The sequence below is a fragment of the Staphylococcus sp. TE8 genome, assembly GCF_000692055.1.
GTDB lineage: Bacteria > Bacillota > Bacilli > Staphylococcales > Staphylococcaceae > Staphylococcus > Staphylococcus capitis.
Genome location: NZ_JMGB01000001.1, coordinates 737139 through 794809 on the forward strand (window position 1 = coordinate 737139; position 57671 = coordinate 794809).

Sequence of the window (57671 nt, forward strand, 5' to 3'; positions counted from 1 at the left end):
ATACATGATTACTTTTCAACATAAAATATTCAAAGCTGTCGTAAAAGAAGTTTATTTTAAAAAAAGAATAAAGTAAATTAATGAAAGTAATAAAATACAAAGACGACAATTCTTATTAGGAATCATCGTCTTTGTAATTAATTTTTATAATTATGTGGAGTTAAATCCATTTCTTCTAATTTAACAAAATGAGTGCGTTTAATTAATTTATGCACGAAATAAATAATTGAAAGGATAATGATAGGTGCAAAGTTTCTTAAAACGCTTAATAAATCTCCAGTATTAATACTACTGTAAGAATTACCTAATAATAAAAACAATAACGTAATAATTACAATTATTGGACCTACTGGATAAAATGGTGCTTTATAAGGGAGTAATTCATCAGGATTTTTACCTTGTCTTTTAATTGCCCTACGCAATCTAATCTGAGACCATATACTAGATCCCCATACTACAATAACCATTGAACCAATGATGTTTAATAGATTAAACACAGCATTTGCATTGAAATTTGCATATATTATAACAAGTATAATAAGGATGTAGGTTGTAACTAAAGCACGCATAGGTAATTTAGTTTGTTTGTTTAATTTGCCGAAAAATTTAGGAGCCTGACCATCGGCGCTTAGAGAAAATAGCATTCTACTCGTTGTATATATACCTGAATTTGCTGCTGATAATAATGAAGTCAAAATAACTGCATTAATAACTGATGCAGCAAATGCGATTCCAATTCTATCGAATACAATAGTAAATGGACTTTGTGAGACCGATTTATGCTCATTTAATAATAATGGATCAGTATAAGGTATAATTGCAGCTATAACTGCGATAGATAACACATAGAATAATAAAATTCTCCAGAATACTTGTTTTATAGCTTTTGGCATTGATTTTTGAGGATTATTTGATTCACCTGCAGTAACAGCGACGACTTCAGTACCGCCTACAGAGAAACCAGCTACAAGTAATACGCTTAATAATCCTGATATACCCCCAACAAATGGTGCTTGACCTTTAGTATAATTATCAAAGCCGTAAGAATGACCACCTAATATACCAAATATCATTAATATACCAACAATGATGAAAACAATGATTGTTATTACCTTGATGAGTGATAACCAAAATTCAGTTTCTCCAAAAGCTTTTACTGAAAATATATTAATCAAGAAAATAAAAGTTAAAAATATTAAACTCCATGCTAGGGGACTAAGTACTTTAAATACATCCCAAAATTGGAGGACATTCGATGCCACAATAATGTCTACACTTGTTACAAGTGACCACATTCCCCAATATAACCATCCCATCGTGAAACCTAGAGATGGATCTACAAAGCGAGTTGAATAAGAACTGAATGATCCTGATACTGGGTAAAAAGTTGCTAGTTCTCCAATAGATGACATTAAAAAGTAAAGCATAATTCCTATTAGAATATAAGCTAATATAGCGCCACCGGGACCTGCTTGCGAAATCACACTAGCAGTTGCAACGAATAAACCTGTTCCGATAGCGCCACCAATTGCAATCATGGATATGTGTCTCGATTTGAGTCCACGTTTCATATTGTTATCTTCCATAAGGTGTCTCCCATCTATTTAAATATATCCACCATTTTAATCTTTTTAGGTATAGTATTCAATAACTTTTTAGCACTTTAAAGCGGAAATATTTAAAAATTTTCTGAAATTTAAATTTAATTAGGAATTGGGTTTAATTACTACTTAAAACGGGTTTATTTAAAATATATATTAGATTATAATTATTACAAATTAGAATTTGTGAGGGGGAGCTAGCCATGTCTAAACAAGATGGTAGATTAACTGGTCTATTTGGTGCACCAGTATCAGATAGAGAAAATAGTATGACAGCAGGGCCACGAGGTCCATTATTAATGCAAGATGTTTATTATTTAGAACAAATGTCACATTTTGACAGAGAAGTAATTCCAGAGCGACGTATGCACGCTAAAGGTTCTGGCGCATTTGGTACTTTTACTGTCACAAATGACATTACTCAATACACAAATGCTAAAATTTTCTCTGAAGTTGGTAAACAAACAGAAATGTTTGCACGTTTCTCAACAGTTTCAGGTGAACGTGGTGCGGCTGACTTAGAAAGAGATATACGTGGATTTGCGTTGAAATTTTATACTGAAGACGGTAACTGGGATTTAGTTGGGAATAATACACCAGTGTTCTTCTTCAGAGATCCTAAATTATTTATTAGTTTAAATCGCGCTGTTAAAAGAGATCCACGTACTAACATGAGAAGCCCTCAAAACAACTGGGATTTTTGGACTGGCATTCCAGAATCTTTACATCAAGTAACAATTTTAATGTCAGATCGTGGTATGCCTAAAGGTTTCCGTAATATGCACGGTTTCGGCTCACATACTTATTCAATGTACAATGACGCAGGTGAACGTGTATGGGTGAAATATCATTTTAGAACGCAACAAGGTATCGAAAATTATACTGATGAAGAAGCTGCTGAAATCGTAGGTGGAGATAGAGATTCATCTCAAAGGGATTTATACAATGCCATCGAACGAGGGGATTATCCTAAATGGAAAATGTATATCCAAGTGATGACAGAAGAACAAGCAAAAAATCATCCACATAATCCATTTGATTTAACTAAAGTATGGTATAAAGATGATTATCCATTAATTGAAGTAGGCGAATTTGAATTAAATCGCAATCCTGAAAACTATTTCTTAGATGTAGAACAGGCTGCATTTGCACCAACTAATATAGTACCAGGGTTAGATTTTTCTCCGGATAAAGTGCTACAAGGGAGATTATTCTCTTATGGAGATGCTCAGAGATATCGTTTAGGTGTCAATCATTGGCAAATCCCTGTCAATCAACCTAAAGGTGTTGGCGTTGAAAACTTATGTCCATTTAGTCGCGATGGGCAAATGCGTTTCTTAGATAACAACCAAGGTGGCGGTCCTCACTATTATCCAAATAACCAAGGTGTATATGATTCACAACCTGAGTTTAAAAAACCATCATTCCCTGTAGATGGTGATGGATATGAATATAACTTCCGTCAAGATGATGATAACTACTTCGAACAACCTGGTAAGTTATTCAGACTACAATCAGATGATGCTAAAGAACGTATCTTTACTAACACAGCTAATGCAATGGATGGGGTGACTGAAGACGTTAAAGTACGCCACATTCGTCATTGTTATAAAGCTGATCCTGATTATGGTAAAGGAGTAGCAAAAGCTTTAGGTATCGATATTAATCAAATTGATTTAGAAACTGAAGAAGATGAAACATACGAAAACTTTAAATAATATAATTGTAAAAGATAAGATTGCATGTTGACATCAATTATGATAAAATTTTAAATCGTAAGAATTCCTAACAACATTAGAAAGGGTGTTTAACGTGCGCGTAAATATTACTTTAGCTTGCACAGAATGTGGCGATCGTAACTATATTACAACTAAAAATAAACGTAACAATCCAGAACGTATTGAAATGAAAAAATATTGTCCTAGATTAAACAAATATACGTTACATCGTGAAACTAAATAATTTCTTATCTTTCAAATACGACAATTTGAAATTTATAGTCTCTCCTTATAATGAAATAGGAGAGACTTTTTTTATTGAAAAGATATAAATCAGGTTTAGTAGCTTTAAAATTTTTCCTTGTATAAATTAAAATTTATGTTATTCTATAAAACGTAATAATTACGATTTGTGAAAAGAGGTTAAATTAAATGGCGAAAAAATCTAAAGTAGTTAAAGAACAAAAAAGAGAAGAACTTGTAAATAAATATTATGAATTACGTAAAGAACTAAAAGCAAAAGGTGATTATGAAGCGCTTAGAAAACTCCCTAGAGATTCTTCACCTACGAGATTAACTAGAAGATGTAAAGTAACAGGACGTCCAAGAGGCGTTTTACGTAAATTTGAAATGTCTCGAATTGCTTTCAGAGAACATGCACATAAAGGTCAAATTCCTGGTGTGAAAAAATCAAGTTGGTAAAAATGAATTTATGTCTTTTGTCCATTTACATTAGTAAAAAAACAATGTACAGTTAATAAGGATAAAGAATAACTGAATAATATGTGTAAATTTAATATAATTATTCGGTTTTAAAGCGTTATCCGATTAAAATTTTTAATTGTAAGGGGCAAATTACAAAAATGAAGATTTTTGACTATGAAGATATACAATTAATACCTAATAAATGCATTGTTAACAGCCGTTCTGAATGTGATACTTCAATTAAATTTGGACCACGCACATTCAAATTACCAGTAGTTCCGGCTAACATGCAGACAGTAATGAATGAAGAGCTTGCACAATGGTTCGCACAAAATGATTATTTTTATATTATGCATCGCTTTGATGAAGAAGCTAGAATTCCATTTATTAAAAAGATGCAAGATGAGGGGCTATTCGCTTCTATTTCTGTTGGAGTAAAAGAAAATGAATTTAAATTCATTGAAGAACTTGCTTCAAAATCTTTAGTTCCAGAATATATCACAATTGATATTGCGCATGGCCATTCAGACTCAGTCATCAATATGATTAAACATATTAAAAACCACATACCTAAAAGTTTTGTTATTGCAGGAAATGTTGGAACACCTGAAGGCGTTAGAGAGCTTGAAAATGCTGGTGCTGATGCAACAAAAGTTGGTATTGGTCCAGGTCGTGTATGTATAACTAAAATTAAAACAGGATTTGGTACTGGAGGTTGGCAATTAGCTGCACTTAACATTTGTAGTAAAGCAGCTCGAAAACCTATTATTGCTGATGGTGGTTTAAGAACTCATGGTGATATAGCTAAATCAATTCGTTTTGGTGCATCAATGGTAATGATTGGTTCGTTATTCGCTGCACATGAAGAGTCACCAGGAGAAACTGTTGAACTTGAAGGTAAAAAATATAAAGAATATTTTGGAAGTGCCTCAGAATTTCAAAAAGGTGAACATAAAAATGTTGAGGGTAAAAAAATGTTTGTTGAACATAAAGGTTCACTGAAAGATACTTTAATTGAAATGCAACAAGATTTACAAAGTTCAATATCTTATGCCGGTGGAAAAGATCTAAAATCACTAAGAACTGTAGACTATGTTATCGTGAGAAACTCAATTTTCAATGGTGATAGAGACTAAGTTTAAATAGTAGGTGTAAAAAATTAAAAGATTTCTATTATTCTTTGTAGTTTTATTATGTATCATTATTTTCACACCCATTAAAGAAGCTAAGCCATTAGTAGATTTTCAAAAAGAAGTTCGACAACAAGTTGATACATGGATTAACCACGATTCAAATGTAAACGATAAATCATTATCTGTTCCTAAAAAACAAGAATTTGCACTTAGTAATATCCAAATGAATATGTCTAAGCAAGCCGTTGAAAGTAAATTAGGTCATCCAAAACGTATGACTTCTAATGAATATGGAACTAAGTGGTACACATATTATAATAAAGATTATGATAACTTTATTATGATTAGTTATATTAAAAACCACGTTAATGCCATGTACTCAAATCAAAATATTATATCTTCAAAATCTAAAATTAAGTACGCTACTCCTAAACATACTGTAAGAGAACGGTTAGGTAATCCTATAGAATATATTAGTAAAGGGCGATATCGTTTTGAGGTAAAAAATAATGAATATGATGTTTTCCATAAAGATCACATTTATACAACAGTTTTTTACGACAAACATGAAAAAAATGGAGTGACTGCATTATTACAAGTAAGTGAAAATATGGGAAATCGCTTGCGTCAACAATATGGCGTGCCATCTAGAGAATTAGAAAAAAGCTTTGAATTACAAAATTATGATTTAGTTAACTCGGAAAGAAAGCAACATGGCTTAAATACACTAAATTATTCAAGTAAAATTTCTAATACTGCTAGAAAGCATAGTAAAAATATGTCTGAAAATAACTTTTTCGATCATTCAGATAATAAAGGGGATTCTCCTTTTGATAGATTGAAAAAAGATCGTATTGATTTCAATGCGGCAGGAGAAAATCTTGCTTATGGTCAAATCAATAGTATTTATGCTCATGAAGGATTAATGAATTCACTAGGTCATAGGAAGAACATACTAAATACGCATTATCGAAATTTAGGCGTAGGTGTAGATTTTAATAAAGAGAAGCAACCATTTTGGACTGAGAATTATACAGAATAAGAGTTTATCTTAAGTAGATAAGGGTAAATTTAATTCGTAAGGATGTAGATAAACATGAAAACGAATAAAGATAAACAACCCGATATACTTGATAAAATAAAAGATGTATTAAACAAAGATTCTAAACAGAAGACAAGGTAGTTCGATAAGAACTACCTTGTCTTTTAGTATTTATATGAGATTTTTATAGAGGTCTTGATATAGGAGGGCTTAAATAGAGAGAAATTGATAGTTACATTTCTCTGTATAACCCTATGACTTTACCAACAACAATAACATTATCTAAATAAATAGGATCCATAGTACTATTTTCAGGTTGTAATCGGTAACGGTTTTTCTCCTTATAGAAGCGTTTAACAGTAGCTTCTTCGTCTTCAGTCATTGCTACTATAATGTCGCCGTTTTCAGCTATCGTTTGGCTTCTTACAATCACTTTGTCACCGTCTAGAATACCAGCTTCAATCATACTTTCTCCTACTACATTTAATATGAAAATGTCACTATTATGTGTTGAAGTTAAATGTTCAGGTAGTGGGAAATACTCTTCAATGTTTTCAACAGCTGTAATAGGAACACCGGCAGTAACTTTACCTATTACTGGTACGTGAATCGTTTCTTCAACATTAACTTCCTCTAGTTGTTCACTAACAATTTCAATAGCTCTAGGTTTAGTAGGGTCTCTTCGAATATAACCTTTTTCTTCTAATCTTGATAAATGTCCATGTACGGTTGAACTAGATGCTAAGCCCACTGCTTCGCCAATTTCTCTAACACTAGGTGGATAACCCTTAGTTTGTACAATGTGTTTAATGTAATCATAAATCTCACTTTGACGTTTAGTTAATTCTCTCATATATAGGCACTCCCTAATTTTATTTAAGTACATTATAGCATTAATTATCTTCAAAAACAAACGTTTGTTCGTTTTAGTGTTGACACAGAACATTCGTTCTGATAAATTAAATATACAAACAAACGTTCTAGGAGTGAGATTAATGTTAATTAAGACAAAACAAAAGTTTTTAATATATATAGCTGTAGTACTCATCTCTTGCATGGTTTTCCTAACATTCTTTTTAAGTGTAAATCAAAGTGCGCATTCAGAACAAACGTACGAAATGACAGATCATGAAATTCATCAACAGGATAATAATAAATCAAACTATAAAGTTGAAGACAAACAAAATAGCGAACAAAATGACACTTCAGTGTTCGCTTTAGTTAATTAGTAATTTATTAAAAATATGATGAGTAAGTATTGTTAATGAGCGTAACTATTTGGTTACGTTCATTTTTTTGATATATTCTACACAAGAATTTAAAGTAGGAAATCATATATATTTTAAGAGTCTTACACATTTTGTTTTAAAATTAACAAGGAGCGTGACGATAATGTCTAAGGAAGATTTAAATATAGATAGAATCAATGAGCTAGCTAAAAAGAAAAAAGAAAAAGGTTTAACAGAAGAGGAAGCTAAGGAACAATCTAAATTAAGAAAGCAATATTTAGATTCATTTAGAAAAGGGTTCAAGCAACAGCTTGAAAATACTAAAGTAATAGATCCTGAAGGAAATGATGTTACACCTGAAAAGCTTAAAAAAATTCAATCTGAGAAAAACAATAAATAATGGAAGAAGGTTGTTCAAGGTAGTTCTTGAACAATTTGTATGAGCTGATTTATCAGATTTTTCTTTATCATTTTAATTTAAAATAAGTTATAATTATATTTAGATATTATTTAAGAAGGGAAGACACAACGATGTTTAACGAAAAAGACCAATTGGCTATCGATACAATACGTGCACTAAGTATTGATGCTATCGAAAAAGCAAATTCAGGACACCCTGGTTTACCAATGGGAGCTGCCCCTATGGCGTATACATTATGGACACGTCATCTTAATTTTAACCCCCAATCTAAAGATTATTTTAATAGAGATAGATTCATTCTTTCAGCAGGACATGGCTCTGCTTTACTATATAGTTTATTACATGTATCAGGTAGTTTAGAATTAGAAGAACTAAAACAATTTAGACAGTGGGGTTCTAAAACTCCAGGTCATCCAGAGTTTAGACATACAGATGGAGTAGAAGTAACAACTGGGCCACTAGGTCAAGGATTCGCAATGTCAGTGGGAATGGCACTTGCTGAAGATCACTTAGCCGGTAAATTTAATAAAGATAATTTTAATATGGTTGATCATTACACATACGTTTTAGCTTCAGATGGAGATTTAATGGAAGGTATTTCACATGAAGCTGCTTCATTTGCGGGCCATAATCAATTAGATAAGTTAATCGTTTTATACGACTCTAATGATATTTCACTTGACGGTGATTTAAATAAATCATTCTCAGAAAATACACAATCTAGATTTGAAGCATATGGTTGGAATTATATTTTAGTTAAAGATGGCAATGATTTAGAAGAAATTGATAATGCTATTAATAAAGCTAAATCACAACAAGGCCCAACTATTATTGAAGTTAAAACTGTTATCGGTTTTGGTTCCCCAAATAAAGCTGGTTCAAATGGAGTACATGGCGCTCCGCTAGGTGAAGATGAAAGAAAACTTACTTTTGAAGCTTATGGACTTGATCCTGAACAACGATTCAATGTACCTGAAGAGGTTTATGAAATCTTCCAAACTTCCATGTTAAAACGTGCTAACGAAAATGAAGATGCTTGGAAAGCTAAATTAGAAGATTATAGCAAAGAATATCCTGAATTAGCAGAAGAATTTAAGTTAGCAATTAGTGGTAAATTACCTCAAAACTATGAAAAAGAGTTACCTAAATATGATTTAGATCATAAAGGAGCATCTAGAGCAGATTCTGGAGAAATTATTCAAAAACTTAGTCAAACAGTACCATCATTCTTTGGGGGTTCTGCTGATTTAGCAGGGTCTAATAAATCTAATGTCAAAGAAGCTAAAGATTATGATAAAGAAACACCAGAAGGTAAAAATGTATGGTTTGGTGTACGTGAATTTGCGATGGGTGCAGCAGTGAACGGAATGGCTGCTCATGGCGGATTACATCCTTATGCAGCGACATTCTTCGTATTTAGTGATTACTTAAAACCTGCATTACGTTTATCAGCTATCATGGGTCTTAACTCAACATTTATCTTTACACATGATTCAATAGCTGTAGGTGAAGATGGTCCAACACACGAACCAATAGAACAATTAGCGGGCTTACGTGCTATTCCGAATATGAATGTTATTCGACCTGCAGATGGTAATGAAACACGTGTAGCATGGGAAGTAGCATTAGAATCAGAACAAACACCAACTTCTCTAGTTTTAACACGTCAAAACTTACCAACATTAGATATTGCTGAAGAAACGGTAGAAGCGGGAGTTCGTAAAGGAGCTTACGTAGTATTTGAATCAGAGAAAGATCCTGAATACTTATTATTAGCATCTGGTTCAGAAGTTAGTTTAGCAGTAGAAGCTGCCAAAGATTTAGACAAACAAGGTAAAGGTGTTAGAGTTGTATCAATGCCAAACTGGTTTGCATTTGATAAACAATCAGATGATTATAAAGAATCAGTATTACCATCCTCAATTACTAAGCGTGTAGCAATTGAAATGGCATCTCCATTAGGTTGGCATAAATATGTTGGAACAGAAGGCAAAGTCATTGGTATTGATGGCTTTGGCGCAAGCGCACCTGGTGATTTAGTAGTTGAAAAATATGGATTTACTAAAGAAAATATATTAAATCAAATTCGCACATTCTAATATCTTAAATTATTAATAATTAGAGAAGGGTTACTAGCTCAAGTTTATTAGCTAGTAGCCTTTTATTTTATATAAGTTTAATAGTCAATTTGTTAAGAAAAACAAATATTTGTTATCATTGCTAATGGTAGGTATTAGTTATCACTTTAAAGTGCCTCTTGAAATAACAAAGTGAATTTAGTAAAATTCAGTAGGATAAAGAAAGTGGGTGAAACAATGGCAACTTGGTTAGCAATAATTTTAATCATTTTAGCACTTATCGTAGGATTAATCGGTGGTTTCTTTTTAGCAAGAAAATATATGATGGATTACCTCAAAAAAAACCCACCTATCAATGAAGAAATGCTACGTATGATGATGATGCAAATGGGTCAAAAACCATCTCAAAAGAAAATCAATCAAATGATGACAATGATGAACAAAAATATGGACCAAAACATGAAAGGCAAATAAAGCCTATAAGTTCAGGCGTCACAGTGTTTACAATAACCACTGTGACGCTTTTTTATTACTTATTAAGATATGATGATTAATTTTATTTATGAATTAGTAATTTTTAAAGGCAAGTTTTGTAATGATTGATTAAAATATATTGTAAATCGTAACTTAAAAACAAAAGAGTATTAAAAAAGTTAAAATTATTAAGTTACATAGCAATAAGTTTGGTTTACTATTTAATTGGGGGCGGTAAATAATGACAAGTCGTAATAAGGAATTACTCAAATTAGGTTTTAATATAGTAAACTTAACTATCTATATCGTTTTAATCTATTTATTAATTAAATTATAGACGGTTTACTTATATATTAGTGATCAAACCTTTAATAGCTCATGCCTTAGCAAAAAATAATTTGCTAAGGCATTTTTAAAACTGTATGGAAACTTAAATTAGTTATTGATAAAACTGGTTTTTAAATCTTTAGAATTTTAGAAAGTTTAAAGTAGTCATTGATATAAGGATAGTGATATACTATCATATGATGAATTAAGAGTATTAAGTTTATGTCATAAGAAGGTGTCAAATTGGCTTATTTAATTTTCTCTATTGTCGTTGCTTTTTTAATGGGCGCAGTAGTAATTGTAATAAGAATGAAAGCACAAAAGTTTCCAGTTAATGAGAAAAAAATCATTTTACCTCCATTCTTTATGGCTACTGGGGCTTTAATGTATATTATTCCATATTTCAGATTAACAGGTATGGAAATGTTAGAATCACTAATTTTAGGTGTACTATTCTCAACTGTTTTAATTTTCACATCAAGATTTGAAGTCAAAGGCAGTGAAATTTACATGAAGCGTTCTAAGGCATTTCCAGTAATTTTAATTTCGTTATTAGTTATTAGAACTATTATTAAAATCTTTATTAGCAATGAAATTAACCCAGGTGAAATAGCTGGTATGTTTTTCTTACTAGCGTTTTGTATGATTGTACCTTGGAGATTAGCAATGTTTTATAAATATAAAAAGTTAAAAAAATCACTAGTTAAGTAGTGTATTGGCCACTTGTCATATTATTTGATGAGTGGCATTTTTTACTTGAAAGTTGATATTAAGAATAATAAAATATAAATACGAACAAATGTTCTTCTTAGGAGGATGATTATGAAAATTATACATACTGCTGATTGGCATCTTGGTAGAATCTTGAATGGTAAACAGTTATTAGATGATCAAAAATATGTATTAACTAAATTTATTAATCATATGGAAAAAGAAAAACCTGATGTCATAGTTATAGCAGGTGACTTATATGACACCTCTTATCCGAGTAAAGAAACTATGAGTTTACTTGAAAATACAATTGCAGAGTTAAATATAAGACTTCAAATACCTGTAATTATGATTAGTGGGAATCATGATGGAAAAGAAAGATTGAATTATGGGTCATCATGGTTTGAACATAATCATTTGTTTATAAGAACCAAACTTAAGGATATACATAAACCTATAGAAATAAACGGGGTGCAATTTTTTGCTTTACCTTTTGCGACAATAAGTGAAGTACAACACTTTTTCGAAGATAAAGAAATCAATACTCATCAACAGGCTTTAAATCGCTGCATAGAATATATGTCTCAAAATATAGATGAAAATAAAGTGAGTATTTTAATTGGTCATTTAACTATTAAAGGTGGTAAAACATCTGATTCAGAGCGACCTTTAACTATAGGAACTGTAGAGTCAGTTGAAAGACAGTCATTTGATCAATTTGAGTATGTTATGTTAGGGCATCTACATCATCCTTTTAGTGTAAATGAAAAAAACATTAAATATAGCGGCTCATTACTACAATATTCATTCTCTGAAGTGAATCAAGCAAAAGGTTATCGCATAGTTAATATCGATGAAGTTAATCATGTAGAAGATACATTTAAATCTATTGAACCTTTAAGAGAATTAGAGGTTATAGATGGGGATTATGATGATGTTATTGAAGAACGAGTTTCTGTGAAAAATAAAGATAATTATTTTCATTTTAAACTCACTAATATGTCACATATTAATGATCCAATGATGAAACTTAAACAAATTTATCCTAATACATTAGCATTAACTAATAATACATTCGAACATATTGAAGAGTTTAATAATGTAGAGATAAAGAAACAAGATGATCAATCTATAATTAAGTCGTTTTATGAATCAATGACTAAAGAGGAAATTAGCGAAACTCAATCTAATAAGATAGCTGAAATTTTAAATAATATTATGAGAAAGGAAGTCTAATAAATGAAACCATTAAATTTGAAGTTAAACAATTTTGGACCCTTTCTTAATGAGACAATAAATTTTAGTCAAATTGAAAATAATGAACTTTTTCTAATAAGTGGTAAAACCGGGTCTGGTAAGACAATGATTTTTGATGCTATTGTGTATTCATTATTTGGAGAAGCTTCAACTAAAAATAGAAAAGAGGGTGACTTAAGAAGTCATTTTGCTAGTGGTAAAGAACCTATGAGTGTGACATATGAATTTAAACTAAATAATCAAATATTTAAAATTCACAGGGAAGCTCCTTTTATTAAAGAAGGTAATACTACTAAAACTCAAGCAAAACTTGATATTTATGAGTTAATTGATGATGTTTATGAACTAAGAGAAAGTAGAGTCAATGCAGGTAACCAATTTATCACTCAAATTATGGGCGTGAACGCTGAACAATTTAGACAATTATTCATTTTGCCTCAAGGTGAATTTAAAAAGTTCCTACAATCAAATAGTAAAGAAAAACAATCTATTTTAAGAACGTTATTTAATAGTGAAAGATTTGAAGAAATACAAAAGTATTTAGTAGAAAGCGTTAAAAATGAAAAATTACAAATAGAAAATAGATATAATGAAATAGATTACTTATGGAATGAACTTGCTACGTTTGAAGATGATTATTTACTTAAAATAAAAAATATAGAGAGCTCGCAAACCGAGAAAATTTTAGAACGTTTACCAAAATTTATAAATCACGGTAAAAAAATATTATCTAACTATAAAAAGCGAAAAGATATGTTGGACCACGAAGTTGAAAAAGTTACAAATGAATATACATTTAGTAAAGAGTTGAACCAAAATATAAACTCTCTAGAAGAGAAAAAGAAATCATTCGAACTCCTCAAACAAAATCAAGATAGTATTGATCATCTTAAGGTTGAACTAAAGAAAATAAGAGAATCTAATGTTTTGATTAATTATTTCAAAAGGCAAAAAGTTGTTAATAAAGAGATTGAGGAATTAGAGACTGAAATCACTAAATCAAAATCTAAAGAAGAAGAATACGAAACTCAAATTAATAATGTAGAAAAGACTCTTAAATCTTTAGAATCAGAAGCACCAGAAGTTAACAAAGCTAACAAATATCTTGAACAAACTTATAATTTTTACAATAATCTTGATGATTATATTAAAGTCTTTGAGCAAAAGCCTATTTATCATGAGGAATTAAATAAGTTAGAAAAAAAGTATTCCGATTCAAAAGAGCAAAAAGAAAATCTTCTGAATCAAGCTAAAGGAAAATCAAGAAATTATGAAATAGTTGATCAATATATAGATGAGATAAATAAAATCAAAACTTTAATCGATGATACTGAAAGGTATTTGAAAAGTGAAGAACAAGTTCGGAAAATTAAACAAGAACAATCTGAAAATGTAAGACAAATTAAAGATTTAAAAGACAAATATGCAAACTTAGAGCATATCATTTCACAGGTTGATGCAACTAATATTGATTTAAACAATAAGGAGACATTTGTTAAAGAAATTCAAACGGCTCTTTCAATTGGAGATACATGTCCAGTTTGTGGTAACGAGATTCATTCACTTGGAGAACATATTAATTTTGATTTGATTGCTCAAAATAAAAAGCATTTAAAAGAGCTTGAGGATAGTAAAATCTCCATCAATGAGAATATCATTAGGTTAGAAAGTAAAAATGAAGAATTGACTAAACGAAAAGAGGACATCAATTTTAAAGATCAAGAAATTCAAGATTTAGATGAACTTAAATCGAAGTTAGAAGAGATAGAGAATGCTAAAAGGCTTCAACAAAAAGAAAATAAATTTTTAGAGTCAATTAATGAAGAAGAGAAGAATTTAAATCAAAATCTTCATACATTTGAGCTAGACCTAAATAATAAAAAAGCGCAACTTGAACAATTAGATATTAAATTAAATGATTTTAAGAGAAATACACAGTTTGAATCGTGTACATCATTTAAGCAGTACTACGAGAATAAAAAGCAAGAGACTCAAACTTTTAATGAGCGTAAAGAAACTATAAAAGACCAACTAAATGAACTTAAGAATAACTTAAATATAGAGTCAACTAATGTTAGGCATTACAATCAAAATTTAGAAGCTAGAGTTGAAGAAGAAAATCAGCTTACTATTAACATTAAAGATGAGATGAATCGAAATGGTTTCGAAACTTATGAAGAAATTGAAGAAGCAATAAGTTTAAGTGAAAATAAAAGTAATATTGAAGAAAAAATTAATGACTATAACAAACAGTATCAAACCTATGAGATTGAGATTAGCCAATTGGAAAAACTTGTTGACGGTAGAGAACTTACTAATTTAGAAGATATTGAAACGCATCTAAAAACAAAAAAACAAGCATTAGAGCAAATTAATTCAGAAGTTGCAACAATAGCATATAAGCAAGAAGCAAATATAAAAAATATTGATAAAATTGAAGACTTAATCAATACATTAAATGAAGAATTAAAAGAGCAAAAAGAGATATTTTTACTAACGGAAATTCTCTCAGGCAAAAATAGTCATAAACTAACACTAGAAAATTATGTGCTCATTTATTACTTAGAAAAAATTATCTTTCAAGCTAATCAACGTCTATTAACAATGAGTGGAAATAGGTATCAATTGATAAGAAGAGAAGCTATTTCTCAGGGCTTCAGTGGTCTTGAAATAGATGTATTTGATTTTCATTCTAATAAGTCTAGACATATTAGTTCTCTTTCTGGAGGGGAAACATTCCAAGCTTCTCTTGCATTAGCATTAGGTTTAAGTGAGATTGTTCAACAAGAATCTGGTGGCATTAATTTAGAATCAATGTTTGTTGATGAGGGATTTGGTACATTGGATCAAGAAACATTAGAAACTGCCCTTGATACTCTCATTAACTTGAAATCTTCCGGTAGAATGGTGGGAATTATTTCACATGTAAGTGAACTAAAACAGAGAATACCACTTATTTTAGAGGTATCTACTAACCAGTATCAAAGCCAAACTAGATTTAAAAGAAATTAGTAATATACAAAACAGCCGTTATGAGATAATCATAACGACTGTTTTTATAATATTATTAATTTTTCTCTCTAAGTAAATCTCTAATTTCAGTTAATAAAACTGTATTTTCTTCAACTTCTTCCTCTTCTTCTTCTTTTTTCATAATAGTGTTAGCTATTTTTACGAAAATGAAAAGGGCAAAAGCAACAATTATAAAATCAATAATAGATTGTATGAAAAGACCATACTTTATTCCCCAGAAAGACCAATCTTTAGCGAAATCTACTGAACCGAAAATTTTGCCAATTAATGGCATAATGATGAATTGAACTAATGATGTAACAATTTTATTAAAAGCCGCACCCATTACTACAGCGATAGCTAAATCTAATACATTTCCTTTAAGGGCAAAGTCTTTAAATTCTTTTAACATATACTTAATTCCTTTCTAATTAAAATATAAAATCAATTATACAACATATAAATATTTTAGCAAATACTATATTTAAGTAAATTTGATTATGAAAAAGACGTTTGTTATGCTAAAGAGGTGCATTAGTAAAATTAAATTTTTTAAGATAAAAAAAGAATTTTTTAATTTTACTACTTTGAAAATTTAATATTCGGATGAAGGGAGTAATTAATTATGAATTCTTCTTCTCAAGAGAAGAGAAACAAGAAGTTTTCATCAGTGTTTATCTATAGTTCAATCATTGTTGCAATTGTAGTAATCATTGGTGCCATTTGGCCTGATAAGTTCGACTACATTACTAACAATGCTAAAATATGGATTACTGATAAACTTGGATGGTATTACTTAATTTTAACTACTATTATTGTTTTCTTCTGTATCTTCCTAATTTTCAGTCCAATTGGGAAACTCAAACTAGGTAAACCTAATGACAAACCAGAATTTAATACTATTTCTTGGTTTGCAATGTTATTTAGTGCAGGTATGGGTATTGGATTAGTGTTCTATGGTGCAGCAGAGCCAATGGCTGACTTTGCCGCTCCACCTACAGCAGATCCTAAAACTACAGAAGCTTATACAGAAGCTCTTAGATCAACATTCTTCCACTGGGGATTTCATGCTTGGGCTATCTATGGTGTAGTAGCATTAGCTCTTGCTTATGCGCAATTCCGTAAAGGTGAGCCAGGTTTAATTTCAAGAACATTAAGACCTATTTTAGGTAATAAAGTTGAGGGACCTATAGGAACTTTAATTGATGTTCTTTCAGTATTTGCTACATTAGTAGGTGTAGCAGTTTCACTAGGTATGGGAGCCTTACAAATTAATGGTGGTTTAAACTATTTATTTAATGTTCCTAACAATACATTTGTACAAGGGATTATTATCGTAATTGTTACAATCTTGTTCATTGCAAGTGCATGGTCAGGTTTAAGTAAAGGTATTCAATATTTAAGTAACTTAAACATTAGCTTAGGTGCTATTTTAATGATTATCACTTTAATCATTGGCCCTACAGTTCTAATTTTAAACATGATGACTAGTTCAACAGGTAGTCTATTAAATACTTTCTTATTTAATAGCTTTGATACAGCAGCGCTTAATGGACAAAAACGAGATTGGATGTCAACTTGGACACTATACTATTGGGGCTGGTGGTTAAGTTGGAGTCCATTCGTAGGTGTATTCATTGCCCGTGTTTCAAAAGGGCGTTCAATTCGTGAATTCATTTCAGGTGTTTTACTTGTACCAGCACTTGTAAGTTTCGTTTGGTTCAGTGTATTTGGTGTGCTTGGTATTGAAACAGGAAAAAAACATCCTGAACTATTCAAAATGTCACCTGAAACACAATTATTCGGTGTATTCAATCACATACCTATGGGTATAGTATTATCAATTATTGCATTATTACTAATCGCATCATTCTTTATTACATCTGCAGACTCAGCAACTTTCGTATTAGGTATGCAAACAACATTTGGTTCACTTAACCCAAGTAGTATGGTTAAAGTGACATGGGGAGTTGCTCAAGCACTTATTGCATTTGTTCTATTATTAGCAGGTGGCGGTGATGGTTCTAAAGCCTTAAACGCTATTCAAAGTGCTGCAATTATTAGTGCCTTCCCATTCTCGTTTGTCGTCATAATGATGATGATTAGTTTCTATAAAGATGCAAACCAAGAACGTAAATTCTTAGGATTAACATTAACTCCTAACAAACATCGTTTACAAGACTATGTGAGATATCAACAAGAAGATTATGAATCAGATATTCTTGAAAAAAGAGAATCTAGAAGAAATAAAGAAAAAGAAGAATAATTCGTAATTAACTTTAAAGCCTATAAGTGTGAATTGACTTTCATACTTATAGGTTTTTTTATTAATAAATTTAAATGGGATTGATAACCATTCTCAATTAATAATATTTACTTATTGCACCATAAGCTAATGATAACTTTTTCTTATATAACCTGATTAAAAATGCGAAATGAAAATAAAGCGTTTTCTAATGGTACACAGTTGTTTTGATAAACATATAATAATACAATTTAATTAACGGCATATAAATATATAGAAATATCAAGGGGGATAACAAATGGCTTCTAATATTAAAGAACAAGCAAAGAAACAATTCCAATTAAATGGCCAATCATACACTTACTATGATCTGAAGACATTAGAAGAACAAGGTTTAACTAAAATTTCTAAATTACCTTACTCAATTCGTGTTTTACTAGAGTCTGTATTACGACAAGAAGATGATTTTGTAATTACTGATGATCACATTAAAGCGTTAAGTGAATTTGGTAAAGATGGTAATGAAGGTGAAGTACCATTCAAACCATCACGAGTTATTTTACAAGACTTCACAGGTGTACCTGCAGTGGTAGACTTAGCATCATTACGTAAAGCAATGAATGATGTAGGCGGAGACATCAATAAAATCAACCCTGAAGTGCCAGTTGATTTAGTCATTGACCACTCAGTTCAAGTAGATAGCTATGCGAATCCTGATGCATTAGAACGAAATATGAAATTAGAATTTGAACGTAACTATGAACGTTACCAATTCTTAAACTGGGCTACTAAAGCTTTTGACAACTATAACGCTGTACCTCCAGCAACTGGTATCGTACACCAAGTTAACTTAGAGTACTTAGCAAATGTTGTACATGTTCGCGACGTTGATGGTGAACAAACTGCTTTCCCAGATACTTTAGTAGGTACTGACTCTCACACTACTATGATTAATGGTATTGGTGTATTAGGCTGGGGTGTAGGTGGTATCGAAGCTGAAGCTGGAATGTTAGGTCAACCATCTTATTTCCCAATTCCAGAAGTTATCGGTGTCCGTTTAACTAACTCATTACCTCAAGGTTCAACAGCAACTGACCTCGCTTTACGTGTAACTGAAGAATTACGTAAAAAAGGTGTTGTTGGTAAATTCGTAGAATTCTTTGGTCCAGGTGTTCAACACTTACCTTTAGCTGACCGTGCTACAATCGCGAATATGGCTCCAGAATATGGTGCAACTTGTGGTTTCTTCCCTGTTGATGAAGAATCACTTAAATACATGAAATTAACTGGACGTAAAGATGATCATATTGCACTTGTAAAAGAATACTTACAACAAAACAATATGTTCTTCGACGTTGAAAAAGAAGATCCAGAATATACTGATGTTATTGACTTAGATTTATCTACAGTTGAAGCTTCATTATCTGGTCCAAAACGTCCTCAAGACTTAATTTTCTTAAGTGATATGAAAACTGAATTTGAAAAATCAGTTACAGCACCAGCTGGTAACCAAGGCCACGGTCTTGATAAGAGCGAATTTGATAAAAAAGCTGAAATTAAGTTTAATGATGGCTCTACATCTACTATGAAAACTGGTGACATTGCTATCGCTGCGATTACATCTTGTACTAACACATCTAACCCTTACGTTATGTTAGGTGCAGGTTTAGTTGCTAAGAAAGCGGTTGAAAAAGGACTTAAAGTTCCTGAGTTTGTTAAAACTTCATTAGCTCCAGGTTCTAAAGTTGTAACAGGTTATTTAAGAGACTCTGGTTTGCAAGAATACTTAGATGACTTAGGATTTAACTTAGTAGGTTATGGTTGTACAACTTGTATCGGTAACTCTGGTCCATTATTACCTGAAATTGAAAAAGCAGTTGCTGATGAAGATTTATTAGTTACTTCAGTTCTATCTGGTAACCGTAACTTTGAAGGTCGTATTCATCCATTAGTTAAAGCTAACTACTTAGCTTCACCACAATTAGTTGTTGCTTATGCATTAGCTGGTACTGTAGATATTGATTTACAAAACGAACCTATCGGAAAAGGTAAAGATGGTGAAGATGTATATCTACAAGATATTTGGCCTTCAATTAAAGAAGTTTCAGATACTGTTGATAGTGTTGTAACACCAGAATTATTCTTAGAAGAATATAAAAATGTTTACAACAATAATGAAATGTGGAATGAAATCGACGTTACTGATGAACCTTTATATGATTTCGATCCAAACTCAACATATATTCAAAACCCAACATTCTTCCAAGGTTTATCTAAAGAGCCTGGAACTATTGAACCACTTAAAGATTTACGCGTAATGGGTAAATTCGGTGATTCAGTAACAACTGACCATATCTCTCCAGCAGGTGCTATTGGTAAAGATACACCAGCAGGTAAATATTTATTAGATCATAATGTTCCAATCCGTGACTTTAACTCTTATGGATCTCGTCGTGGTAACCATGAAGTAATGGTACGTGGTACATTTGCTAATATTCGTATTAAAAACCAATTAGCTCCAGGAACTGAAGGTGGCTTCACTACTTATTGGCCAACTGAAGAAATCATGCCAATTTATGATGCTGCTATGAAATATAAAGAAGATGGCACAGGATTAGCTGTTTTAGCTGGTAATGACTATGGTATGGGATCATCTCGTGACTGGGCAGCAAAAGGTACAAACTTATTAGGAGTTAAAACTGTTATCGCTCAAAGTTATGAACGTATTCACCGCTCTAACTTAGTAATGATGGGTGTACTACCATTACAATTCCAACAAGGTGATTCTGCAGAGTCATTAGGTTTAGATGGTAAAGAAGAAATCTCAGTTGAAATTTCTGAAGATGTTCAACCACATGATTTAGTTAAAGTTAAAGCTAAAAAAGAAAATGGCGAAGTAGTAGAATTTGAAGTAATTGTACGTTTCGACTCATTAGTTGAATTAGATTACTATCGTCATGGTGGTATCTTACAAATGGTATTAAGAAATAAATTAGCTCAATAATCATTTAATGCTAACTAGCGTTAAAGTTAAATTAAGTTAAACAATTGCCGTGCTAACATTTGTGTTGGCACGGCTTCTTTGTGTTATCCTTAAGTTAAAAACAGAAATGATGAGTTGAAAGAAGGACTAAAGTTTATGATTTATAGTTTGACAGAAATAGAAGCAAGATATCAGGAAACAGATAAAATGGGAGTTATATATCATGGGAATTATGCCACATGGTTTGAAGTCGCGCGTACTGATTACATAAGAAAACTTGGTTTTAGTTATGCTGATATGGAGAAGACAGGTATTATATCACCAGTTACTGATTTAAATATTAAATATAAGAAGTCAATTTTTTATCCTGAAAAAGTAACTATCAAAACTTGGGTTGAGAAATACTCAAGATTACGTTCGTTATATTGTTATGAGGTTTATAACGAAAAAGGGGAATTAGCCACAACTGGTTCAACAGAATTAATATGTATGAAAGCTGATAACTTTCGACCTATACGTTTAGATCGTTACTTCCCTGATTGGCATGCTACTTATAGCAGAGTTGCTGAACTGAATAAAGAAGGAAAAGAAGCTGAAGTAACAGACGGCATTAACAACCTATAAATGACTTAAAATAACCCGCTTCTGACTCAGTCAAAAGCGGGTTATTTTATTTTTTAGTATATGAGATTTCATCTTCATGATCGACGACATCTACTAGTATTACATCATCTTTGAAGTACCATAAATCCTTTTCCGCTACGACAATATTTAAACCATCATAGCTTTGTTCAAAGCCTATTTCTACATCATCTCTTCTATCTACACTGAAAGCGGGGCTAAAGCCTTGTTTAAGTTGAAATTCGCCACCATATCTTACATAAAATTGAAGTACTTTATTTTCTTCAGGTAAATCAAGTTCATCCTTGAACCATTCAACTGCCTCTTTAGTTAGCTCGATATCCATTTTTATACCTCCAATTTTAATTAGCATTTAAAGTTTATTGCTATGTTAAAGGTATACGCATTATAGCACAATTAATATAACCGCTACATTTATACTGATTCACTTTAATCAGAGTTGATAAATTGATTATAAAAAAACACTAGAAGTCATTAACTTCTAGCGTAAAAATTAATTTTAAGTTACATCCATTTAATTTTAGGCTCTTCACCTTTGAAAATTCTAACAATGTTAGTTCTATGACGAATGATTAGTATGATTGATACTAGTGCACTCATTCCCAATAATATATAGTCATGAATAATGACCGAGCCTATGACGCAACAAATTGCAGCAATTATACTTGATAAAGAAACATATTTAAATATCTTTAATATTCCAAAGAATATAATTGCTAAAACGAGTAGTAGTAAAGGATTTACACCTAATACGACACCTGCACTTGTAGCAACTGCCTTCCCACCATTAAATTTAAGATAAATAGGATATACATGTCCCAAAATTGCAAATAATCCTACTATCAATCCATTCGTAAAGAATGTACTGATTATGCCATCAGCATAAACAGGGAACCATAGCGGGAAAAAGACCGTTATAAATCCTTTGAAGATATCTAAAAATGTAACTACGAAACCAGCTGGCCTCCCTAAAACACGAAAGCTATTTGTTGCTCCAGTATTGCCACTGCCATACTGTCTAATATCTTTTTTAAAAAATAATTTACCAATGACTAATCCACTTGGAAATGCGCCAATAAGATAACTTAAAACTAACATGACGACAATCATCATAAAAACTTACACATCCTTTAGTGACTTAGCTTCATTCTACCATATTCATATTCGATTAGAACATTCATAATTCAAATTATTGGAATAAAGCAATCAAAACAATTTGATTGTATAAATGATACTTGCAATTTAAGTCAATTTATATAAGAATAACTATTGTATAGTTTTAAAAACGAACGTACGTTTGTAGGAGGGCGAAATCATTGGCAGTGAATAAACAAAATACTTATTCAGATGATTCTATTCAGGTACTTGAAGGCCTTGAAGCTGTTAGAAAAAGACCTGGGATGTACATAGGGTCAACTGATAAACGCGGATTACATCATCTCGTATATGAAGTTGTCGATAACTCCGTCGATGAAGTTTTAAACGGTTATGGTGATGAAATCACTGTAACAATTAATCAAGATGACAGTATTTCAATTGAAGATAACGGTCGAGGTATGCCAACGGGTATCCATGCGTCTGGTAAACCAACTGTTGAAGTGATTTTCACAGTATTACATGCCGGTGGGAAATTTGGCCAAGGTGGTTATAAAACTTCTGGAGGGCTTCATGGTGTTGGTGCATCTGTAGTTAATGCATTAAGTGAATGGTTAGAAGTTGAGATACATAGAGATGGTAATATTTACACTCAAAGTTTTAAAGACGGTGGTATACCAGCAACAGGACTTAATAAAAAAGGGAAAACTAAAAAGACAGGTACTAAAGTTACATTTAAACCTGACCCTGAAATTTTTAAGGCCACAACGTCCTTTAACTTTGATGTTTTAAGTGAACGCTTACAAGAATCGGCTTTCTTATTGAAGAATTTAAAAATTACGCTTAATGATTTGCGTAGTGGTAAAGAGCGTGAAGAAGTTTACCATTATGAAGAAGGTATTAAAGAATTTGTAAGCTATGTTAACGAAGGTAAGGAAGTACTTCATGATGTTACTACATTTTCAGGGTTAGCGAATAGTATCGAAGTTGAAGTGGCTTTCCAATATAATGATCAATATTCTGAAAGTATTTTAAGTTTTGTAAATAACGTTCGTACTAAAGATGGCGGTACACACGAAGTAGGTTTTAAAACTGCTATGACTCGTGTGTTTAACGATTATGCGCGTAGAATTAATGAATTAAAAGATAAAGACAAAAATTTAGATGGTAATGATATTAGAGAAGGACTCACTGCAATTATTTCTGTTCGTATCCCAGAGGAGTTACTTCAATTTGAAGGGCAAACTAAATCTAAACTAGGTACTTCTGAAGCGAGAAGTGCTGTTGATTCAGTAGTTTCTGAAAAGTTGCCTTTCTATTTAGAAGAAAAAGGCCAATTATCTAAATCTTTAGTTAAAAAAGCAATTAAAGCTCAACAAGCTCGTGAAGCAGCACGCAAAGCTCGTGAAGATGCGCGCTCTGGTAAAAAGAATAAACGTAAAGATACTTTGTTATCAGGTAAATTAACTCCTGCACAAAGTAAAAATACAGATAAAAATGAACTATATCTTGTGGAGGGTGACTCAGCAGGTGGATCTGCCAAACTAGGTCGTGATCGTAAATTCCAAGCAATCTTACCACTTCGAGGTAAAGTTATTAATACTGAAAAAGCACGTCTAGAAGATATCTTTAAAAATGAAGAAATCAACACAATTATTCATACTATTGGAGCAGGTGTTGGTAACGACTTCAAAATAGAAGATAGTAACTATAATCGTGTGATTATAATGACCGATGCCGATACTGATGGTGCGCACATTCAAGTATTATTATTAACGTTCTTCTTTAAATATATGAAACCATTAGTACAAGCTGGTCGTGTCTTTATCGCTTTACCTCCCCTCTATAAATTAGAAAAAGGCAAAGGTAAAACTAAGAAAGTTGAATATGCATGGACAGATGATGAATTAGAAAAATTACAAAAGCAACTTGGTAAAGGATTTACGTTACAACGTTATAAAGGTTTAGGTGAAATGAATCCTGAGCAATTATGGGAGACAACGATGAATCCTGAGACTCGTACATTAATTCGTGTTCAAGTTGAAGATGAAGTACGTTCTTCTAAACGTGTAACTACACTAATGGGTGATAAAGTTGCACCACGTCGTGAATGGATCGAAAGCCATGTTGAATTTGGTATGCAAGAAGATCAAAGCATTTTAGATAATAAAGAAGTTCAAGTTCTTGAAAACGAAGAATATATTGAGGAGGAAACGAATTGAGTGAGATAATTCAAGACCTATCCCTTGAAGATGTTATCGGTGACCGCTTCGGACGTTATAGTAAGTACATCATTCAAGAACGTGCATTACCAGATGTACGTGACGGATTAAAACCAGTACAACGAAGAATTTTATTCGCTATGTATTCAAGCGGTAATACATTTGAAAAGAATTTCCGTAAAAGTGCTAAAACAGTCGGTGACGTTATTGGACAATATCATCCTCATGGTGATTCTTCCGTATATGATGCTATGGTGCGTCTAAGTCAAGATTGGAAACTTCGACACGTACTTATCGAGATGCACGGTAATAATGGTAGTATTGATAATGATCCACCAGCTGCTATGCGTTATACAGAGGCTAAGTTAAGTCAATTGTCTGAAGAGTTATTAAGAGATATAAATAAGGAAACAGTAGCCTTCATACCAAACTATGATGACACTACTTTAGAGCCAATGGTTTTACCGTCAAGATTCCCTAATCTTTTAGTAAATGGTTCTACAGGTATATCTTCAGGATATGCGACTGATATTCCACCACATAACTTAGCAGAAGTTATTCAAGCTACTTTAAAATACATCGATAACCCTGATATTACTGTAAATCAGTTAATGAAACATATTAAAGGACCTGATTTTCCTACTGGGGGAATTATTCAAGGTATCGATGGTATAAAGAAAGCTTACGAAACTGGTAAAGGTAAAATAGTCGTACGTTCAAGAGTGGATGAAGAAGAATTAAGAAGTGGTCGTAAGCAACTTATCATTACAGAAATTCCATATGAAGTGAATAAAAGTAGTTTAGTTAAACGTATTGATGAATTACGAGCTGACAAAAAAGTTGATGGCATCGTGGAAGTACGTGATGAGACAGATAGAACTGGTTTGCGTATCGCAATTGAACTAAAGAAAGATGTTAATAGTGAATCAATTAAGAATTATTTATACAAAAATTCTGATCTTCAAATTTCTTATAATTTTAACATGGTTGCTATTAGCGATGGTCGACCTAAATTAATGGGATTACGTGAAATTATTGAAAGCTATTTAAACCACCAAATTGAAGTCGTAACTAATAGAACACGTTATGATTTAGATCATGCGGAAAAACGTATGCATATTGTTGAAGGTTTAATGAAAGCACTATCTATCTTAGATGAAGTCATAACTTTAATCCGTAATTCAAAAAATAAAAAAGATGCAAAAGATAACTTAGTTGCTGAATTTGATTTCACTGAAGCACAAGCTGAAGCTATTGTAATGTTACAACTGTATAGATTAACAAATACTGATATTGTAGCATTAGAAGAAGAACACGCTGAATTAGAAGCTTTAATTAAAAAATTAAGAAATATTTTAGATGATCATGATGCACTATTAAGTGTGATTAAAGACGAACTTAATGAAATTAAGAAAAAATTTAAAGTGGATCGTTTATCAACAATTGAAGCTGAAATTTCTGAAATAAAAATTGATAAAGAAGTCATGGTTCCTAGTGAGGAAGTGATTTTAAGTGTTTCACATCATGGCTATATCAAACGCACATCTACGCGTAGTTTCAATGCTAGCGGTGTTACTGAAATTGGCTTAAAAGATGGAGATCGTTTATTAAAATATCAAGAAGTGAATACTCAAGATACTGTCTTAGTGTTTACTAATAAAGGGCGCTACCTGTTTATTCCAGTACATAAGTTAGCAGATATACGTTGGAAGGAACTCGGTCAACACGTTTCACAGATTGTTCCTATAGATGAGGATGAACAAGTGGTTGATGTTTATAATGAAAAAGACTTTAACTCTGATGCATTCTATGTCATGGCAACTAAAAACGGTATGATTAAGAAAAGTAGTGTTAGTCAATTTAAAACTACAAGATTCAATAAGCCACTTGTAGGTATGAAAGTAAAAGACCATGATGAAATTGTCAACGTGATACGATTAGAATCTGATCAATTAGTAACAGTACTTACACATAAAGGTATGTCGCTTACTTACTCAACTAGTGAGTTATCTGATACAGGTTTAAGAGCTGCAGGAGTTAAATCAATTAACCTTAAAGATGAAGATTATGTTGTAATGACAGAGAGCGTTTCTGACTCAGATTCTATCTTAATGATAACGCAACGTGGTGCTATTAAACGTATTAGTTATAAAGTTTTACAAGTCGCTAAACGTGCACAACGTGGTATTACCTTATTGAAAGAACTTAAGAAAAACCCACATCGTATTGTTGATGCTGCAGTGGTTAAAGAAGGACAAGAAACTTATACGGTTTTCTCTAACAATCACGAAGAATCTGGTAATATTAATGAAGTGCATCTCTCAGAACAATACACAAATGGTTCATTTATTATAGATGTCGATGATTTTGGTCAAGTAGTAAGCATGACCTTAGAGTAAATTAAGTATATGCAACCATAGCATTAAATGATAAAATAAAGTTTAATAATATTAACTAAAGTAAGCACAAGGGATTTATGTCTATTTAAAAGAATCAAAACGGGACTTAATGATTTAAATTAGTATATTTATTAAGTTTTTAGATTCTAAATGGGAACATAAATCTCTTGATGCGTTAAAGAGAATAAATTTATTAAGATGAGAGGGATTCAATTTGCAAGATTTCGATAATTTGATTCCTGGCTGGTTTAAATCTTTTGTTCAGGTCGGGAATGATTTGATTTGGTCGCAATATCTAATTGGACTTTTATTAACTGCAGGCTTTTTCTTTACTATAAGTTCTAAATTTGTTCAATTAAGAATGTTACCTGAAATGTTTAGAGCGCTCACTGAGAAACCTGAAACGCTAAGTAGTGGTAAAAAAGGTATTTCGCCTTTCCAAGCATTTGCTATTAGTGCTGGATCTCGTGTAGGTACTGGTAATATTGCCGGAGTAGCTACAGCTATTGTATTAGGTGGACCTGGTGCAGTATTTTGGATGTGGATTATAGCTTTTATTGGTGCGGCTAGTGCATTTATGGAAGCAACATTAGCTCAAGTATATAAAGTGCATGATAAAGAAGGTGGTTTCCGTGGGGGACCAGCATACTATATTACTAAGGGTCTCAACCAGAAATGGTTAGGTATCGTATTCGCAACATTAATCACCATCACATTTGCATTTGTATTTAATACTGTTCAATCTAATACAATTGCAGAGTCATTAAACACACAATATCATGTTAGCCCAGTTATAACTGGTATTATATTAGCTGTAATTACTGCAATTATTATTTTTGGTGGCGTAAGAAGCATCGCAACATTATCCTCACTTATAGTACCTATTATGGCAATCATTTACATAGGAATGGTTTTAGTTATCTTGTTATTAAATATAGATCAAATAGTTCCAATGATTGGTACTATCATTAAAAGTGCTTTCGGTTTACAACAAGTGACTGGTGGTGCTGTTGGTGCAGCGATACTTCAAGGTATTAAACGTGGATTATTCTCAAATGAAGCAGGAATGGGTTCAGCACCTAATGCTGCAGCCACTGCTGCTGTCCCACACCCTGTTAAACAAGGTTTAATACAGTCACTAGGAGTATTCTTTGATACTATGTTAGTTTGTACAGCAACAGCTATCATGATTCTTCTATACTCTGGATTAAAATTTGGTGAAAGTGCACCTCAAGGTGTAGCTGTAACTCAATCAGCTTTAAATGAACATTTAGGTTCAGCAGGTGGTATTTTCTTAACAGTGGCTATAACTTTATTTGCTTTTTCATCAGTTGTAGGTAACTATTATTACGGACAATCAAATATTGAGTTCTTATCTAAAAACAAAGCCATTTTGTTTGTATTTAGATGTTTAGTAGTTGTGTTAGTATTCATTGGAGCAGTTGCAAAAACTGAAACAGTTTGGAGTACTGCTGACTTATTTATGGGCCTAATGGCCATAGTTAATATTATATCTATTATAGGATTGTCCAATATCGCTTTTGCTGTAATGAAAGATTATCAACAGCAACGTAAAGAAGGTAAGAAACCTGTATTTAAACCTGAAAATCTAGAAATTAATTTATTTGGTATTGAATCTTGGGGATCTCAAGCTAAAATACCACGTAATGATAAATAATTTAGTTAGAGTAACGACTTGACGCATAATTGCCTCTCAAGTCGTCTTTTTTTAAATTACATGATTTATATTCTTTAGTATGAATGTAAATATCAACACTTTAGTAACTCGCTTTTCATTTTTAAAAAATAGAATTATAATCTTACTAATGATAAGAGAAAGGTGATTATAATGGGGAATTACGAAATAACGAAAACACTAAATAACAACGTCCTCATATGTAAAAGTAATAATCATGAAGTTGTGTTAATTGGCAAGGGTATTGGTTTTAATAAAAAAGTGGGAATGATGCTTGATGAGAATGCTTCAATTGAGAAAGTATATAAATTAGAACAGCAACAGCAGAAAGAACATTATAAAACGTTGGTCGAGATGGGGGAAGACCATGTTGTCCAAGCTGTTATCGAATCGGTCAATATGATTTCTGAGACCTCGATTCGAACTGATGATAAAAGCTTAGTTGTTGCTCTTACAGATCACATTATCTTTGCATATAAAAGACTTAAGCAGAATCAAGTTATTTCTAACCCATTTGCAATAGAGACGCAACATCTATACAGTGATGCATATCAAATTGCTAAGCGTGTCATTGATAAATTGAATCAGACGTTAGATGTTCGATTCCCTGAAGATGAAATTGGTTTTATAGCTTTACATATTGCTTCTAATTCTGAAGATTTATCAATACATGATATATCAGTTATCAATAAATTAATTAATAAAAGTATGACGATTATTGAAACAGATCTTAATCATGAAATTGATAAAACAACAACGCAATACCAACGTTTTATCAGACATATACAGTTTTTAATATATAGATTAACTAAAGGGGAAAATGTGGATGCGCAAGACAATTTTATTTTAATGGTTAAAAATCTTTATCCACAATGTTTTAATACGGCTTATAAAATTTTAAAAATGATACAACGTCAGTTTGATGTGATTATCAATGAGTCCGAAATTGTATATCTTGCGATACATATACACCATTTTGAAGCTCAAATTAAAATCGAATAATATGTAACGTTTATTATTCGATTGTGTTTGGGTAAAAATGATTAACTTTATTCATTTTGTGTTATCATAAATATTGTATTTTTAAATATTTTGTTTATGAGTCTAAATTATTTTAAATCATAATTTTATTTGATTTATAAATGTGAGGTATGGTGATCTTGATGTCAAACGAAAATAAATCTAGTGAAAAGAAAAAACATATATTTAGTTTTTCTGAAACAAGATTTATGAGATTTTTAGGTGGCAATGATCTTATATATGGTTTAGTTGCACTTGTTTTATTAGGTATTGTAATCTTTATTTTCGATAAAGTTTCCTATGTATTTGAACCATTTATTATTATATTTAATACAATTGCTGCACCTATTATTGTTTCATTAATCTTATTCTATCTATTTAATCCATTAGTTAACTTAATGGAGCGTTATCGAATTCCTAGACTGTTAGGTATTACAATTATTTATGTAGCAGTTGTGGGAATCATTACATTAATTGTTAATTTACTTATTCCTATCATTGGTTCACAAATTGAAGGATTAATTAAAAACTCTCCGCATTATTTAAATAAAATTACTCAATCAATTGAGAAGATAACTACTAACTCTTTCTTATCTAGTTATATGAGTCAAGTTAATGACTGGTTAGAATCAGCTCAGAAAAAAATTCCTTCAATGTTATCAGAGTACTTTGATGGATTTGGGCCTAAGCTTGCATCTTTCGCTGAAGCCGTTTCAAATGTTGGTGTTGTCATAGTAACGACGCCATTCATATTATTCTTTATGCTAAAAGATGGTCATCGTTTTAAAGATTATACAACAAAAATTATGCCACCTAAATTTAGAAAGGATTTTCATGATTTACTTGAAAAAATGAGTGTTCAAGTAGGTTCTTACATTCAAGGTCAAATCATCGTTTCTTTCTGTATAGGTGTATTACTATTAATTGGATATTCAATTATCGGTCTTAAATATCCTTTAGTATTAGCGAGTATTGCAGCAGTCACAAGTGTTGTTCCATACTTAGGACCAACGATTGCAATTTCACCAGCTATTGTAATTGCGATTATCACATCACCTTGGATGTTACTTAAATTAGTTATCGTTTGGACACTTGTTCAGTTCTTTGAAGGGCACTTTATTTCTCCAAACGTTATGGGTAAAACACTCAAAATACATCCATTAACAATTATCTTCATTTTGCTATGTGCTGGTAATTTAATGAATGTCGTGGGTGTAATTATTGGTATTCCATTATATGCGGTACTTAAAGTACTAGTATCTCATATATTCTTACTATTTAAACGAAGATATAATCGTTACTATGGTGAAGATGCTGGAGATTATAGTATTAAACAAGAAGAAGAAATTACAGATTAATATTTATAGAATCCCCTTGAATAGGGGATTTTTTATGAATAATTTTGTTTTAAGTTAATATTCAATAAATAGCTCTCATTTATGCTTACATTTTCCATAAATGAGAGCTAAAATTATGTGTCTAAGCCAGAGAAATAATTTTAGCATTACAATAATGTTAGGTACTTATCTATCAATATATATTCTATAAAACCTTTCTTTATGATATATTTTTGTCATGTAATAGATTTAAATTAGAATTGAAGTGAAAAAATGACGCAAGAAGTGAAAAGTAAATTATTATCTATTTTGAAATTTATCTTTGCCACAGCGTTATTTATTTTTGTCATTTTCACATTGTATCGTGAATTAGCTCATATTAATTTTAAAGACACTTTGATGCAATTTGGCAAAATAAATAGATTGTGGCTTGTTTTATTATTTGCAGGTGGGGGAGCATCGCTCATTCTTTTGTCACTATATGACATTATTTTAGTGAAATCGTTAAAGCTTAACATGTCAGTGACTAAAGTATTAAGAGTTAGTTATATTATCAATGCTCTCAATGCTATCGTAGGTTTTGGTGGCTTTATCGGTGCAGGAGTCAGAGCCTTCGTTTATAAAAACTATACAGATGATATTAAGAAACTCGTACATTATATTTCGATTATCTTGATTTCAATGCTCACTGGACTTAGTCTCTTGTCCATATTAGTTGTTCTACACGTTTTTAACGCTTCTCATATGATGGATAAAATTACATGGGTACGCTGGATTTTATATGTTGTAGCACTATTTTTACCTGTATTTATCATTTATACTATCGCTAAACCAGCGGATAAATCTAATCGTTATATGGGTGTGTATTGTACACTTGTATCTTGTATCGAGTGGATGGCAGCAGCTACTGTTCTTTACTTTGCTGCACTTATCGTAGGTATTCATGTATCATTTATGACATTTATCGGCATCTTCGTGATCGCGGCGTTATCAGGATTAGTTAGTTTTATTCCTGGTGGTTTTGGTGCCTTCGATTTAGTTGTTTTACTAGGACTTAAATCTTTAGATGTTTCAGAAGAAAAAATATTATTAGCATTACTTCTATATCGATTTGCATATTACTTTGTTCCAGTCATTATTGCACTTATACTATCTACATTTGAGTTTGGAACAACTGCTAAAAAATATCTTGAAGGTTCGAAATATTATGTTCCTGCTAAGGACTTTACGTCATTCTTGATGTCCTATCAAAAAGACATTTTAGCTAAAATACCTTCATTTTCACTCGCAATATTAATATTTTTAACTAGCATCATTTTCTTCATTAATAATTTAACGATTGTTTATGATGGACTATATGATGGAAATCACTTTGCTTATTATTTAACTTTATCTATCCATACGAGTGCTTGTTTATTATTAATTTTGAATGTGAGAGGTATTTTTAAACAGAGTCGTCGTGCGATTATTTATGCGATGATTTCTATTATTTTAATTGCGGGAGCTACAATTTATACTTACGCATCTTTCTTATTGTTAACTTGGCTTGTAGTCATGTTTATTTTATTAGTTTTAGCTTATCGTCGTGCTCAAGTGCTTAAGCGTCCGTTCCGTTTTAGAAAATTAGTTCTCATGCTTATACTCAGCGTGATTGTTTTATATCTAAATCATATTTTAATTGCGGAAACATTATACGCATTAGATATTTATCACATTGAAGTAGATACTTCATTATTAAGATATTACTTCTGGGTTACTATTTTAATTGTGATTATTCTGGTTGGTCTCATTGCGTGGTTATTTGATTACAAATTTGACCGTCCTCATCAAATTACAGATTTATCAATATGTGAAGCTATTATTCATGAATATGGTGGTAATTACTTGAGCCATCTTGTTTATAGTGGTGATAAAGATTGTTTTATCCATGAAAATGAAAAATCATTCCTCATGTATCGTTATAAATCTAATGCCTTAGTTGTATTAGGAGATCCTATAGGCGATGCAAATACGTTTGAATCATTGTTAGAATCATTCTATCAATATGCAGAATATAGAGGATACGACATTATTTTCTATCAAGTTAGTGATAATTATATGCCTTTATATCATCATTTCGGGAATCAATTTTTCAAACTAGGTGAGGAAGCTATTATTGATTTAACATCATTCACTACTTCAGGTAAAAAGCGTCGAGGCTTTAGAGCTACACTCAATAAATTTAATGATTTAAATATTTCTTTTGAAATTATTGAACCACCATTTTCACAAGATTTCTTTAACGAACTCAAATATGTTAGTGATAGATGGTTAGATGGTAGAAATGAAATGCACTTCTCTGTAGGTCAATTTACACAACCATATCTTTCTAAAGCGCCTATAGGTGTAATGAGAGATGAACATGGTAAGATGATTGCATTCTGTAGTTTAATGCCTACGCACTTTAATGATGCAATTTCTGTCGATTTAATTCGATGGTTACCAGAGCTCGATCTACCTTTAATGGATGGACTGTATTTACACATGTTGTTATGGGGTCAGGAAAAAGAATATAAAGCCTTTAACATGGGAATGGCCACCCTCTCTAATGTTGGTACTTTACATTACTCTTATTTAAGAGAACGTTTAGCAGGGCGAGTCTTTGAACATTTTAATGGATTATATCGTTTCCAAGGTTTAAGACGTTATAAAGAAAAGTATAGTCCTAACTGGGAACCAAGATTTTTAGTTTATCGTAAAGATAGCTCTCTATGGGAAAGTATGTTGAAAGTGATGAGAGTCATTCGACATAAATAAAAATAATAGCGATAGTACTGAATTGCAACATTCAGCACTATCGCTATTTTTTGTCCATTATTTATAATAATTCGCTCTATCTTGTTGTTCTTTAGCGTAACGTTCGGGATTCTTTTTATAGAAATCTTGATGGTATTCTTCAGCTTCAAAGAAAGTTGAAGCGGGTAAGACTTTTGTAGCTATTGCTTTGTCTGCATTTAAAGTATCTTGAAGTGCTTCGATATATGATTCGGCAGATTTCTTTTGATCTTCATTAGAGTAAAAAATGGCTGTTTGATATTGGGAACCTCTATCTTGAAATTGTCCATCTTCATCTAGTGGGTCGATTACTGAAAAAAATATTTCCAATAGTTTATGATATGAAAAAAGTGCTACATCATATTCAATTTTTACTGTTTCATAATGACCAGTGTTACCACTTTTAACATCTTCATACGTTGGATTCTCTGTATGTCCACCCATGTAACCAGAAGTTACTTTTTCGATACCGTCAAATGTATCAAAAGGTTTGGTCATACACCAAAAACAACCACCGGCAAAGTATGCCGTATTAATATTCATTCATGACATCCTTTCATTGGACCTTAGTACCATTTATTAAAAAACTCTTGCAATTTGAATACTTTTTATATAACGTTAATACATATTAATTATAGTATATAGATATGTAATTTTGAAGATATAAGGTAGGTAAATATGACAGAACAGAAGGAACATAGAGAAACAGAGTATCGACGTCACACTGGCACAACATCGACACCTTCTAGGCGACGAAATAAAAAAAGACTACGCAAATTACCTTTTATCATTTTAATCATTCTCATCATTCTTATTTCAATAATTGTCTATATCACTCATCAATATAATAGTGGTATGAAGTATGCGAAAGAGCATGCTAAAGATGTAAAGATGCATCAATTTAATGGAGCCGTTAAAAATGATGGCAAAATATCTGTATTAGTACTTGGAGCAGATAAAGCTCAAAGCGGTAAATCTCGTACAGACTCAATTATGGTTGTACAATACGACTATATTAATAAAAAAATGAAAATGATGTCTGTAATGAGAGATATTTACGCAGATATCCCTGGTTATGATAAATACAAAATTAATGCAGCTTATTCACTTGGTGGACCTGAGTTACTAAGAAAGACACTTAATAAAAATTTAGGTATCAATCCTGAATATTATGCGGTAGTAGATTTCACTGGATTTGAGAAAATGGTTGATGAACTTGAACCTAATGGTGTACCTATAGACGTAGAGAAGGACATGTCTGAAAATATAGGTGTTTCATTGAAAAAAGGTCATCATAGATTAAATGGTAAAGAGCTATTAGGTTATGCGAGATTCCGTCACGATGCTGAAGGAGATTTCGGGCGTGTTCGCCGTCAACAACAAGTTATGCAAACTTTAAAACAAGAGTTAGTAAATTTTAATACCGTTGCAAAACTTCCGAAAGTTGCAGGTATTTTAAGAGGATACGTTAATACTGATATGCCTAATTCAGCTATTTTCCAAACTGGATTAAGCTTTGGTATTCGTGGTGATAAAGATGTTAAATCACTAACTGTACCTGTTAAAAACACGTATCAAGATATTAATACTAATAATGATGGTAGTGCGCTTCAAATTGATAAAGAAAAAAATAAAAAAGCAATTCAAGACTTTTTCGATGATTAAAACTAAGATGATTAGAAAAAATAAGTGATAAAATAATTGAATCCCTGAGATGATAGCTTCTATGGTAAATAGCTTTCATTTCAGGGATTTTGCGTTTTATTGATCTGATTTTCTTACTCCACCAACGGCGTAATGGCTCTTTTTCATTTCTTCGATTACGACGTGGATGGCCTCTTTGTTTGCTCCAGTAGTTTTTTCTACTGCATTTGTAACCTCATTCACTAAATCTTTTAATTGATCATCTGTACGTCCTTCTAATAACTTTACATTTACGATTGGCATATCATGCATCCTCCTTAATTAATTAGAAATGTCTTCTTTAGTATATCACGAAATTAACGATAGAGATTCAAATTAAATAGAACATTCGTTCTTGTTTGTATTGAATAAGAACACGTGTTCGTATATAATAGATTTCGTAAGGGAGGCATAGTTATGTATGACTATAATCTATTAGAGGATAGAGATGTATTATGCATTGATCAGAAGAGCTTTTTTGCGAGTGTGTCATGTATGGAGAAGGGCTTGGATCCTTTAGAAACCAAGTTAGCAGTAGTAGCTGATACGAAAAGGCAGGGGTCAGTAGTGTTGGCTGCTACACCGAAATTGAAAGAAATAGGTATAAAAACGGGATCTAGACTTTTTGAAATACCACATCGAAATGATATTTATATCATTAACCCAAGTATGAGAAAGTATTTAAATGTTTCTGTTGCTATTTCAAAAATTGCACTACGTTATGTACCACCTGAAGACTTACATCAATATAGTATTGATGAATTTTTTATGGATGTCACAGATAGTTATCATAGGTTTAGTTCTACAGTTTATGCGTTTTGCGAACGATTAAAAAAAGAGATACTGGAAGAGACAGGTATCCATTGCACTGTTGGTATAGGTTCTAATATGTTATTAAGCAAAATAGCAATGGATATAGAAGCAAAGCATACCGAAGATGGAATTGCAGAATGGCGTTATCAAGATGTACCTGATAAGTTATGGCCTATTCAACCGTTAAGAGATTTCTGGGGTATTAATAAACGTACTGAAGCGAAATTAAATAAGAGAGGGATATTTACAATTGGCGATTTAGCACAATATCCTTATCGCTATTTAAAGAGAGATTTTGGTATTTTAGGTGTAGATATGCATTTACATGCTAACGGTATTGATCAAAGTAAAGTAAGAGAAAAATACAAAGTAACAAATCCTTCAATATGTAAAAGTCAAATTTTGATGAGAGATTATCGATTTGAGGAATCAAAAGTAGTCATGCAAGAACTCATTGAAGATGTAGCAAGTAGATTAAGAGCACAGAAAAAATTAGCGCGTACGATACATTTTTCATTTGGTTATGCTGATGATGGAGGTGTACACAAGCAGTATACTTTAGAAGATCCTACAAATTTAGAAAGAGATATTTTTAAAGTGATTAATTATTTTGCGAATCGATTATGTGATAAAAATGCTTTGTATAGGACGCTAAGTGTATCTTTAACACAGTTTGTAGATGAACAAGATCGACAGTTAAATTTATTTATTGATGAGTATGAGCGTAAACGAGATGAAAAACTAGCTAAAACAATTGACCATTTACACCTAAAATATGGTAGAGGTATCGTTTCTAAAGCGACATCTTATACTGAAGCAGGGACTAAGCATGGTCGATTAGGACTTATGGCTGGCCACAAAATGTAGGTGATTAACGTTAAAAATTTAGAAATAATCCCCTAAAGCGATGATTGATATGTTATTCATCACACTTTAGGGGACTTATATTATTCAATATAGGTATCGAAATTTTTTAAAGCTTTGATACCACGTTCTCGATCTTCAGGATTTTTAAAGCTTATTTGCAATGCGCCATAGATATCTTCGCGGACTTCTAAAATTTTAAGGTTGCTTATAGAAATATTATGTAAACTTAAGATATGTGTAACTTTGCTTATCATACCCGGTTTATCCGGAATGTCTACATATAGATCATACGCCACAGATAGGGCACCTCGTTGTTTAGCGGGTAGACGATCACGATAATTTTTAGCTTTAGCAAAGAACTCGTAAATGTTTTCATCATTGTTAGAATTTATCATCTTTTCAAATGCTGTAATTTGATTTTTTAGTTCGTTTAACAAAGACAAAATATGCGTTTGGTTATTTAAAGTGATATCTTTCCACATTTGAGCATTACTACTGGCAATTCGTGTAATATCTCTAAAACCTCCAGCAGCTAATTTTTCTACTAATTCATGTTGATCTACATGATTGGCACTTAAGTGTACTAAGCTAGATGCGATAATATGAGGGACATGACTAACTACACCAGTTACAAAATCATGTTCATTAGCATTCGTTGTAATAAACTTAGCTAAAGTATGCTTGAATAAATTTTGTAAATATTGAGCTGCTTCTTGATTTTCTTTTTCATTAAATACAAGAATGTAGTAGGCGTTTTCAAATAAATGCTTTTTAGAGTTTAATACTCCAGATTTATGACTTCCTGCCATAGGATGACCACCGACTAAATGAATATTGTTATCTAGTAGTTGTTGTTCAAAAGTTTGAATAGTAGATTTAGTGCTTCCGGTATCGGTCACTATCAAATGAGGCTTGGTTTTATAATTGGGAAGTTCTGATAAATACTTAATTGTTTGTTCTACAGGCGTTGCATAAACAATGACATCAGCTTTTTCAACTGCGGTTTTGTAATCAGTTATTTTTTTATCAATAATACCAATGGACAATGCTTTATCTAACTGTGTTTCATTAGCGTCATAAGCCATAATTTGTACGTCGGAATTATAATATTTTAAATTACTAGCTAAACTACCACCAATAAGACCAAGGCCAACAAATAATATGTGTTGCATAAACAATCACCTTATTTCAAAATTTTCAGAATAGTATTATTGTAAATGAGAGAAGAAAAGTAAGCAATACTCTAAAATAGTAATCTATAATTGTTAGAGTATGAAGGTGGTTTAGTTTAAAATAAAAAGTGATTTAAGAAAAAAGGGGGATAATATGAGCGGAATTTTAGAAACTATAAAAACATTAACTGAAATCAATAGCCCATCTGGTAATGCTGACGAAGCGATTAATTATGTCAAAAACTATGTTGAAGATCTAGGTTATCATACAAAAGTTACTAATAAAGGCGGACTCCTTATTACTGTTGATGGTACAAATGAAAATAAACAGCGGTGTATAACAGCACATGTTGATACATTAGGGGCAATGGTTAAAGAGATTAAAGAAAATGGCAGATTAGCTTTAGACTTAATAGGTGGATTTCACTTCAATGCTATAGAAGGTGAGTATTGTGAAATTCAAACCCAAAACGGTCAAACATTTTCAGGAACAATTTGTCTACATGAAACGAGCGTACATGTTTACAAAGATAACCACAATATTCCAAGAGATAAAGAGCATATGGAAGTAAGAATTGATGAAATAACTCATAATGCTCAAGAAACAAAAGATTTAGGCATAGAAGTGGGTGATTTCATATCATTTGATCCTAGAACAGTTATCACTCAATCAGGATTTATTAAGTCTAGACATCTAGATGATAAAGCGAGTGTCGGAATGATTCTAGAACTTTTGAAAAAGCTCAAAAACGAAGGTACAAAATTACCGCATACAACACAATTTTATATTTCTAACAACGAAGAAATAGGGTATGGTGCAAATTCAAGCATTTCAGAAGATATTGTCGAATTTATAGCTTTAGATATGGGAGCGCTAGGGGATGGTCAATCTTCTAATGAATATACTGTTTCAATTTGCGCAAAAGATGGATCTGGTCCATACCATAAAGCACTAAAAAATCATCTAATTAACCTTTGTAAAATTAATGACATACCATACAAAGTAGATATTTATCCATATTATAGTTCAGATGCTTCAGCAGCTCTAAAAGCAGGATCTGATATTCGTCATGGTTTATTCGGAGCAGGTATTGAATCCTCACATGCAATGGAGAGAACACACTTAGATTCGATTAATGCCACTCAAGAATTACTTTATGCTTATTGTTTGTCGCCCATCAATGAATAAAAATACAAGTTTATATTGACAAAGTTAACATTAATATGTATGATACTGAATAATTAGAAAAATCAGATAATTTGAATGAATAAGTAGTTACTGCATGTTGTAGCACTAAGAAAGCTAATGGTTGATGTAAATTAGCACAATGCAGTAAACGAATTGGGCTTTCAAATTACAATTAAATAATTTAAAAGTGAACAAATAAAATTGTTAACTAAGGTGGCACCACGGTAACGCGTCCTTATTGCGAGATAAGCGTTATTGTGGTGTTTTTTTAAGCAAAATGTAGTATTTAAAGAATAGGTAGCAACAGAAAGTTAGTGGTTGATGTAAACTAACACCTACTTTGAAGAAATTGGGTTTTGTGAAATAAAAAATAAATACAAAGAGTGAGTTTTGAATATTACGAATATTCGGCTAATTAAGGTGGTACCACGCGTCAGCGCCCTTATTCATAAGGAGGCTGATTTTTTAATGGAAAGGAGAAGAAATATGGATGTAGTTTATAGAAAGTTAAATGCGCTAATGACGCCAGAAGCTTTAGCACAATTAGGAGAAGCAAAAATTATATTTGAAAGTACAAATCAAGATAAATTAAAAGGAAGATACTCCATCGTTGTCTTAGAAGACTATGGTTCAGTTACTCTTGATAATAATCAATTAATTATTAATACAAGAGAAAAAATAAAAGTGGTGAATGAACATCCGTATGATTATTTAAAAAGTTTAGTCAATCAGTACTACGCGAATATTGCAGATGATCAATTGAAGCATTTACCTTTTATTTCAGGTTTTATAGGGACATGTAGTTTTGATCTTGTAAGGCATGAGTTTCCTAAACTTCAAGAAATTGAATTAGATGATCATCGGGATCATGACGTTAAATTTTATCTGGTAGAAGATACTTATGTTTTTGATCACTATAAAGATGAGTTGTATGTGATTTCAACAAATTTATTCTCAAATACTTCTAAATCTCAGTTGGAAGCAAAAGTTAAACAAAGAATTGATGATTTAAAAAACATCAATTTAGCTCATGAAAGAATAAAGTTGAAACAACCTGAACAACAAATTGAGACAAATATAGGAGAACAAGAATTTTTAAAAATAATAACAGAATTAAAAAAGAAAATCGCAGAAGGGGATATGTTCCAAGTTGTGCCTTCAAGAATTTATTATTACAAGCATAACTTTGTAACTCATTTGCATCAATTAAGTTTTCAACTTTATCAAAAATTAAAGAGACAAAATCCTAGTCCATATATGTATTATATGAATAAAGATATTCCTATAGTCGTAGGCAGTTCACCTGAAAGTTTCGTTAGAGTTAAAGATGGATTGGTTTATACCAATCCAATAGCTGGAACTACTAAACGAGGTGCTAATAAAGATGAAGATAAGAAAAATAGTCACGCTTTACTTAAGGACGAAAAAGAGATAAGTGAACATAGTATGCTTGTAGATTTAGGTAGAAATGATATTCATAGAATTAGTAAAGTAGGAACTTCTAAAATCACGAAGTTAATGGAAATTGAGAAATATGAACATGTCATGCACATAGTGAGTGAAGTCGTAGGTGAATTAAAGGAGAATTTATCTCCAATGAGTGTCATTGCAAGTTTATTACCCACAGGTACAGTATCGGGGGCACCAAAATTAAGGGCCATTCAAAGGATTTATGAAGCTTATCCGTTTAAACGAGGGATTTATAGTGGGGGAGTTGGCTACATCAATTGTAATCATAATTTAGATTTTGCGCTTGCTATACGTACTATGCTCATAGACGACAAACAAGTAAACATTGAAGCAGGTTGTGGTGTAGTTTATGATTCCATACCTGAGAAAGAACTCGAAGAAACTAAACTGAAAGCAAAGAGTTTACTGGAGGTGACTCCATGATTTTAATTATAGATAACTATGATTCTTTTACTTATAATCTCGTAGATATAGTATCAAAACAAGCAGATGTGATTGTTAAATATCCTGATGACAGTGAAATTTATGAACTCAAAAATATTTCAGCAGTTATTATTTCTCCAGGTCCAGGGCATCCATTAGATAATAATTTTTTGATTGAATTAATTGAATATTTCGAAAACAAACCGATACTAGGTGTCTGCCTAGGATCACAAGCATTGACTTGTTATTACGGTGGAGAAGTTATTCAAGGACTAAGAATTATGCATGGTAAAGTGGATGATTTAGAAATAGTGAAATCAACACCTTTGTACCAAGGTTTACCTTATCATTTTAAAATAATGCGATATCACTCATTAATAAGTAATCCTAAAACATTTCCATCCGCTTTAGAAATTACTGGTCAAACGATAGATTGCATACAGTCATTTCAACATAAATACAAAAAACATTATGGAATCCAATATCATCCTGAATCCTTTGCAACAGAACATGGAGAAAAAATAATTAACAACTTTGTAAGACTAGCAATGAAAGGTAGTTAAAAAATGAAATTATTAAAAGATATTGAAGAAAATAGACAGTTAACGGAAGAACATATGAAGGAATTTATCGATATTCTTCTTAGTCCAAATGTGAAGGAAGACAATAAACTTAAGTTATTAAAGTCTTACACTAAAAAGGAAATGCAACAAATTGAACTAACCTATTTAGTTAAACATCTTATAAGCACAATGTATTCAGTTCAACCCTATTATGATGGAGCGATGTGCGTTTGTGGTACTGGAGGAGATGGTTCAAACAGTTTCAATATATCAACAACAGTAGCATTCATAGTAGCAAGTGCCGGCGTACCGGTAGTTAAACATGGCAATAAAAGTATCACATCGCATTCAGGTAGTACTGATGTTCTTCAAGCAATGGGGATTCAAACAAGTGAAGTAGCTAGTGTGATAAAACAATTAGATACAAAAGGTCTCTCTTTCATTAGTGCCACTGATTCTTATCCAATTATGAAATACATCCAACCCATTAGGAAGCAGATAAAGTCTCCTACAATATTTAATTTAGTAGGGCCTCTTATCAACCCATTCAAACTTACTTATCAAGTGATGGGTGTCTATGATGTTACACAACTAGGTAAGATTGCTCAAACTATCAAAGATTTAGGTAGGAAGAGAGCTATTGTCGTTCATGGTGCGAATGGTATGGATGAGGCAACGCTATCGGGAGACAATATTATTTATGAAATTAACCAAAATGAGCCAATTAAACAGTATACAATTAATGCTAAAGATTATGGTTTAACTATTGCTGACAATGACGCACTCATAGGGGGAACACCTGAAGAAAATAAAAATATAGCCATAAATATATTAAATGGAAACGATCAATCGAGTAAAAGAGATGTCGTTATACTCAATGCAGCAATTGCTTTATACGTGGCTGAAAAAGCAAAAGATATTCACTCTGGTATTAAACTAGTTCGTCATCTTATAGACAGTGGTCAGGCTATGAAACAGTATTTAAAGATGGGGGTGTGATGATGACGATACTTCATGAAATAGTTAATTATAAAAAGTCACTACTTAAGGAAGGATATTATCAACAAAAATTAGAAGAATTAGAGTATGTTGGTGTTTCTAGTAAGAAGAAATTAATAAATGCATTGAAAAATGAAAAAAAGTTATCGGTTATTGCTGAGATAAAGTCTAAAAGTCCAACGCTAAAACAATTACCTCATAGAAACTTAATAGATCAAGTAAAAGAATATGAATTATATGGTGCGAATGCTATTTCAATCTTAACAGATGAAAAATACTTTGGTGGTAGTTTCGAAAGATTGAGTGAACTGACCGTTGAAACATCTTTACCAGTACTGTGTAAAGATTTTATAGTAGATAAAATTCAAATTGACGTAGCTAAAAAAGCAGGTGCTTCTATTGTTTTGCTTATTGTTAACATTCTCACAGATAAAGAGTTAAAAACTTTATATGATTATGCAACAGAACTTAACTTAGAAGTTTTAGTTGAGGTACATGATAGAAATGAATTAAATAGAGCACATCAATTATCGCCAAAAATAATTGGAGTTAATAATCGAGATTTGAAACGGTTTGTTACTAACGTGGAACATACGAACCAAATTTTAAAATTTAAAAAGAAAGGATTTCATTATATTTCAGAAAGCGGTATTCATAGTACTCATGATGTTGAGCACATTTTACAGTCAGGTATAGATGGCCTACTAGTGGGTGAATCATTAATGAAATGCAACGACTTAAGTCAATTTCTACCAAGGTTAAAAATGGAGAAGATTCATCAATGATTTTAAAATTTTGCGGGTTTAAAAGTGAAGAAGATATCGAAAAGGTTAAAAATCTAAATGTTGATGCAATAGGGTTTATCCATTTTCCTAGAAGTAAACGACACGTGAGTATGAATCAATTAAAATTACTGTCTAAACGAGTTCCAGACCATATTCATCGCGTGGTAGTCTTGGTAAATCCAACATTAGACTTAGTTAAGCAAGTCTTCAATGAAACTAATATCAACGTAATACAACTTCATGGAGATGAGTCTATTCAATTAATAAAAGCAATTAGAAAGTTAAGTCCTACGGTTAAAATTTTTAAAGCAATTCCTGCTGATAAATATTTAAATAGAAATATTGAAAAATATGAGAAAACCGTTGATTTATTTATTATTGATACACCATCTCAAAATTATGGTGGAACAGGTGATACATATGATTGGAATGTGCTTAGTAATATTCGGAAATCACGTTTTTTAATAGCTGGCGGGTTAGATATAAATCATATTAGTAAACTAAAATACCTTAAATTAGGTCAGTGTGGTTACGATATTGCTAGTGGGATTGAGACAGATAATATTAAAGATTTAGCAAAAATGACGCAAATTATAAAAATAATTAAAGGAGATGAAAGAAATGAACATACAAACAGAAGCTGACGAGCTAGGGTTTTTTGGAGAATATGGTGGCCAGTATGTCCCTGAAACACTGATGCCTGCAATCATAGAACTCAAAAAAGCTTATCAACAGGCTAAACAAGACGAATCATTCCAAGAGGAGCTCGCAAGTTATTTAAAAGACTATGTCGGAAGAGAAACACCACTTACTTACGCTAAATCATTTACCGAAGATTTAGGAGGAGCCAAAATATATTTAAAACGTGAAGACTTAAATCATACTGGGGCACATAAAATTAATAACGCTTTAGGTCAAGCATTGTTGGCGAAGCGTATGGGAAAAACAAAATTAGTTGCTGAAACAGGTGCTGGGCAACATGGTGTGGCGAGTGCCACAGTAGCTGCTTTATTCGATATGGAGCTCATCGTTTTTATGGGAAAAGAAGATGTTAAAAGACAACAATTGAATGTATTTAGAATGGAACTTCTAGGCGCAAAAGTTGTTTCAGTAGAAGAAGGACAAGGAACATTGTCTGATGCTGTCAATAGAGCTTTAAAATATTGGGTAAGCCATGTAGAGGACACACATTATTTATTAGGTTCAGCCTTAGGACCTGATCCTTTTCCTACAATGGTTAGAGATTTCCAAAGTGTGATTGGAAACGAAATAAAAAGACAAATTAATCAAAAAGAAGGGCGTTTACCAGAGGCTATAGTTGCATGTGTAGGTGGGGGTTCTAATGCGATAGGGACCTTCCATCCATTTATTAATGATGACGTAAAACTTTACGGGGTTGAAGCTGCAGGTAAAGGAGTTAACTCAAATAAACATGCATTAGCTATAGGAAAGGGAAAACCTGGTGTTCTACATGGATCTAAAATGTATCTTATTCAAGATGAGGATGGACAGATAGAGTTAGCCCATTCAATATCTGCAGGACTAGATTACCCAGGAATAGGTCCGGAACATTCATATTATAATGATATAGGTAGAGTGAAATATGTAAATGCCTCTGATGAAGAAGCCATGGAAGCTCTAATAAGATTCTCTAGAGCTGAAGGTATTATTCCTGCAATTGAAAGTGCCCATGCGATTAGTTATGTTGAAAAGTTAGCTCCAAGAATGAGAAAAGATGAAATTATTGTTATTACTGTCTCTGGTAGAGGGGATAAGGACATGGAAACAATTAGGAATTATACTGAAAGTCGTGGTGATATAGATGAGTAAGTTATTTATTTCTTATATAATGGGAAATTTAAAGTTTATTGAGAACTTAAAGATACTAAGTGAAGCAGGTGCTGATATTATAGAAATTGGTGTTCCTTTTTCAGATCCAGTAGCGGACGGTTCAACAATCATGAGCGCTGGAGCAAAAGCCATTGAAGAAGGCGTGAATATTAATTTTATATTTGAACAGCTAATTAAAAATAAAGAGACTATAACTTCTAAATATATTTTAATGACCTATTATAATATTATCTCATCATTTGGGGAGAATGAATTTTTGAATAAATGTGAGGAAGCAGGTGTATATGGTTTAATCATTCCAGATTTGCCGTTTGAACTAACCCAAAAGTTTAAAAAAGATTTACCTAATGAGAAAGTTAAATTAATCTCACTTATAGCAATGACTACTTCTGAGGAAAGAATTAAAAATATTGCTAAAAAGGCAGAAGGTTTTATTTACACGGTTACGATGAATGCTACTACTGGAGAAAATGGTCAATTTTACCCTGAATTAAAAAGAAAAATCGAATTAATTAAAGGTGTCACAGATGTACCTGTGGTTGCTGGATTCGGTATTAGAAATCAAGAACATGTGAAAGATATTGGAAGTATAGCAGATGGCGTTGTCATCGGCAGTGAAATTGTAAAAAGATTCGCTGAGAGTGATCCTAGTGAGATGTTTCAATTTTTAAAAAGCATAAGAAAGACACTCGATCAAATTTAAAATGGCAGTTAATAGGTTGGGATAAATGGGTGTTCCAACCTTTTTTTAATTTTGAGGGGATAGCTATATTAAATTTATATTTGAATATTTCATAGCTAATCAGGGTAAATTAATTTTATAACAAGTTAAAGAGGTGAAAGTGAATGAGTAAAAAAGTATTATTTGTTCTAACTAGTACGAGTCAGTATCCTGATGGTACGGAAACTGGTTCATGGTTAGAAGAAGCCGGAGAACCTTATGATATTCTTATAAATGAAGGGATTGATGTTGATATAGCGTCAATCAAAGGTGGTAAGGTTAACTTAGACCCTAACTCCACTTCAGATGAGTTATTAAACAAATATACTTCATTTACTTCGCATTTAAATCATACACCAAGTATTGAAGACATTGATGTTGATGAGTATGAAGCAATTTATTTACCAGGTGGCCATGGCACAGTTTTTGATTTTGCTAATAATGAAAAATTGGCAAATATTTTAGTACATTTTAGAGACCATGATAAAATTATTTCATCAGTTTGTCACGGGCCAAGTGCATTTGTTGGTGTTAAAACAAGTAATGGTAAATATCTTGTTGATGGTATACGCTTAACCGCTTTTACTGATAGTGAAGAAAAAGCAATGGGACTGGAAGATAAAGTACCATTTTTAACGCAATCTAAATTAGAAGAACAAGGTGCTCATTTCGTTACAAGTGATGATTTTACTTCACATTTAGAAGAGGATCGTAAGTTTATTACTGGTCAAAATCCTCAATCAAGCGAAGTCATTGGTAAAGCACTTGTAAATGCATTAAAATAAAACTGGTTACAAAATAATATGGGCTCAAACCTTTGTTTAGTCCATATTATTTTTTACATAATTATTCAAATCTAAAGTTGATTACCAATTTAGTGCAATTTTTAAATTAGTTAATATTTTAGTTTTGGGTTTAACTATTGTATACTTGTTAAGATTAGAAGTATAGATAACATATATAATCATAAAGTTACATATAATGTATATTTAACAACAATCTATCATACTTAATGTTAAATAAAGAGAGTTATAAAGAGATTAATAGGAGTTATGATAATGAAGTTTACGAATTTAACAGCCAAAGAATTTAGTGACTTTACTGATCAAATGCCTTATAGCCATTTTACTCAGATGGAAGGTAATTATGAACTTAAAGTTGCTGAAGGAACGGATTCACATCTTGTAGGAATTAAAAATAATGACAATCAAGTGATTGCTGCATGTTTATTAACTGCTGTACCTGTAATGAAAATTTTTAAATATTTTTATTCAAATCGCGGGCCAGTAATTGATTATGATAATAAAGAACTTGTTCACTTTTTCTTTAATGAACTAAGTAAATACGTAAAAAAGTATAACTGTCTTTATCTAAGAGTTGACCCTTATCTTCCATACCAATACTTAAATCATGATGGTGAAATTATTGGAAATGCTGGCCATGATTGGTTTTTCAATAAAATGGAAGAATTAGGATTTGAACATGAAGGCTTTCATAAAGGCTTCCATCCTATATTACAAGTAAGATACCATTCTGTTTTAGATTTAAAAGATAAAACATCTAAAGATATTCTTAAAGGAATGGATAGTTTAAGAAAGCGAAATACTAAGAAAGTACAAAAAAATGGTGTTAAAGTTCGTTTCCTATCCGAAGATGAATTACCTATTTTCAGATCATTTATGGAAGATACTACTGAAACGAAAGAATTCGCTGATAGAGATGATAGTTTCTATTATAATAGATTCAAACATTTCAAAGACAGAGTGTTAGTACCATTAGCATATATTGATTTCGATGAATATATCGAGGAACTTAATAATGAAAGAGATGTTCTCAATAAGGATTTAAATAAAGCGCTTAAAGATATTGAGAAGAGACCTGACAATAAGAAAGCTTATAACAAAAAGGATAATCTTCAACAACAATTAGATGCAAATCAACAAAAAATTGATGAAGCTAAAAATTTACAACAAGAACATGGTAATGAATTACCTATTTCAGCAGGATACTTTTTCATTAATCCTTTTGAGGTTGTATATTACGCCGGTGGTACTTCAAATCGTTATCGTCATTATGCTGGTAGTTATGCAATTCAATGGAAAATGATAAACTATGCTTTAGAACATGGTATTGATCGTTATAATTTTTATGGAGTTAGTGGGGACTTCAGTGAAGACGCTGAAGATGTAGGAGTAATTAAGTTCAAAAAAGGCTATAACGCTGATGTTATTGAATATGTAGGTGATTTTATAAAACCAATCAATAAACCTATGTATGCAATCTATAACGCACTTAAAAAGTTAAAGAAATAGATTTTTTAGGAAGGGAATTATCTAATTATGAAATTTACAGAGTTAACAGTTAAAGAATTCGAAAACTTTGTACAAAATCCATCATTAGAAAGCCATTATTTTCAGGTGAAGGAAAATATTGCTACGCGTGAAGCAGATGGATTCCAAGTTGTATTATTAGGTGTTAAAGATGATGACAATAGAGTAATTGCAGCAAGTCTTTTCTCTAAAATTCCTACAATGGGAAGTTATGTATATTATTCAAATCGTGGTCCAGTTATGGATTATTCAGATTTAGGTTTAGTTGATTTTTATTTAAGAGAATTGGAAAATTATCTACACCAACATCAATGTTTATACGTAAAATTAGATCCTTATTGGATATATCAAGTTCATGATAAAGATATCAATCCTTTAACTGAGAAGAACGATGCTTTAGTTAACCTCTTTAAATCACATGGTTATGACCACCATGGTTTCACAACTGAATATGATACTTCTAGCCAAGTAAGATGGATGGGCGTTTTAGATTTAGAAGGTAAGACACCTTCTTCACTGAAAAAGGAATTTGATAGTCAACGTAAAAGAAATATTAATAAAGCGATAAACTATGGAATTAAAGTAAGATTTCTTGAGAGAGATGAATTTGATAAATTCTTAGATTTATATCGCGAAACTGAAGCTAGAACAGGCTTTGTATCTAAAACAGATCAATATTTCTATAACTTCATTGATCACTATGGCGATAAAGTTCTTTTACCATTAGCCTATATAGACTTAGATGAATACATAGAAAAAGTTCAACATTCTTTAAATGATAAAGAGAATCGTCGTGATGATATGATGGCTAAAGAAAATAAAAATGATAAGCAATTAAGAAAAATTGCCGAATTAGATAAACAAATTGAGCATGACAAAAAAGAATTACTAAATGCTAGTGAGATTCGCCAAACTGAAGGATCCATTCTAAACTTAGCAGCAGGTGTATACTTCGCTAATGCATATGAAGTCAATTATTTCTCAGGAGGTTCTTCAGAAAAGTTCAACCAATATATGGGACCTTATGCAATGCATTGGCATATGATAAATTATTGCTTCGATAATGGTTATGCAAGATATAACTTTTATGGTTTATCTGGTGACTTTACTGAAGATAGTGAAGATTATGGCGTTTATCGCTTCAAGAGAGGATTTAATGTTCAAATTGAAGAATTAATTGGCGATTTTTATAAACCAATTAATAAAGTGAAATATTGGTTATTCACGACATTAGATCGTATACGTAGTAAGGTTAAAAAATAAATATCTATATTTGAGAGCATATTGGGATAGAGCCAATATGCTCTTTTACCATATTAGAGAAGGGTTGGAAAACTCTAACTGGTTAGTGTAGGTAGAATATAAATCTTAGTTGTCGAAATCATGTTGTTCCCTACACATTTAATAATAGCATATTATTTTTATTGCACAATAATGCTCTTAGATTAATTTTAAATAAAGTTTTTATATCTATAAGAGTTACTATTATTATAATCGTTTAAATAAAGAGAGAATGACAAATTTGAATGATGAAGTTTTTATAAAAAGCTAAAAATGAAGATTATACAACTGATATTTTCTAAATTTTTTGGAAGTTTGTTAATTTAATCGACAGTATACTAAAGATATTTAAAGCGAAGTATAGTATATAGGTGATTATAAAAGTATTATGTAAACTAAGGGTATATATTTGCTTTTAAAAACAATTAATTAAGGAGGTTTCATCTAATCTAAAGCACCTTATAACAAGTGATTGAGAGGCAATTTGGGCCATTTATCAATTAAAAAAATAATAATAAAGTTTGTTTTAATCAAATATAGCAAATCTATGGTGATTATTATCCAACAATGGCTTGTAATATAGCAAATTAAGTATATAAACAAACGCTTTTGGCAGATATTTACGCCTTAACTCTATAGCGATAAGTTATAATAAGCTCGTACGATTGCATAGCGCATAATAATCTTGGAGATTTAGTGGCTGTGTTAGAAGAAATAATTCAAATTGATTCAGCACACATTTAAAATACTAATAATAACCATAATTATAATAATCAGTTGTATATATGCGCGCTTGGATGTTTTTAATCTTTTAGTTTACATAATATATATTATAGGAAGTTATGTATATTTGTTCAGGGGGCCTTACCTGTTGTCTATAAAATATTACTTACTCGCGTTATTTGTTGTTTAACTATTTGTGTTATTTCTCTATTGTCTTACATTATTAATAAGCTAGATTACTATCATTACTCTATGATGTTAGTTAATAAAAATTGCAACTATATATTTATTCACACTTATAAATCTAATAAGTAGCTATAGTTAATCATTTTGATGTATTTTGTATGCTATACTGAATTCATTATTACTAAATTTGGAGTGACTCGATAATGAATTTTATTTTTGATATAGATGGTACAATTTGTTTTGATGGTCATCATGTTGACCAATCTATTAAACATCGGCTTGTAAAACTCAAAAATGCTCACAATAATGTAATATTCGCATCTGCACGTCCTATAAGAGATTTGCTACCAGTAATTCCTGAATTTGCGGATTATACTTTAATTGGTGGAAATGGAGCTATTATTTCTCAAAACGGACAAATCGAAATTATTTCGGAAATAGACGTTCATGATATTACGCTTATCAAACAAATCATTAAGCAATACAATTTAACGTATATCATTGATGATAAATTCAATTACTCGACAAATCTAAATGCTGATACTGAATTATATCAGCGTATAGACCCTAATCGTACGGCACAAGCTTTACATATGGATGCTATAAAGGATCCGATTAAGGCTATACTTTTAAATATTAAATCTGAAGAATTTGCTACTATTGCTAATACTTTAGAAACTGAATCTAATGGAGTTGAGCTTATACACCATTACAATGAGTCATATATTGACGTTACTGCTCAAGGTATAGATAAACATACGACGATTCAGTACATATTAGGTGCTGATGCGGATTATATCGCATTCGGCAATGATCATAATGATATACATATGTTAAATAATGCTTCTCATGGTTATTTCGTCTCAAATGCTAATGTAGAGTATCAATCTTTTTTAAAGAACCCTAATATAGAAGTTATAAATAATACTAATGAAGCAATTTGTAATGTATTAGACAAATATCTTTAAGAGGTATTAATCGTAGAACATAAAAATCAATATAAAACTCCCCACTCAATATCAAGCATGTATTATGTGGGGAGTTTCTATTATTCAAATGTTTCAATTAATAATTTAGTGTACTCATTACGTTCAGAATCAAATAATTCATTTGTTTTGAAATCATCAACAATTAATCCATCTTTTAAAACGATAATTCGATTTGTTAAACGTTGCAACACTGATAAATCGTGTGATATAACAATCATCGTTTGAGGTATGTCAATTTCGGATTTCAATAAGAAATCAATTACCTTTTGTTCTGCGATAACATCAAGATTTGATGTTATTTCATCGCATATCAAGATGTCTGGTTGAGCTAGTAAAGTTCTTATAATATTTAATCTCTGCAATTGACCGCCGCTTACCTCATTAGGATACTTTTGTAACAATTGATGAGATAAGTGAAAAGCATCTAAATGATTTAAAATTTGTTCTTTTATAAATGAAGCTTTAACTTTTTTGTAATAAATAAGGGGCTCCTCTAATGATTGTTGAATTGTATAGTGTCTATCAAAACTTTCAAATGCATGTTGATATATAGGCAATACACGTTTGGAATCTACATTAACTTTACCTCTTATAGATTTGATTTCATTTAATATTAGTTTAACTAGGGTAGTTTTACCTGCCCCGCTCTCACCTAGAATACCTACCTTTTCATTTTCTTTAATGTCTAAATTAATACCATTAAGTACTGGATGATTTTTACTATATTCATAATAGACGTTTTGTAATCTTATCATTATTCATTTATCTCCCTTTGACTCAAGGTATTTCTGTTTTCTAATAATTGTTTTGTATAGGAATGAGATACTCTATTTTCTAAGAGGTTGCCAACTTCACCAGTCTCTACCACTTCCCCACGTTTCATAACAGTAAAATAATCTCCATAACGAAGGACATGATTCATATTATGTGTAATAAGGAGTACCGTATTATGATGATCTTTAACAATGTGTTGAAGCAGTTGCATTATTTTATGACCATTAACCACATCTAATGAAGCTACAGGTTCATCTGCGATAATAAGTTTAGGATCTAGCATTAGTACACTAGCAATATATACGCGTTCTAGCTGACCACCTGAAAGTTCAAAGCTATATTTTTTTATAATATTAGAATCATCTAAATTCACCCATTTTAATGCATTCTTTATCTTTTCTAATGCTTCAGAACGACTTGCATCATAGTGAGTACGGTATATTGCGATGAGTTGTTTTTCTAAACGTGTATGTTCGTTAAAGCTTTGAGCATAATTTTGAGAAATATAACCAATGTCCTTACCTAAAAATTTTTTTATGTCACGAGCCTCATTATTCTCAAATTGATATTCCGTAAAACTCATATCAAGACCTTTAGGTAAATAATTTAACAGTGCTCTAGCTGTGAGACTTTTACCTGCCCCACTTTCTCCAATAATTACATTTAAGATTCCTTTGCGGACATCTAAGTTTAGGTTTTTAATTAAACTTGTACCATTTAGATCGCTAATGTTAAGATTTTTAATTTTTAAAAGAGTCAAACTCGGCACCTCTCTTCTCTAATAAGCGGTCTCGAATTGCATCACCAGTAAGATTGAATAACAATATTGTGATTGAAATAAGTGTGGCTGGTGCAATAATCATAATAGGATGAGACGTGATGAAATTTCGTCCTGCTTGAAGCATAGCTCCCCATTCAGGAGAAGGCGGTTGTGCCCCTAATCCTAAGAATGATAGCGAACTAATGTATAATATAATTTTACCGAAATCAACTACCATAATGACCAAAATAGATGGTATGACCTTTGGTAATAAATGTTTAAATAGAATATTGAAAGTTGAAACATTGAATAGTTTAGCCATTTTGATATAGGAATAATTCATTTCAGAATTAACAATCCCTCTCGTTACACTTGTATAATTCATCCATTTAATAAGTGTAATCGCAATGACTAAATTCCATATACTTGGATGAAAAAAGCTTGCTAAAGCAATCATTATGACAAACTCTGGAATACTTAAACCGATATCGATAATCCTCATAATGATTGAATCAATAATCCCTTTTTTATAGCCTGCCAAAAGACCCAATGGCACACCTATTAAAATAGTAAAAAGTAACGTAAGTAATGTAATAAATAAAGTTGTACGAGCGCCTATGATAAGACGGCTAAACAAATCGCGACCATAATCGTCAGTACCTAATAAATGTTTGAAGCTTATAGGTTTAAACGTCTCTGATAAATGAACATTGAAAGCTGCGTCTGGACTTACAAATAATTGTAAGGCAATGATTATAAAGATATAAATTCCAAACACATAAAAAATATAATTGCGGTTGGCTAGTTTACGCTTCATGACGATCACCTTCTTGTCTATGCTGGCTTTGGCGAGAGGATTTGAAAATATTTATTCCGTCTTTAGAGTTATAACGTTGTTTAGGATCCATCATCAAACTTAAAATATCTGCAATCGTATTGATAATCACTACGAAACAGCCTATAAATAAAACGCAACCTTGTATTAAAGGATAGTCTCTTGATTTGATGCTATCTACTAAAATGTAACCTAAACCTGGAATATCGAATAAGTTTTCAATGACTACAGTGCCCCCTATTAAACTACCTACTGATAAACCTAATAATGGGATAATGGGAAGTAATGAAGGTTTAAAGATGTCGTTAAATAAAATATAACGTTCTGACATGCCTCGTAACCTAGAAGCTTCCACAATTGGACTTTGGTATTGTTCTAATAAATTAGATCGAATGAGTCGAATATAATATGCACACATTCCAATGCTCATTGTAAGTATAGGTAATACATATATGGCTATAGACCCCTCCTCCGATGTTGGTAAGAGATTGAGTTTTTGATTAAAAATAAATAATAAAATTAATCCAATAAAAAATGAAGGTAAGCTTACCGAAAGAGAAGTAAAAATACGTATCAAATGATCTAAAGTTTTGTGATAGTTTAATGCCGCAAAAATACCTAATGGTATAGAAATAATCATAGAAACAATTAGAGTGCCAAAGGTAATAATCAATGTTGGGCCAATATAACCTGCGATTTCTTGTGTTACTGGTTCATTAGTTTGAAAACTTGTACCTAAATTGAAGTGTAATAAATGACTCATCCAGTGCCACCATTGAACAAATATAGAGTCATTTAAACCTAATTTCTGTTCTGTTGCTTGAATTTGGGATTGAGAAACCTGAGTTGTATCAAGATGAAGGATTTTATTAACAGGATTACCTGGTGATAATTTCATCAGAATGAATGTGAGCGTTGTGATTACAAACAGAACAATCATCATTTGCAATATTTTGGAAATGATTGTTTTAAACATCATAGAAGCATCCTTCCACTTTAAATGAATTAAATATTTATATAATAAAATTTAACATTAAATTGTTTTTGTTATCATCTTTCTATTATAGTAGTGATTTTAAAAAAATAATAGTAAGAGCGTTAAATAAAAAAGACTCAACACTTTCGAATTACCAAATGTGCGGAGTCTTTAAAAAATTTTATTTACGAAAACGATGTCTCGACTTTTTAAAATCGTCATCATCTTCATATTTACGAATTTCTTTCTCAAGTTTATTTTTCTTACGCTCACGTCGCCATTTACGAGTAAAGAACCACAATAAGAAACTTATGATTAAACTCATTATAGCTAAAAAGGCAGCATAACCTAATAAAGGTTGATAAGAAATATCATGGAAATTTGGAATAAAGAATGCTAATAATGCTAAAACTACAAACGTGATGATTGCGGCCGAAAACCATTTATGTAAAACAAGAGTACAGAATACTGTTAACAAAATCATTGCTAAGATAGTAATCCATAAATAATTAGGCATATCAAAAATTGTCATTTTACTATCTCCTCGTTCTCTAATTAATAATAATTTTATTATACTATTGATGTGCATTAAACTACTCAGGCTCAAGTAGGAAAGTTTTATAAATCACGCTTAATTCTTACCTATTCATGATACAAGATTAAATATTTAATTCCCTGCTTATATATTAGATAAACAAACAATTAGATAACCACATGAAATGTTATTCTGAATTGAGTTTTGTATAATATATAAGTAATTCTAATTTAAGGAGTGTGTGACTGATGACACAAGGTCTACCTTTAAGAAAAGATGTTCCAAAGCAAGAAACATGGGACCTCAAAGATCTTTTTATTAATGATGAAGCATTTTATGAAACTTTAAATCAAGTATTTAAGTCTTCTAAAGAGTTTAATTCTAAATATAAAAATCAACTTACTAACATTGAGAATGTCGAACGAGCGTTGAAAGATTATGAGGACATTCTAATTCAATTAGATCGCCTATATAATTATCCTGAATTAAGAGTTAGTGTTGATACTTCTAATGAAGAGGCGCAAAAAGTAAATGCTAAACTTAATACGATGTCTGGAAAAATTGCTGGTTTATTATCATTTGTAGATTCAGAAATCTTGGCATTATCCGAGGAAACGTTAAATGAATTACAAGAAAAAACTAATTATCCTCACTTTATTAAGAGATTACATGATAGAAAGCCGTATCAATTATCAACTGAAGTAGAACAAGTACTTGCCACATTAACACCTACCTTAAGAAGTCCGTTTGAATTATATGGCACTACTAAAAGTTTGGATATAGACTTCGAGACATTTGAACATAATGGTGTTACCTATCCATTGGATTACGCTACTTTTGAAAATGAATACGAAGATCATCCAGATGCTGAATTTAGAAGAAAGAGTTTTAAAACATTTAGTGATGCTATACGTAAATATCAAAATACAACGGCAGCTACATATAACATGCAAGTGCAACAAGAGAAAATTGAAGCGGATTTACGTGGGTATGACTCCGTAATAGATTATTTACTTCAAGAACAAGAAGTTACGCGTGATATGTTTGACCGTCAAATTGATGTCATTATGAGTGATTTAGCTCCTGTAATGCAGAAATATGCTAAACTCATTCAACGTGTACATGGTCTTGATAAAATGCGCTTTGAAGATTTGAAAATATCTATTGACCCAAGTTATGAACCTGATATATCTATTGAAACTTCAAAAGAATATATTTATGGAGCGCTTAACGTTTTAGGTGATGATTATGTAAATATGTTAGAAACTGCTTACAACAATCGTTGGATTGATTTCGCACAAAATAAAGGTAAAGAGACAGGCGCTTATTGTGCGAGCCCTTACTTTACGCACTCTTATGTGTTTATCTCTTGGACAGGCAAAATGGCTGAAACTTTCGTTCTTGCTCATGAGTTAGGTCATGCAGGACATTTTAAATTAGCACAAGACCATCAAAATTTACTGGAATCTGAGGCATCAATGTACTTTGTTGAAGCGCCTTCTACAATGAATGAAATGTTAATGGCTAACTACCTATTTAACAGTAGTAATGATCCTAAATTCAAACGTTGGGTGATTGGTTCAAT

General features: G+C 31.5%; 49 protein-coding genes (1 of these 49 only partly in view). 36 read left to right on the top strand and 13 right to left on the bottom strand.

All coding sequences use genetic code 11. The features are described from left to right. Positions 1-137: 137 nt before the first annotated feature. Complete coding sequence (locus tag CM54_RS03570) at positions 138-1586, bottom strand: amino acid permease (protein WP_037548932.1); 1449 nt, start codon at positions 1584-1586, stop codon at positions 138-140. A 218-nt stretch (positions 1587-1804) separates the two neighbouring features. Between CM54_RS03570 and CM54_RS03575 the strand changes: the two genes are divergently transcribed. From CM54_RS03575 to CM54_RS03595, 5 genes are all read left to right on the top strand, one after another. Beyond that, complete coding sequence (locus tag CM54_RS03575) at positions 1805-3319, top strand: catalase (protein WP_037548939.1); 1515 nt, start codon at positions 1805-1807, stop codon at positions 3317-3319. Positions 3320-3413: 94 nt separating this feature from the next. Continuing rightward, on the top strand, positions 3414-3563 hold the full coding sequence (gene rpmG / locus CM54_RS03580; RefSeq protein ID WP_001831295.1) for a 50S ribosomal protein L33: 150 nt from the start codon (positions 3414-3416) through the stop codon (positions 3561-3563). A 188-nt stretch (positions 3564-3751) separates the two neighbouring features. Continuing rightward, positions 3752-4021 carry a 30S ribosomal protein S14 gene (gene rpsN / locus CM54_RS03585; protein ID WP_002433763.1) on the top strand — a complete coding sequence of 90 codons (270 nt, stop codon included), beginning with the start codon at positions 3752-3754 and terminating at the stop codon, positions 4019-4021. Between the two features lie 161 nt (positions 4022-4182). Further along, positions 4183-5160, top strand: coding sequence for a GMP reductase (guaC, locus tag CM54_RS03590; RefSeq protein WP_023350332.1), 978 nt, complete (start codon positions 4183-4185; stop codon positions 5158-5160). Positions 5161-5182: 22 nt separating this feature from the next. After that, positions 5183-6199, top strand: a complete 1017-nt coding sequence (locus CM54_RS03595) for a CAP domain-containing protein (RefSeq protein WP_197018898.1) — start codon at positions 5183-5185, stop codon at positions 6197-6199. A gap of 232 nt (positions 6200-6431) precedes the next feature. Here CM54_RS03595 and lexA read toward each other — a convergent pair whose 3' ends face one another. After that, the gene (gene lexA, locus CM54_RS03600; protein WP_002433936.1) at positions 6432-7052 is read right to left on the bottom strand and encodes a transcriptional repressor LexA; all 621 of its coding nucleotides are present in this window, start codon (positions 7050-7052) and stop codon (positions 6432-6434) included. Positions 7053-7194: 142 nt separating this feature from the next. Between lexA and sosA the strand changes: the two genes are divergently transcribed. The 7 genes from sosA to sbcC all read left to right on the top strand — a co-directional run bounded on the left by sosA (position 7195) and on the right by sbcC (position 15708). Then, positions 7195-7428, top strand: coding sequence for a DNA damage-induced cell division inhibitor SosA (sosA, locus tag CM54_RS03605; protein ID WP_023350330.1), 234 nt, complete (start codon positions 7195-7197; stop codon positions 7426-7428). A gap of 163 nt (positions 7429-7591) precedes the next feature. Then, on the top strand, positions 7592-7828 hold the full coding sequence (locus tag CM54_RS03610; protein ID WP_002433819.1) for a DUF896 domain-containing protein: 237 nt from the start codon (positions 7592-7594) through the stop codon (positions 7826-7828). A 131-nt stretch (positions 7829-7959) separates the two neighbouring features. Then, the gene (gene tkt, locus CM54_RS03615) at positions 7960-9948 is read left to right on the top strand and encodes a transketolase (RefSeq protein ID WP_002433588.1); all 1989 of its coding nucleotides are present in this window, start codon (positions 7960-7962) and stop codon (positions 9946-9948) included. 216 nt (positions 9949-10164) lie between these two features. Then, positions 10165-10401 carry a YneF family protein gene (locus CM54_RS03620; protein ID WP_016898133.1) on the top strand — a complete coding sequence of 79 codons (237 nt, stop codon included), beginning with the start codon at positions 10165-10167 and terminating at the stop codon, positions 10399-10401. 570 nt (positions 10402-10971) lie between these two features. Then, positions 10972-11439, top strand: a complete 468-nt coding sequence (locus CM54_RS03625; RefSeq protein WP_002433613.1) for a CcdC family protein — start codon at positions 10972-10974, stop codon at positions 11437-11439. Between the two features lie 111 nt (positions 11440-11550). Beyond that, complete coding sequence (gene sbcD / locus CM54_RS03630) at positions 11551-12675, top strand: exonuclease subunit SbcD (protein ID WP_037548947.1); 1125 nt, start codon at positions 11551-11553, stop codon at positions 12673-12675. A gap of 3 nt (positions 12676-12678) precedes the next feature. Beyond that, a complete protein-coding gene (gene sbcC, locus CM54_RS03635; RefSeq protein WP_037548949.1) occupies positions 12679-15708 on the top strand; it encodes an exonuclease subunit SbcC in 3030 nt (1009 codons plus the stop codon). Between the two features lie 55 nt (positions 15709-15763). Here sbcC and mscL read toward each other — a convergent pair whose 3' ends face one another. Beyond that, positions 15764-16120, bottom strand: a complete 357-nt coding sequence (mscL, locus tag CM54_RS03640; RefSeq protein ID WP_002433596.1) for a large conductance mechanosensitive channel protein MscL — start codon at positions 16118-16120, stop codon at positions 15764-15766. A 213-nt stretch (positions 16121-16333) separates the two neighbouring features. On the opposite strand from mscL, the gene CM54_RS03645 reads away from it, so the two are divergent. The 3 genes from CM54_RS03645 (at position 16334) to menI (ending at position 21560) form a co-directional block, all read left to right on the top strand. Further along, on the top strand, positions 16334-17974 hold the full coding sequence (locus CM54_RS03645) for a BCCT family transporter (RefSeq protein WP_037548952.1): 1641 nt from the start codon (positions 16334-16336) through the stop codon (positions 17972-17974). A 277-nt stretch (positions 17975-18251) separates the two neighbouring features. After that, entirely contained in the window at positions 18252-20957 is a 2706-nt protein-coding gene (acnA, locus tag CM54_RS03650; RefSeq protein WP_023350325.1) for an aconitate hydratase AcnA, read from the top strand. Positions 20958-21092: 135 nt separating this feature from the next. Then, positions 21093-21560, top strand: coding sequence for a 1,4-dihydroxy-2-naphthoyl-CoA hydrolase MenI (gene menI / locus CM54_RS03655; RefSeq protein WP_002433572.1), 468 nt, complete (start codon positions 21093-21095; stop codon positions 21558-21560). A gap of 46 nt (positions 21561-21606) precedes the next feature. On the opposite strand, the gene CM54_RS03660 is transcribed toward menI, so the two are convergent. Further along, positions 21607-21903 (bottom strand): HesB/YadR/YfhF family protein, encoded by a 297-nt coding sequence (locus CM54_RS03660; RefSeq protein ID WP_002433639.1) that lies wholly within the window; start codon positions 21901-21903, stop codon positions 21607-21609. 179 nt (positions 21904-22082) lie between these two features. Next, positions 22083-22691, bottom strand: coding sequence for a glycerol-3-phosphate 1-O-acyltransferase PlsY (plsY, locus tag CM54_RS03665; RefSeq protein ID WP_037548955.1), 609 nt, complete (start codon positions 22689-22691; stop codon positions 22083-22085). 209 nt (positions 22692-22900) lie between these two features. Between plsY and parE the strand changes: the two genes are divergently transcribed. From parE to mprF, 6 genes are all read left to right on the top strand, one after another. Continuing rightward, the gene (gene parE, locus CM54_RS03670; protein WP_197018899.1) at positions 22901-24895 is read left to right on the top strand and encodes a DNA topoisomerase IV subunit B; all 1995 of its coding nucleotides are present in this window, start codon (positions 22901-22903) and stop codon (positions 24893-24895) included. After that, positions 24892-27294 (top strand): DNA topoisomerase IV subunit A, encoded by a 2403-nt coding sequence (parC, locus tag CM54_RS03675; protein WP_037548961.1) that lies wholly within the window; start codon positions 24892-24894, stop codon positions 27292-27294. The genes parE and parC overlap by 4 nt, the downstream gene beginning before the upstream one ends. Positions 27295-27508: 214 nt before the next feature. After that, positions 27509-28972 carry an alanine/glycine:cation symporter family protein gene (locus CM54_RS03680; RefSeq protein WP_023350321.1) on the top strand — a complete coding sequence of 488 codons (1464 nt, stop codon included), beginning with the start codon at positions 27509-27511 and terminating at the stop codon, positions 28970-28972. A 171-nt stretch (positions 28973-29143) separates the two neighbouring features. Then, positions 29144-29992 (top strand): glucose PTS transporter transcription antiterminator GlcT, encoded by an 849-nt coding sequence (gene glcT, locus CM54_RS03685; RefSeq protein WP_037548963.1) that lies wholly within the window; start codon positions 29144-29146, stop codon positions 29990-29992. Positions 29993-30153: 161 nt separating this feature from the next. Further along, the gene (locus CM54_RS03690; RefSeq protein ID WP_002433701.1) at positions 30154-31368 is read left to right on the top strand and encodes an AI-2E family transporter; all 1215 of its coding nucleotides are present in this window, start codon (positions 30154-30156) and stop codon (positions 31366-31368) included. Between the two features lie 252 nt (positions 31369-31620). Continuing rightward, positions 31621-34143: a bifunctional lysylphosphatidylglycerol flippase/synthetase MprF gene (gene mprF / locus CM54_RS03695; RefSeq protein ID WP_023350319.1), complete on the top strand. Its 2523-nt coding sequence runs from the start codon at positions 31621-31623 to the stop codon at positions 34141-34143. A 57-nt stretch (positions 34144-34200) separates the two neighbouring features. Here the strand turns inward: mprF and msrA are convergent, their stop codons facing one another. Further along, positions 34201-34704, bottom strand: a complete 504-nt coding sequence (gene msrA, locus CM54_RS03700; protein ID WP_023350318.1) for a peptide-methionine (S)-S-oxide reductase MsrA — start codon at positions 34702-34704, stop codon at positions 34201-34203. Positions 34705-34839: 135 nt separating this feature from the next. On the opposite strand from msrA, the gene CM54_RS03705 reads away from it, so the two are divergent. Then, positions 34840-35826 (top strand): LCP family protein, encoded by a 987-nt coding sequence (locus tag CM54_RS03705; protein ID WP_002433608.1) that lies wholly within the window; start codon positions 34840-34842, stop codon positions 35824-35826. 96 nt (positions 35827-35922) lie between these two features. Here CM54_RS03705 and CM54_RS03710 read toward each other — a convergent pair whose 3' ends face one another. Then, positions 35923-36108: a 2-hydroxymuconate tautomerase gene (locus tag CM54_RS03710; RefSeq protein ID WP_002433883.1), complete on the bottom strand. Its 186-nt coding sequence runs from the start codon at positions 36106-36108 to the stop codon at positions 35923-35925. 153 nt (positions 36109-36261) lie between these two features. Between CM54_RS03710 and CM54_RS03715 the strand changes: the two genes are divergently transcribed. Further along, positions 36262-37524, top strand: a complete 1263-nt coding sequence (locus CM54_RS03715; RefSeq protein WP_030062726.1) for a Y-family DNA polymerase — start codon at positions 36262-36264, stop codon at positions 37522-37524. Positions 37525-37604: 80 nt separating this feature from the next. Here CM54_RS03715 and CM54_RS03720 read toward each other — a convergent pair whose 3' ends face one another. Then, a complete protein-coding gene (locus tag CM54_RS03720; protein ID WP_037548968.1) occupies positions 37605-38696 on the bottom strand; it encodes a prephenate dehydrogenase in 1092 nt (363 codons plus the stop codon). A gap of 154 nt (positions 38697-38850) precedes the next feature. Between CM54_RS03720 and CM54_RS03725 the strand changes: the two genes are divergently transcribed. The 12 genes from CM54_RS03725 (at position 38851) to CM54_RS03780 (ending at position 52185) form a co-directional block, all read left to right on the top strand. After that, positions 38851-39885, top strand: coding sequence for a M42 family metallopeptidase (locus CM54_RS03725; protein ID WP_023350313.1), 1035 nt, complete (start codon positions 38851-38853; stop codon positions 39883-39885). Between the two features lie 486 nt (positions 39886-40371). Beyond that, the gene (locus CM54_RS03730; RefSeq protein WP_037548970.1) at positions 40372-41778 is read left to right on the top strand and encodes an anthranilate synthase component I; all 1407 of its coding nucleotides are present in this window, start codon (positions 40372-40374) and stop codon (positions 41776-41778) included. Continuing rightward, a complete protein-coding gene (locus CM54_RS03735) occupies positions 41775-42341 on the top strand; it encodes an anthranilate synthase component II (RefSeq protein WP_037548973.1) in 567 nt (188 codons plus the stop codon). The genes CM54_RS03730 and CM54_RS03735 overlap by 4 nt, the downstream gene beginning before the upstream one ends. A gap of 3 nt (positions 42342-42344) precedes the next feature. Beyond that, positions 42345-43340, top strand: coding sequence for an anthranilate phosphoribosyltransferase (trpD, locus tag CM54_RS03740; RefSeq protein ID WP_037548975.1), 996 nt, complete (start codon positions 42345-42347; stop codon positions 43338-43340). A gap of 2 nt (positions 43341-43342) precedes the next feature. Then, positions 43343-44125 (top strand): indole-3-glycerol phosphate synthase TrpC, encoded by a 783-nt coding sequence (gene trpC / locus CM54_RS03745; RefSeq protein WP_037548979.1) that lies wholly within the window; start codon positions 43343-43345, stop codon positions 44123-44125. Beyond that, positions 44122-44769 carry a phosphoribosylanthranilate isomerase gene (locus tag CM54_RS03750; RefSeq protein WP_037548982.1) on the top strand — a complete coding sequence of 216 codons (648 nt, stop codon included), beginning with the start codon at positions 44122-44124 and terminating at the stop codon, positions 44767-44769. The genes trpC and CM54_RS03750 overlap by 4 nt, the downstream gene beginning before the upstream one ends. After that, positions 44747-45955, top strand: coding sequence for a tryptophan synthase subunit beta (gene trpB, locus CM54_RS03755; protein ID WP_037548985.1), 1209 nt, complete (start codon positions 44747-44749; stop codon positions 45953-45955). The genes CM54_RS03750 and trpB overlap by 23 nt, the downstream gene beginning before the upstream one ends. Then, positions 45948-46679: a tryptophan synthase subunit alpha gene (gene trpA, locus CM54_RS03760; RefSeq protein WP_037548988.1), complete on the top strand. Its 732-nt coding sequence runs from the start codon at positions 45948-45950 to the stop codon at positions 46677-46679. Before trpB ends, trpA begins: the two co-directional genes overlap by 8 nt. Before the next feature lie 143 nt (positions 46680-46822). Further along, complete coding sequence (locus CM54_RS03765) at positions 46823-47482, top strand: type 1 glutamine amidotransferase domain-containing protein (protein ID WP_037548991.1); 660 nt, start codon at positions 46823-46825, stop codon at positions 47480-47482. 273 nt (positions 47483-47755) lie between these two features. After that, entirely contained in the window at positions 47756-49009 is a 1254-nt protein-coding gene (locus CM54_RS03770; RefSeq protein ID WP_023350306.1) for an aminoacyltransferase, read from the top strand. A gap of 27 nt (positions 49010-49036) precedes the next feature. Continuing rightward, the gene (locus tag CM54_RS03775) at positions 49037-50290 is read left to right on the top strand and encodes an aminoacyltransferase (RefSeq protein WP_002433640.1); all 1254 of its coding nucleotides are present in this window, start codon (positions 49037-49039) and stop codon (positions 50288-50290) included. 1130 nt (positions 50291-51420) lie between these two features. Next, entirely contained in the window at positions 51421-52185 is a 765-nt protein-coding gene (locus CM54_RS03780) for an HAD-IIB family hydrolase (protein ID WP_037548994.1), read from the top strand. A gap of 80 nt (positions 52186-52265) precedes the next feature. Here CM54_RS03780 and CM54_RS03785 read toward each other — a convergent pair whose 3' ends face one another. From CM54_RS03785 to CM54_RS03805, 5 genes are all read right to left on the bottom strand, one after another. Further along, positions 52266-52961, bottom strand: a complete 696-nt coding sequence (locus CM54_RS03785) for an ATP-binding cassette domain-containing protein (protein WP_037548997.1) — start codon at positions 52959-52961, stop codon at positions 52266-52268. After that, positions 52961-53740 (bottom strand): ATP-binding cassette domain-containing protein, encoded by a 780-nt coding sequence (locus CM54_RS03790; protein WP_037549000.1) that lies wholly within the window; start codon positions 53738-53740, stop codon positions 52961-52963. Before CM54_RS03790 ends, CM54_RS03785 begins: the two co-directional genes overlap by 1 nt. Then, the gene (gene nikC, locus CM54_RS03795; RefSeq protein WP_037549003.1) at positions 53721-54557 is read right to left on the bottom strand and encodes a nickel transporter permease; all 837 of its coding nucleotides are present in this window, start codon (positions 54555-54557) and stop codon (positions 53721-53723) included. The genes CM54_RS03790 and nikC overlap by 20 nt, the downstream gene beginning before the upstream one ends. Further along, complete coding sequence (gene nikB / locus CM54_RS03800; protein WP_231469366.1) at positions 54547-55551, bottom strand: nickel ABC transporter permease; 1005 nt, start codon at positions 55549-55551, stop codon at positions 54547-54549. Before nikB ends, nikC begins: the two co-directional genes overlap by 11 nt. A 181-nt stretch (positions 55552-55732) precedes the next feature. Next, positions 55733-56083 carry a membrane protein gene (locus CM54_RS03805; RefSeq protein WP_002433873.1) on the bottom strand — a complete coding sequence of 117 codons (351 nt, stop codon included), beginning with the start codon at positions 56081-56083 and terminating at the stop codon, positions 55733-55735. Positions 56084-56334: 251 nt separating this feature from the next. Between CM54_RS03805 and pepF the strand changes: the two genes are divergently transcribed. Then, a protein-coding gene (gene pepF, locus CM54_RS03810; RefSeq protein WP_037549009.1) for an oligoendopeptidase F crosses the window boundary here: on the top strand, positions 56335-57671 show its 5' portion. 472 nt of this gene lie beyond the right edge of the window; the window shows 1337 of its 1809 coding nt (coding positions 1-1337); it begins with the start codon at positions 56335-56337; its stop codon lies off the right edge, out of view.

Bases quoted from the DNA above. Each gene is read 5' to 3' on its own strand.
- CM54_RS03570 (WP_037548932.1), bottom strand. From the start codon at position 1,586: ATGGAAGATAACAATATGAAACGTGGACTCAAATCGAGACACATATCC.
- CM54_RS03575 (WP_037548939.1), top strand. From the start codon at position 1,805: ATGTCTAAACAAGATGGTAGATTAACTGGTCTATTTGGTGCACCAGTA.
- rpsN (WP_002433763.1), top strand. From the start codon at position 3,752: ATGGCGAAAAAATCTAAAGTAGTTAAAGAACAAAAAAGAGAAGAACTT.
- guaC (WP_023350332.1), top strand. From the start codon at position 4,183: ATGAAGATTTTTGACTATGAAGATATACAATTAATACCTAATAAATGC.
- lexA (WP_002433936.1), bottom strand. From the start codon at position 7,052: ATGAGAGAATTAACTAAACGTCAAAGTGAGATTTATGATTACATTAAA.
- sosA (WP_023350330.1), top strand. From the start codon at position 7,195: ATGTTAATTAAGACAAAACAAAAGTTTTTAATATATATAGCTGTAGTA.
- CM54_RS03610 (WP_002433819.1), top strand. From the start codon at position 7,592: ATGTCTAAGGAAGATTTAAATATAGATAGAATCAATGAGCTAGCTAAA.
- tkt (WP_002433588.1), top strand. From the start codon at position 7,960: ATGTTTAACGAAAAAGACCAATTGGCTATCGATACAATACGTGCACTA.
- CM54_RS03620 (WP_016898133.1), top strand. From the start codon at position 10,165: ATGGCAACTTGGTTAGCAATAATTTTAATCATTTTAGCACTTATCGTA.
- sbcD (WP_037548947.1), top strand. From the start codon at position 11,551: ATGAAAATTATACATACTGCTGATTGGCATCTTGGTAGAATCTTGAAT.
- sbcC (WP_037548949.1), top strand. From the start codon at position 12,679: ATGAAACCATTAAATTTGAAGTTAAACAATTTTGGACCCTTTCTTAAT.
- mscL (WP_002433596.1), bottom strand. From the start codon at position 16,120: ATGTTAAAAGAATTTAAAGACTTTGCCCTTAAAGGAAATGTATTAGAT.
- CM54_RS03645 (WP_037548952.1), top strand. From the start codon at position 16,334: ATGAATTCTTCTTCTCAAGAGAAGAGAAACAAGAAGTTTTCATCAGTG.
- acnA (WP_023350325.1), top strand. From the start codon at position 18,252: ATGGCTTCTAATATTAAAGAACAAGCAAAGAAACAATTCCAATTAAAT.
- menI (WP_002433572.1), top strand. From the start codon at position 21,093: ATGATTTATAGTTTGACAGAAATAGAAGCAAGATATCAGGAAACAGAT.
- CM54_RS03660 (WP_002433639.1), bottom strand. From the start codon at position 21,903: ATGGATATCGAGCTAACTAAAGAGGCAGTTGAATGGTTCAAGGATGAA.
- plsY (WP_037548955.1), bottom strand. From the start codon at position 22,691: ATGATGATTGTCGTCATGTTAGTTTTAAGTTATCTTATTGGCGCATTT.
- glcT (WP_037548963.1), top strand. From the start codon at position 29,144: ATGGGGAATTACGAAATAACGAAAACACTAAATAACAACGTCCTCATA.
- CM54_RS03690 (WP_002433701.1), top strand. From the start codon at position 30,154: ATGTCAAACGAAAATAAATCTAGTGAAAAGAAAAAACATATATTTAGT.
- mprF (WP_023350319.1), top strand. From the start codon at position 31,621: ATGACGCAAGAAGTGAAAAGTAAATTATTATCTATTTTGAAATTTATC.
- msrA (WP_023350318.1), bottom strand. From the start codon at position 34,704: ATGAATATTAATACGGCATACTTTGCCGGTGGTTGTTTTTGGTGTATG.
- CM54_RS03705 (WP_002433608.1), top strand. From the start codon at position 34,840: ATGACAGAACAGAAGGAACATAGAGAAACAGAGTATCGACGTCACACT.
- CM54_RS03710 (WP_002433883.1), bottom strand. From the start codon at position 36,108: ATGCCAATCGTAAATGTAAAGTTATTAGAAGGACGTACAGATGATCAA.
- CM54_RS03715 (WP_030062726.1), top strand. From the start codon at position 36,262: ATGTATGACTATAATCTATTAGAGGATAGAGATGTATTATGCATTGAT.
- CM54_RS03720 (WP_037548968.1), bottom strand. From the start codon at position 38,696: ATGCAACACATATTATTTGTTGGCCTTGGTCTTATTGGTGGTAGTTTA.
- CM54_RS03725 (WP_023350313.1), top strand. From the start codon at position 38,851: ATGAGCGGAATTTTAGAAACTATAAAAACATTAACTGAAATCAATAGC.
- CM54_RS03730 (WP_037548970.1), top strand. From the start codon at position 40,372: ATGGATGTAGTTTATAGAAAGTTAAATGCGCTAATGACGCCAGAAGCT.
- CM54_RS03735 (WP_037548973.1), top strand. From the start codon at position 41,775: ATGATTTTAATTATAGATAACTATGATTCTTTTACTTATAATCTCGTA.
- trpD (WP_037548975.1), top strand. From the start codon at position 42,345: ATGAAATTATTAAAAGATATTGAAGAAAATAGACAGTTAACGGAAGAA.
- trpC (WP_037548979.1), top strand. From the start codon at position 43,343: ATGACGATACTTCATGAAATAGTTAATTATAAAAAGTCACTACTTAAG.
- CM54_RS03750 (WP_037548982.1), top strand. From the start codon at position 44,122: ATGATTTTAAAATTTTGCGGGTTTAAAAGTGAAGAAGATATCGAAAAG.
- trpB (WP_037548985.1), top strand. From the start codon at position 44,747: ATGAACATACAAACAGAAGCTGACGAGCTAGGGTTTTTTGGAGAATAT.
- trpA (WP_037548988.1), top strand. From the start codon at position 45,948: ATGAGTAAGTTATTTATTTCTTATATAATGGGAAATTTAAAGTTTATT.
- CM54_RS03765 (WP_037548991.1), top strand. From the start codon at position 46,823: ATGAGTAAAAAAGTATTATTTGTTCTAACTAGTACGAGTCAGTATCCT.
- CM54_RS03770 (WP_023350306.1), top strand. From the start codon at position 47,756: ATGAAGTTTACGAATTTAACAGCCAAAGAATTTAGTGACTTTACTGAT.
- CM54_RS03775 (WP_002433640.1), top strand. From the start codon at position 49,037: ATGAAATTTACAGAGTTAACAGTTAAAGAATTCGAAAACTTTGTACAA.
- CM54_RS03780 (WP_037548994.1), top strand. From the start codon at position 51,421: ATGAATTTTATTTTTGATATAGATGGTACAATTTGTTTTGATGGTCAT.
- CM54_RS03785 (WP_037548997.1), bottom strand. From the start codon at position 52,961: ATGATAAGATTACAAAACGTCTATTATGAATATAGTAAAAATCATCCA.
- nikC (WP_037549003.1), bottom strand. From the start codon at position 54,557: ATGAAGCGTAAACTAGCCAACCGCAATTATATTTTTTATGTGTTTGGA.
- nikB (WP_231469366.1), bottom strand. From the start codon at position 55,551: ATGTTTAAAACAATCATTTCCAAAATATTGCAAATGATGATTGTTCTG.
- CM54_RS03805 (WP_002433873.1), bottom strand. From the start codon at position 56,083: ATGACAATTTTTGATATGCCTAATTATTTATGGATTACTATCTTAGCA.